57 protein-coding genes (1 of these 57 cut by a window edge) are annotated in these 55491 nt (G+C 71.4%); 24 read left to right on the top strand and 33 right to left on the bottom strand.

Annotation, left to right across the window (positions count from 1 at the left end; genetic code table 11):
* From OHS33_RS23140 to OHS33_RS23130, 3 genes are all read right to left on the bottom strand, one after another.
* Positions 1-1393, bottom strand: the 5' portion of a protein-coding gene (locus OHS33_RS23140; RefSeq protein WP_330332316.1) for a thioredoxin domain-containing protein. 656 nt of this gene lie to the left of the window's left edge; the window shows 1393 of its 2049 coding nt (coding positions 1-1393); the start codon lies at positions 1391-1393; the stop codon falls past the left edge of the window.
* A gap of 48 nt (positions 1394-1441) precedes the next feature.
* On the bottom strand, positions 1442-2215 hold the full coding sequence (locus OHS33_RS23135; protein WP_330332315.1) for a recombinase family protein: 774 nt from the start codon (positions 2213-2215) through the stop codon (positions 1442-1444).
* Between the two features lie 224 nt (positions 2216-2439).
* Positions 2440-2655, bottom strand: coding sequence for a recombinase family protein (locus OHS33_RS23130; protein WP_330332314.1), 216 nt, complete (start codon positions 2653-2655; stop codon positions 2440-2442).
* Positions 2656-2858: 203 nt separating this feature from the next.
* Between OHS33_RS23130 and OHS33_RS23125 the strand changes: the two genes are divergently transcribed.
* Complete coding sequence (locus OHS33_RS23125; protein ID WP_330332313.1) at positions 2859-6035, top strand: tetratricopeptide repeat protein; 3177 nt, start codon at positions 2859-2861, stop codon at positions 6033-6035.
* Between the two features lie 84 nt (positions 6036-6119).
* Here OHS33_RS23125 and OHS33_RS23120 read toward each other — a convergent pair whose 3' ends face one another.
* The 3 genes from OHS33_RS23120 to OHS33_RS23110 all read right to left on the bottom strand — a co-directional run bounded on the left by OHS33_RS23120 (position 6120) and on the right by OHS33_RS23110 (position 8181).
* The gene (locus OHS33_RS23120; protein ID WP_330332312.1) at positions 6120-6359 is read right to left on the bottom strand and encodes a hypothetical protein; all 240 of its coding nucleotides are present in this window, start codon (positions 6357-6359) and stop codon (positions 6120-6122) included.
* Positions 6360-6361: 2 nt separating this feature from the next.
* The gene (gene mca, locus OHS33_RS23115) at positions 6362-7243 is read right to left on the bottom strand and encodes a mycothiol conjugate amidase Mca (protein WP_330332311.1); all 882 of its coding nucleotides are present in this window, start codon (positions 7241-7243) and stop codon (positions 6362-6364) included.
* Between the two features lie 83 nt (positions 7244-7326).
* Complete coding sequence (locus OHS33_RS23110) at positions 7327-8181, bottom strand: RNA-guided endonuclease InsQ/TnpB family protein (protein WP_330332310.1); 855 nt, start codon at positions 8179-8181, stop codon at positions 7327-7329.
* Positions 8182-8303: 122 nt separating this feature from the next.
* On the opposite strand from OHS33_RS23110, the gene OHS33_RS23105 reads away from it, so the two are divergent.
* From OHS33_RS23105 to OHS33_RS23095, 3 genes are all read left to right on the top strand, one after another.
* The gene (locus tag OHS33_RS23105; protein ID WP_330332309.1) at positions 8304-8720 is read left to right on the top strand and encodes a DUF4307 domain-containing protein; all 417 of its coding nucleotides are present in this window, start codon (positions 8304-8306) and stop codon (positions 8718-8720) included.
* A gap of 209 nt (positions 8721-8929) precedes the next feature.
* Positions 8930-9427 carry a transcription elongation factor GreA gene (gene greA / locus OHS33_RS23100; RefSeq protein ID WP_330332308.1) on the top strand — a complete coding sequence of 166 codons (498 nt, stop codon included), beginning with the start codon at positions 8930-8932 and terminating at the stop codon, positions 9425-9427.
* A gap of 186 nt (positions 9428-9613) precedes the next feature.
* Complete coding sequence (locus OHS33_RS23095; protein ID WP_330332307.1) at positions 9614-10444, top strand: alpha/beta fold hydrolase; 831 nt, start codon at positions 9614-9616, stop codon at positions 10442-10444.
* Between the two features lie 158 nt (positions 10445-10602).
* Here OHS33_RS23095 and OHS33_RS23090 read toward each other — a convergent pair whose 3' ends face one another.
* The 4 genes from OHS33_RS23090 to OHS33_RS23075 all read right to left on the bottom strand — a co-directional run bounded on the left by OHS33_RS23090 (position 10603) and on the right by OHS33_RS23075 (position 14357).
* A complete protein-coding gene (locus OHS33_RS23090) occupies positions 10603-12906 on the bottom strand; it encodes a dynamin family protein (protein WP_330332306.1) in 2304 nt (767 codons plus the stop codon).
* A gap of 299 nt (positions 12907-13205) precedes the next feature.
* The gene (locus OHS33_RS23085; protein ID WP_330332305.1) at positions 13206-13658 is read right to left on the bottom strand and encodes an ATP-binding protein; all 453 of its coding nucleotides are present in this window, start codon (positions 13656-13658) and stop codon (positions 13206-13208) included.
* On the bottom strand, positions 13658-13972 hold the full coding sequence (locus tag OHS33_RS23080; protein ID WP_330332304.1) for a hypothetical protein: 315 nt from the start codon (positions 13970-13972) through the stop codon (positions 13658-13660). Before OHS33_RS23080 ends, OHS33_RS23085 begins: the two co-directional genes overlap by 1 nt.
* 202 nt (positions 13973-14174) lie before the next feature.
* On the bottom strand, positions 14175-14357 hold the full coding sequence (locus OHS33_RS23075) for a hypothetical protein (protein ID WP_330332303.1): 183 nt from the start codon (positions 14355-14357) through the stop codon (positions 14175-14177).
* Positions 14358-14547: 190 nt separating this feature from the next.
* Here OHS33_RS23075 and OHS33_RS23070 point away from each other — a divergent pair, with 190 nt between their 5' ends.
* Positions 14548-15381, top strand: coding sequence for a helix-turn-helix domain-containing protein (locus tag OHS33_RS23070; RefSeq protein ID WP_330332302.1), 834 nt, complete (start codon positions 14548-14550; stop codon positions 15379-15381).
* Positions 15378-15569, top strand: coding sequence for a DUF397 domain-containing protein (locus OHS33_RS23065; RefSeq protein ID WP_330332301.1), 192 nt, complete (start codon positions 15378-15380; stop codon positions 15567-15569). Before OHS33_RS23070 ends, OHS33_RS23065 begins: the two co-directional genes overlap by 4 nt.
* Before the next feature lie 199 nt (positions 15570-15768).
* On the opposite strand, the gene OHS33_RS23060 is transcribed toward OHS33_RS23065, so the two are convergent.
* The 4 genes from OHS33_RS23060 to ilvA all read right to left on the bottom strand — a co-directional run bounded on the left by OHS33_RS23060 (position 15769) and on the right by ilvA (position 19721).
* Positions 15769-16416: an SIMPL domain-containing protein gene (locus OHS33_RS23060; protein ID WP_330335159.1), complete on the bottom strand. Its 648-nt coding sequence runs from the start codon at positions 16414-16416 to the stop codon at positions 15769-15771.
* 88 nt (positions 16417-16504) lie between these two features.
* Positions 16505-17362: an ABC transporter permease gene (locus OHS33_RS23055; RefSeq protein ID WP_330332300.1), complete on the bottom strand. Its 858-nt coding sequence runs from the start codon at positions 17360-17362 to the stop codon at positions 16505-16507.
* A complete protein-coding gene (locus OHS33_RS23050; RefSeq protein ID WP_330332299.1) occupies positions 17359-18333 on the bottom strand; it encodes an ATP-binding cassette domain-containing protein in 975 nt (324 codons plus the stop codon). The genes OHS33_RS23055 and OHS33_RS23050 overlap by 4 nt, the downstream gene beginning before the upstream one ends.
* Before the next feature lie 155 nt (positions 18334-18488).
* Positions 18489-19721, bottom strand: a complete 1233-nt coding sequence (gene ilvA / locus OHS33_RS23045; RefSeq protein WP_330332298.1) for a threonine ammonia-lyase — start codon at positions 19719-19721, stop codon at positions 18489-18491.
* A gap of 260 nt (positions 19722-19981) precedes the next feature.
* On the opposite strand from ilvA, the gene OHS33_RS23040 reads away from it, so the two are divergent.
* From OHS33_RS23040 to OHS33_RS23030, 3 genes are read left to right on the top strand one after another with little or no spacing between them, the layout of a single operon-like run.
* Positions 19982-20503 (top strand): MarR family winged helix-turn-helix transcriptional regulator, encoded by a 522-nt coding sequence (locus OHS33_RS23040; protein WP_330332297.1) that lies wholly within the window; start codon positions 19982-19984, stop codon positions 20501-20503.
* A 34-nt stretch (positions 20504-20537) separates the two neighbouring features.
* Positions 20538-21062 (top strand): sigma factor-like helix-turn-helix DNA-binding protein, encoded by a 525-nt coding sequence (locus tag OHS33_RS23035; protein ID WP_443065339.1) that lies wholly within the window; start codon positions 20538-20540, stop codon positions 21060-21062.
* Positions 21062-21313 (top strand): hypothetical protein, encoded by a 252-nt coding sequence (locus OHS33_RS23030; RefSeq protein WP_330332296.1) that lies wholly within the window; start codon positions 21062-21064, stop codon positions 21311-21313. The genes OHS33_RS23035 and OHS33_RS23030 overlap by 1 nt, the downstream gene beginning before the upstream one ends.
* Positions 21314-21337: 24 nt before the next feature.
* Here OHS33_RS23030 and OHS33_RS23025 read toward each other — a convergent pair whose 3' ends face one another.
* On the bottom strand, positions 21338-22495 hold the full coding sequence (locus OHS33_RS23025; protein WP_330332295.1) for a cystathionine gamma-synthase: 1158 nt from the start codon (positions 22493-22495) through the stop codon (positions 21338-21340).
* 94 nt (positions 22496-22589) lie between these two features.
* Here OHS33_RS23025 and OHS33_RS23020 point away from each other — a divergent pair, with 94 nt between their 5' ends.
* From OHS33_RS23020 to OHS33_RS22995, 6 genes are all read left to right on the top strand, one after another.
* Positions 22590-23696 (top strand): hypothetical protein, encoded by a 1107-nt coding sequence (locus OHS33_RS23020; RefSeq protein ID WP_330332294.1) that lies wholly within the window; start codon positions 22590-22592, stop codon positions 23694-23696.
* A gap of 160 nt (positions 23697-23856) precedes the next feature.
* A complete protein-coding gene (locus tag OHS33_RS23015) occupies positions 23857-24972 on the top strand; it encodes a hypothetical protein (RefSeq protein ID WP_330332293.1) in 1116 nt (371 codons plus the stop codon).
* A 136-nt stretch (positions 24973-25108) separates the two neighbouring features.
* Positions 25109-26713 carry a M48 family metallopeptidase gene (locus OHS33_RS23010; protein WP_330332292.1) on the top strand — a complete coding sequence of 535 codons (1605 nt, stop codon included), beginning with the start codon at positions 25109-25111 and terminating at the stop codon, positions 26711-26713.
* On the top strand, positions 26710-27819 hold the full coding sequence (locus tag OHS33_RS23005; RefSeq protein ID WP_330332291.1) for a hypothetical protein: 1110 nt from the start codon (positions 26710-26712) through the stop codon (positions 27817-27819). The genes OHS33_RS23010 and OHS33_RS23005 overlap by 4 nt, the downstream gene beginning before the upstream one ends.
* Before the next feature lie 96 nt (positions 27820-27915).
* The gene (msrA, locus tag OHS33_RS23000) at positions 27916-28608 is read left to right on the top strand and encodes a peptide-methionine (S)-S-oxide reductase MsrA (protein ID WP_330332290.1); all 693 of its coding nucleotides are present in this window, start codon (positions 27916-27918) and stop codon (positions 28606-28608) included.
* A complete protein-coding gene (locus OHS33_RS22995; RefSeq protein ID WP_330332289.1) occupies positions 28601-29095 on the top strand; it encodes a hypothetical protein in 495 nt (164 codons plus the stop codon). Before msrA ends, OHS33_RS22995 begins: the two co-directional genes overlap by 8 nt.
* A gap of 16 nt (positions 29096-29111) precedes the next feature.
* On the opposite strand, the gene OHS33_RS22990 is transcribed toward OHS33_RS22995, so the two are convergent.
* Positions 29112-29432 carry a hypothetical protein gene (locus OHS33_RS22990; RefSeq protein ID WP_330332288.1) on the bottom strand — a complete coding sequence of 107 codons (321 nt, stop codon included), beginning with the start codon at positions 29430-29432 and terminating at the stop codon, positions 29112-29114.
* Between the two features lie 217 nt (positions 29433-29649).
* Here OHS33_RS22990 and OHS33_RS22985 point away from each other — a divergent pair, with 217 nt between their 5' ends.
* Positions 29650-30003 carry a DUF6247 family protein gene (locus OHS33_RS22985; RefSeq protein ID WP_330335157.1) on the top strand — a complete coding sequence of 118 codons (354 nt, stop codon included), beginning with the start codon at positions 29650-29652 and terminating at the stop codon, positions 30001-30003.
* Positions 30000-30272, top strand: a complete 273-nt coding sequence (locus OHS33_RS22980; protein ID WP_330332287.1) for a hypothetical protein — start codon at positions 30000-30002, stop codon at positions 30270-30272. Before OHS33_RS22985 ends, OHS33_RS22980 begins: the two co-directional genes overlap by 4 nt.
* Positions 30273-30283: 11 nt before the next feature.
* Here the strand turns inward: OHS33_RS22980 and OHS33_RS22975 are convergent, their stop codons facing one another.
* On the bottom strand, positions 30284-30637 hold the full coding sequence (locus tag OHS33_RS22975; protein ID WP_330332286.1) for an AQJ64_40280 family protein: 354 nt from the start codon (positions 30635-30637) through the stop codon (positions 30284-30286).
* 106 nt (positions 30638-30743) lie between these two features.
* Positions 30744-31814 carry an NAD(P)-dependent alcohol dehydrogenase gene (locus OHS33_RS22970; protein ID WP_330332285.1) on the bottom strand — a complete coding sequence of 357 codons (1071 nt, stop codon included), beginning with the start codon at positions 31812-31814 and terminating at the stop codon, positions 30744-30746.
* Positions 31815-31996: 182 nt separating this feature from the next.
* On the opposite strand from OHS33_RS22970, the gene OHS33_RS22965 reads away from it, so the two are divergent.
* The gene (locus tag OHS33_RS22965; protein ID WP_330332284.1) at positions 31997-32950 is read left to right on the top strand and encodes a helix-turn-helix domain-containing protein; all 954 of its coding nucleotides are present in this window, start codon (positions 31997-31999) and stop codon (positions 32948-32950) included.
* On the opposite strand, the gene OHS33_RS22960 is transcribed toward OHS33_RS22965, so the two are convergent.
* From OHS33_RS22960 to OHS33_RS22930, 7 genes are all read right to left on the bottom strand, one after another.
* Complete coding sequence (locus OHS33_RS22960; protein ID WP_330332283.1) at positions 32947-33987, bottom strand: GNAT family N-acetyltransferase; 1041 nt, start codon at positions 33985-33987, stop codon at positions 32947-32949. The genes OHS33_RS22965 and OHS33_RS22960 overlap by 4 nt on opposite strands.
* A 74-nt stretch (positions 33988-34061) precedes the next feature.
* Positions 34062-34739: an ABC transporter ATP-binding protein gene (locus tag OHS33_RS22955; RefSeq protein WP_330332282.1), complete on the bottom strand. Its 678-nt coding sequence runs from the start codon at positions 34737-34739 to the stop codon at positions 34062-34064.
* 124 nt (positions 34740-34863) lie between these two features.
* Complete coding sequence (locus OHS33_RS22950) at positions 34864-36375, bottom strand: ABC transporter permease (RefSeq protein WP_330332281.1); 1512 nt, start codon at positions 36373-36375, stop codon at positions 34864-34866.
* 161 nt (positions 36376-36536) lie between these two features.
* On the bottom strand, positions 36537-37805 hold the full coding sequence (locus OHS33_RS22945; RefSeq protein ID WP_330332280.1) for a L,D-transpeptidase: 1269 nt from the start codon (positions 37803-37805) through the stop codon (positions 36537-36539).
* A 131-nt stretch (positions 37806-37936) separates the two neighbouring features.
* Positions 37937-38278: a hypothetical protein gene (locus tag OHS33_RS22940; RefSeq protein ID WP_330332279.1), complete on the bottom strand. Its 342-nt coding sequence runs from the start codon at positions 38276-38278 to the stop codon at positions 37937-37939.
* A gap of 30 nt (positions 38279-38308) precedes the next feature.
* On the bottom strand, positions 38309-39958 hold the full coding sequence (locus tag OHS33_RS22935; protein ID WP_330332278.1) for a transposase: 1650 nt from the start codon (positions 39956-39958) through the stop codon (positions 38309-38311).
* On the bottom strand, positions 39951-40529 hold the full coding sequence (locus OHS33_RS22930) for an IS607 family transposase (RefSeq protein WP_330332277.1): 579 nt from the start codon (positions 40527-40529) through the stop codon (positions 39951-39953). The genes OHS33_RS22935 and OHS33_RS22930 overlap by 8 nt, the downstream gene beginning before the upstream one ends.
* 158 nt (positions 40530-40687) lie before the next feature.
* On the opposite strand from OHS33_RS22930, the gene OHS33_RS22925 reads away from it, so the two are divergent.
* The gene (locus OHS33_RS22925) at positions 40688-41020 is read left to right on the top strand and encodes an LPXTG cell wall anchor domain-containing protein (protein ID WP_330332276.1); all 333 of its coding nucleotides are present in this window, start codon (positions 40688-40690) and stop codon (positions 41018-41020) included.
* 71 nt (positions 41021-41091) lie between these two features.
* Here OHS33_RS22925 and hutH read toward each other — a convergent pair whose 3' ends face one another.
* The 5 genes from hutH to OHS33_RS22900 all read right to left on the bottom strand — a co-directional run bounded on the left by hutH (position 41092) and on the right by OHS33_RS22900 (position 47269).
* The gene (gene hutH, locus OHS33_RS22920) at positions 41092-42633 is read right to left on the bottom strand and encodes a histidine ammonia-lyase (protein ID WP_330335156.1); all 1542 of its coding nucleotides are present in this window, start codon (positions 42631-42633) and stop codon (positions 41092-41094) included.
* A 64-nt stretch (positions 42634-42697) separates the two neighbouring features.
* Positions 42698-43807 (bottom strand): GGDEF domain-containing protein, encoded by a 1110-nt coding sequence (locus tag OHS33_RS22915; RefSeq protein WP_330332275.1) that lies wholly within the window; start codon positions 43805-43807, stop codon positions 42698-42700.
* Between the two features lie 380 nt (positions 43808-44187).
* Positions 44188-45027 carry an enoyl-CoA hydratase-related protein gene (locus tag OHS33_RS22910; RefSeq protein WP_443065338.1) on the bottom strand — a complete coding sequence of 280 codons (840 nt, stop codon included), beginning with the start codon at positions 45025-45027 and terminating at the stop codon, positions 44188-44190.
* Between the two features lie 29 nt (positions 45028-45056).
* Positions 45057-46244, bottom strand: coding sequence for an adenylate/guanylate cyclase domain-containing protein (locus OHS33_RS22905; protein WP_330332274.1), 1188 nt, complete (start codon positions 46242-46244; stop codon positions 45057-45059).
* Positions 46245-46402: 158 nt separating this feature from the next.
* On the bottom strand, positions 46403-47269 hold the full coding sequence (locus OHS33_RS22900; protein WP_330332273.1) for a biotin--[acetyl-CoA-carboxylase] ligase: 867 nt from the start codon (positions 47267-47269) through the stop codon (positions 46403-46405).
* Between the two features lie 129 nt (positions 47270-47398).
* On the opposite strand from OHS33_RS22900, the gene OHS33_RS22895 reads away from it, so the two are divergent.
* The 4 genes from OHS33_RS22895 (at position 47399) to OHS33_RS22880 (ending at position 50153) form a co-directional block, all read left to right on the top strand.
* The gene (locus tag OHS33_RS22895; protein ID WP_330332272.1) at positions 47399-48985 is read left to right on the top strand and encodes an acyl-CoA carboxylase subunit beta; all 1587 of its coding nucleotides are present in this window, start codon (positions 47399-47401) and stop codon (positions 48983-48985) included.
* Between the two features lie 46 nt (positions 48986-49031).
* Positions 49032-49238: an acyl-CoA carboxylase epsilon subunit gene (locus OHS33_RS22890; protein ID WP_330335154.1), complete on the top strand. Its 207-nt coding sequence runs from the start codon at positions 49032-49034 to the stop codon at positions 49236-49238.
* A 117-nt stretch (positions 49239-49355) separates the two neighbouring features.
* Complete coding sequence (mmpB, locus tag OHS33_RS22885; RefSeq protein WP_330332271.1) at positions 49356-49493, top strand: morphogenic membrane protein MmpB; 138 nt, start codon at positions 49356-49358, stop codon at positions 49491-49493.
* A 33-nt stretch (positions 49494-49526) separates the two neighbouring features.
* Positions 49527-50153, top strand: a complete 627-nt coding sequence (locus OHS33_RS22880; protein ID WP_330332270.1) for a Maf family protein — start codon at positions 49527-49529, stop codon at positions 50151-50153.
* Here the strand turns inward: OHS33_RS22880 and OHS33_RS22875 are convergent.
* Positions 50134-50577, bottom strand: a complete 444-nt coding sequence (locus OHS33_RS22875) for a hypothetical protein (protein WP_330332269.1) — start codon at positions 50575-50577, stop codon at positions 50134-50136. The two genes, OHS33_RS22880 and OHS33_RS22875, sit on opposite strands and share 20 nt — an antisense overlap.
* A gap of 360 nt (positions 50578-50937) precedes the next feature.
* On the opposite strand from OHS33_RS22875, the gene OHS33_RS22870 reads away from it, so the two are divergent.
* Positions 50938-52701 carry an acetyl/propionyl/methylcrotonyl-CoA carboxylase subunit alpha gene (locus tag OHS33_RS22870; protein ID WP_330332268.1) on the top strand — a complete coding sequence of 588 codons (1764 nt, stop codon included), beginning with the start codon at positions 50938-50940 and terminating at the stop codon, positions 52699-52701.
* Between the two features lie 111 nt (positions 52702-52812).
* On the opposite strand, the gene OHS33_RS22865 is transcribed toward OHS33_RS22870, so the two are convergent.
* Positions 52813-53763 carry a DeoR/GlpR family DNA-binding transcription regulator gene (locus tag OHS33_RS22865; RefSeq protein WP_330332267.1) on the bottom strand — a complete coding sequence of 317 codons (951 nt, stop codon included), beginning with the start codon at positions 53761-53763 and terminating at the stop codon, positions 52813-52815.
* A gap of 168 nt (positions 53764-53931) precedes the next feature.
* Entirely contained in the window at positions 53932-55371 is a 1440-nt protein-coding gene (locus OHS33_RS22860) for an NAD(P)H-quinone dehydrogenase (RefSeq protein ID WP_330332266.1), read from the bottom strand.
* Positions 55372-55491: the final 120 nt, after the last annotated feature.

Raw genomic sequence — 55491 nt, 5'->3', positions numbered from 1 at the left:
TGACGCCGACCTGGCCGTCCTTGCTGGTCCGGGCGAGCCGGGCGCGGCCGTCCATGTGCACGCGCACCAGCAGGTCCGCCGCCTCGGTGGCGCGCTCGACCAGGTCGGGCCGCTCGAAGTACGCCCCGCACTCGGCGAGGGCGGCGATGGCCAGCCCGTTCCAGGCGGCCACGATCTTGTCGTCCCGCCCGGGCGCCGGCCGCTCCGCGCGCGCGGCGAGCAGCCGCGCCTTGATCCCGGCGACCCGCTCGGCATCGTCCGCGTCCGCCGCCAGCTGGAGGACGGACATCCCGTGCTCGAAAGTCCCCTCCTCGGTCACCCCGAACAGCGCCGCCGCGAACTCCCCGTCCGCCTGCCCCAGCACCGCGGTCAGCTGCGCCGGGGTCCACGCGTAGTACGCGCCCTCCACGTGCGCGCCGGTCGCCGGATCCTCGCTGTCGGCGTCCAGCGCGGAGGCGAAACCGCCCTCACGGGTGCGCAGCTCCCGGACCATGAAGTCGGCGGTCTCCAGCGCGACCCGCCGGGCCAGCGCGGAACCGGTGCTCCGCCACAGGTGCGCGTACGCCCGGCACAGCAGCGCGTTGTCGTAGAGCATCTTCTCGAAGTGCGGGACGACCCACTCCCGGTCCACGGAGTAGCGGGCGAAGCCGCCGCCGAGCTGGTCGTAGATCCCGCCGCGGGCCATCGCCTCACAGGTCTGCTCGGCCATCTGGAGCGCGCCCTCGGCCCCGGTGCGGGCGTGGTGGCGCAGCAGGAACTCGATGACCATGGACGGCGGGAACTTCGGCGCCCCGCCGAACCCGCCGCGCGTCTCGTCGAACTCCCGGACCAGCCCGAGCAGCGCCCGCGCGGGCACCTCCCCGCCGGGCAGTTCCGCCTTCCCGTAGTCCAGCTGACGCCCGGCCAGGTCCCGGGTCACCCGCTCCGCGACCTCGGCCACCTCCTCGGGCCGCCCGACCCAGGCGGTGCGCACCCCTTCGAGCACCTGCATGAAGGAGGGCATCCCGTGCCGCGGCTCGGGCGGGAAGTAGGTCCCGAAGTAGAAGGGCTGGGCATCGGCGTTGAGGAAAACGGTCATGGGCCACCCGCCCTGCCCCGTGGCGGCCTGGACGGCCTCCATGTAGACGGCGTCGATGTCCGGCCGCTCCTCGCGGTCGACCTTGATGTTGACGAAGTGCTCGTTCATGTAGGCGGCGGTTAGTTTATCCTCGAAGCTTTCGAAGCTAAAAACATGACACCAGTGACAAGAGCTGTAACCGACACTCAGCAGAACGGGTACGCCCCGCTCCCGCGCCTCCGCGAAGGCCTCCGGCGACCAGGGCCACCAGTCGACCGGATTGTCGGCGTGCTGGAGGAGGTAAGGGGAGGTCTCGTTCGCGAGGCGGTTCGACATGCCGCCCATCCTGCCGCACCTGCCTCCCGCCGCCACGTGACGGGGCCATCAGACCTGCGGTTCAGCACCCCGGATGCGATCAGCCCATTTCCAGACCGGAACGACGCGCGAGTGGTCCCAGGCCGGGGAGCCCTTCTTCCCCGGCCGGATCACCAGGCACGTGAGGACCGAGGCGATCACCTTGCGCTTCTCTTCGAACCCCATCTCGCCCGCATGCCAGCGCAATCGAATCGGCTCCGGGAGCCGGACCTTCCCCTGCCCGTCCGCGGGGAAGAGCGATCGGGCGATGGCATCCTCCACCAACGGGCCACTGATGGCACATTTCCCGCAACCGCGGCCGGCCGCCCCGTTGCAGATGTAGTTGTACGGGCTCTTACGGCTGCGCGTGCTCTTGCAGCCGCCCATGGGCTGATCACAGGTGCCGCCGCCCGCGACCTCGGCGCCACAGCGCAGGAACCCGCTGGCGAGGTACTTCGGCCCGGCTTTCCGGCCGGTCAGTCGCGGACTGAGCGAACCACGATGCATGTACAGGCTGCCCGCCGAGAACGTCGCGCAGACTGCCGTCCACTCCTCCGGAGTGACGATCGCCTGCCACGCCCCGGCCAACGGCGCACCCGTCTCCGGGTCCATCAGCAGTTCGCCCCGGTTGGCGCGGTAGCCGCACACCCGCGGAGCCGTGAGGATCTGGGTGATCGCCTGAGGGTTCGGCCGCCCCCCGCGCGTTCCGGTGACACCCAGCGCGCACCACTCGCGCGCCACCTCGCCGATGGGCTTTCCCCCGATGCGGTCCTCGATCGCCTTACGCACGAGCCCGGACTCCACCGGATGCAGGGTCTGCCGGTCCTCCTGCCAGCCGAAGGGTCTGGGGCCACTGTGCGGGAGCCCGTCCATGGCCCGCGACCAGTGCCAGTCCTGAACCCTCCGGCCATGCCTCCGCCGCTCCGCCATCGCCTCCTGGAGGGATTCCGCGCCCCGTAGGAGACCCGCCTTGCTGTACGGATCGCGCAGGCCGTCGCGGTCGACGTGCACGCGGCCCGGCGCGGACGTCAGCGCGGCCGGTCCCGGTCGTCCTTGGTGGCGCCGCACGCGTTGTCCGTGTACGTCGCCACGACGGCGCAGCCGTGCTCCCGGGCCGTGCGTTCGTTGATCCGGTGCTGGTGGCGCACGCCCCGCGCGTCGCGCTCGGGTGAGTCCTGGGACGTGCGGGCGTATGAGGCCACCGGCACGGGACCGCCTTCGGCGGTGTGAGGTATGGAGTCCACGTCGTTCTCCCGATCGAGCGTTCTTACGATGCCCGGCTCAACGCACGAGCAACCGGTCGGTTACATCTGCCACGCCAGACGCACGGTCAATTCGGCTGTGGCGCATGCCCGTTACCTCTGATCTCGCTCAGATTCCCTCGCGCTCCGGGGCGTCACGCCTCACACTTGGGCTTCGCGGGCGGGCTCTTCGGAGGAGGATGCGCATGCGGGTCAGTCATCGCGGTGAGGCCGAGCGTCTGCTGGTGCGGGCCGTCGACGAGGAGCTGTTGCGGTCCGGGGCGGCCGGGGACAAGGCGGCGTTGCTGGCGCGGGGGCGGGAGGCTCTCGATGCGCTGGCCGCCAGTGCCGCCGAGGAGTACGGGGCGTACGTGAGCGCCCTGGACGAGGCCGCGGCCGGGGAGTACTCGCTGCGCGAGGCGTTCCGGCGGCAGAGCGCCGGGGCGGCGATGCTGGCCTGTGCGGTGGCCGCGGCGGCCGCCTTCGGGATGGATCTGGCGCTCGACACGACTCCGGCGACGGCGGCGGCCGCGGGGGCCGTCGCGCTGGTCGCGGGCGGGCTCGCGACGGTCGCGAAGGTGACCGGCACCCATCTGCCGGCGGCGAGCCGCCGGGCCGGTGCGCTGGGGCAGCCGGGCGGTCCGGAGCAGCTCAGGCTGCAGTGGCTGTCGGCGCTGGAGGTGCGGGGCATCCGGCCGTTCCTGGAGCAGCAGCGGCAGGTGACGGCGGCGGCGCGGACGCAGCGGCCCACGCGGGCACCGCAGTTGCGCGGGGCGGACCGCAGTGCGGAGGCGCGCCGGCGCAGGATGCTGGAGCAGTCGTTCGGGCAGCTGCCGGAGCCCGACGGGCCGTTCGCGGGGCGGCGGGCGGAGCTGGGGCAGATCGCGCAGTGGGTGCAGGCGGCGCGGGCGAGTACGGAGACCCGCCCGGTGGTGGTCGTGCTGCACGGCGAGCCGGGTGTGGGGCGTACGGCGCTGGCGGTGCGGGCGGCGCACCAGCTGCGGGACCAGTTCCGGGGCGCGTGCGTGGTGGCGCTGAGCGGGAGCGGCGGGAGCGGTGAGGCGCCGCTGCCGACCCGGGAGGCGCTGCTGCACCTGCTGAACCGGCTGGGCGCGCCGCGCGAGCAGCTGCTGTTCCGGGAGCGGGCGTCGGCGGACCAACAGGTGCGCAGGCTGGCGGAGTTGTATCACCAGCATCTGCGGGGGATGCCGGTGACGGTGGTGCTGGACGACGCGGCGGACGCTGCGCAGGTGCGCACGCTGGTGCCGGAGCGTTCGGACAGTCTGGTGCTGGTGACGGCGCGGGAGGCGCTGGAGCTGCCGGCGGACACTCCGGCGTGGGTGCACCACCTGGCGGTGGAGCGGCTGGGGGCGGTGGAGTCCGCGGAGGTGGTGCGGGCGGGTGCGGCGGCGGCGGGCGTGGGCCCGTACGCGGAGGAGGTGACGGCGGGGCTGCTGGGGCTGGGGGCGGGGCTGCCGCTGGCGCTGCGGGTGCTGGCTCCGCTGGGCGGCGTACGGGCGGGTGAAGGGGGCCTGCTGGAGCGGGCGTTGGAGCTGGCGTACGTACGTCTGCCGGAGGACCGGCGGCGGCTGCTGCGGCGGCTCGCGCTGGCGGGGCGGGCCTCGCTGGGGGCGGCCGCGGCGGCGGCGCTGATCGGGGCGGACCAGGCGGAGGCGGTGCGGCTGCTGCGGGAGCTGGCGAAGGCGGGGCTGCTGGACCATGTGCGCGGGGAGCGGTTCCGGATGCACGACGCGGTGCGCGCGTTCGCGGCGGCGCGGCTGGCGGCGGACGAGGAGCGGGCTTCGGCGACGGCGGCGCACGAGCGGCTGATCCGGAACTACGCGCAGCTCGCGGACTCGGTGATCCGGATGGTCGACGGGAAGATGTCGACGCGGGCGAACCAGTTCGGCGGGCACGGTTTCGCCTCGCTGGACGCGGCGCTGAACTGGCTGGAGGAGGAGTCGAGCTTCATCACCTCGGCGCTGCGGCAGTCGGAGGGCGTGGACCAGCAGGCGGTGCTGGACCTGCTGGGGGCGTTGTGCGATTTCTGTCTGCTGCGCGGGGACCTGTACCGGCTCGGGGAGATCAACGAGCTGGCGCAGGCGGTGGACCAGGGTCTGCTGGTGCGTTCGGTGCAGTGGCGCACGGGGATCGCGGCGCGCCAGCTCGGTGAGCTGGACATGGCGCGTACGACGCTGACGTCGGTGGTGGACCAGTACATGGAGGCGCACCAGGAGGCGGGCGCGGCGATGGCGCTGGTCTCGCTGGGGATCACCCTGCACCACCAGGGGAACCTGCCGGAGGCGGCGGCGCGGATCCGGGAGGCGATCGCGTTGCAGGAGCCGCCGGAGCTGGCGGGTGACCGGGCGTGGGCGCTGCACGCGCTGGCGGCGGTGGAGCGGGACCTGGCGCACCTGGCGGAGGCGCTGGCGCTGCTGGAGCGCTCGCTGGTGCTGCACCGGGAGAACGAGAGCGTGCACGGCGAGGCGTGGGCGCACTTCCAGCTGGGGCAGGTGTGCCTGCGGATGGACGACGTGCCGCGCGCGGAGGCGGAGCTGCGGCTCGCGCTGGAGCTGTACGGGCGCACGCACGACGGCCGTGGCGAGGCGTGGGCGCTGACGCAGCTCGGGCGGGCCCGGGTGGTGGACGGTGATCCGGCGGTCGCGGTGGAGCAGCTGCGGGAGGCGCTGGCGCGGCACCGGGAGGCGGAGGACGCGCGGGGCGAGGCGTGGACGCTGTACTACCTGGGGCAGGCGCTGGAGGAGAGCGGGGAGCGGGATCCGGCGGTGCGGGAGCTGGAGCGGGCGCGGACGATGTTCTCGCGGATGCGGGACGTGTACGGGCTGGCGTGCGCGCGCCACCATTCGGGGCGGGTGACCCGGGACCAGCGGGCGGCCCAGACCGGGAACCTGCGCAATTCGGGGTTCGCCCGGCAGCTGCTGGTGGACGCGCGTGCCGATTTCCGGCGGATCGGGCTGGCCCACGGGGAGGGCTGGACCTGCCTGGAGCTGGCGGTGGTGGACGCGGGGAACGGGCGGCTGGCCCAGGCGGTGGGGCTGTGCGAGGAGGCGGGGCGGCTGTTCGCCTCGTACGGGGACCTGCGCGGCGAGGACTGGGCGCGCTTCCTGCGGTGCACGATGCTGCCGTACGCGACCCCGGGGCCGGAGGGTCTGGCGGCGGCCCGCGCGGAGCTGGCGGCGCTGCTGGCGGACCCGCATCCGGCGCGGGACGGGAAGCTGGAGGACTGCCTGGAGCCGTACGGGGTGATCCTGGCGCGCGGGGTGGACCCGGCGGAGGGCTGGCAGGCGTGGCGGCTGTCGATGGTCCCGGACCGGCACTCGCGGGAGATCATGGGGGTCCAGGTGGCGGCGCCGTCGGCTTAGGCGTGGGCGTGCGGCGGGCGCGCGGAAGCCGCCGCTCCGCACCCCCTGGCGGGGGCGGGGCGGCGGCTTCCGCGGCTACTCGTACTAGGAAGCCCGCGGGGCCTCGGCTGAGGCGGCCCCGGTCGTGGCCGCGGCCGGGTCGGGTGCCTCCTCGAAGGTGACCCGGCCCATGTGCCGGTTCATGGACTTCATCAGGAACCACACGCCGACGGCGAGGCCCGCGAAGACGATGAAGCCGAGGAGACCGGGGGTCACCTTGTTCTTGTCGAAGGTGTCACCCGCCAGCGGAAGGAGCTGGGTCAGTGCTGCCTGCGTAGCGCTCATAGCTACGCATTCTCCCGGATGCCCGCGAAGAGGTCGGACTCGGGGAGGGAAGTGTCGACGAGCGACTTCGCCAGCTCGTACTCCTCCGTGGGCCAGACCTCCTTCTGGACGTCCATGGGCACGCGGAACCAGCCGCCGTCCGGGTCGATCTGCGTGGCGTGCGCGATGAGGGCCTTGTCACGGATCTCGAAGAAGTCCGCGCACGGCACGTGCGTGGTCAGGGTCCGCTCCTTGCGCTCGAACTCCTTCCAGCGCTCCAGCCACTCCCCGTAGGGGGATTCCATGCCGCGCGCGAGGAGCGCCTCGTGCAGGGCGACGGTGCGCGGCTTGTTGAAGCCCTGGTTGTAGTAGAGCTTGAGCGGCTGGTACGCCGGGCCGAACTCGTCCTCGGGGAACTTCTCGGTGTCGGCCGCGCCCTCGAAGGCCACCATGGAGATCTGGTGGGTCATGATGTGGTCGGGGTGCGGGTAGCCGCCGTTCTCGTCGTAGGTGGTGATGACCTGCGGCCGGAAGCCGCGGATCTTCTTCACCAGCTCGCCGGCCGCCTCGTCGACGTCCGCGAGCGCGAAGCAGCCCTCGGGCAGCGGCGGCAGCGGGTCGCCCTCGGGCAGGCCGGAGTCCACGTAGCCGAGCCATTCCTGCTCGACGCCGAGGATCTCGCGGGCCTCGTCCATCTCCTTGGCGCGCACCTCGTGGATGTGCTCCTCGATGTACTTGTCGCCCTGGAGCTTGGGGTTCAGGACCGAGCCGCGCTCGCCGCCGGTGCAGGTGACGACCAGTACGGGCACCCCCTCGGACACGTACTTGGCCATGGTGGCCGCGCCCTTGCTCGACTCGTCGTCGGGGTGCGCGTGGACGGCCATCAGTCGAAGCTGCTCGGTCAAGACAGGATCCTCTTTGGGTCGGGCGTGGCTTTCCATATTGACTCCTCCCCCTCAGCAAGCGTCCTGCGAGGGGTATTCCTGGCTCACGCTGCCTGGCGGACCTGCGGCCCTTCGGGTCTTACGCGATCAGCGCCAGCCGGGTCGAGACCAGCCCGGACGAGCATCACGCGCGCGGAATTCCGGTCCCTCGGAGAGACCACTCCGCACGCGTCGCAGGTATACATGCGCTCCGACAACGGTAGTGCGCGCTTGGCTCTCGCTCCGCACTGCCCGCAGTCCATGGTGGTGTACGCGGGACGCACCAACCAAACCGTCCGCCCGTGCTTGCGCGCCATGTTGATCAGCTCGCGTTTGGCGGACGCGATCGCTGCGTCGGCCGCCTTGCGGGCCATGGTCGTCTTCGCAAGGAACTTCGGGCGGAAGTCCTCCACCGCGATCTGGTCGAAGTCGGCCGTTACCCGTTTGGCCCACTTGCGGGCCGTGTCCTGACGCTGCCGGGCGGCCTTCTTGTACACCTTCGCGGCTTGCCGGCGCGCTCTGCGGTAGCCCCTGGAGGCGGCCTGCCCACGCTTCGACTTCCGGCGGGCCATCATCCGCTGATAGCGGGCCAAGCGGCCAGATGTCCTCTTCCCGTGTTCGGGGTGGGACAGGTCGTGCGCTTCGCTGGTGGTGGTCGCGGTCTGCTTCACACCCCAGTCGATACCGATCGCCTGCCCGGCTTCGGGGAGTACCTGGGCCTCGGCGGGATCGACGAAGGAGGCGTACCAATGGCCAAGGCTGTCCCGGTAGACCCGGACACTGGACGGCGCGGCGGGCAGAGCGCGCGACCAGACAACGGTCAGGGCGAGGCCTCCGGCCAGGTGCAGACGGCCTCCCTTCAGACGAAAGCCGCGCCGGGTGCCCTCAGCGCTGGGGGCGCGGAGGCGGATCCGGGCCACCCCGCGAGGGCGTCGCGGGGGAACCCCGATTCCGCCCCCGCCTGAGGGGCGTGGGATCCTCCAGTGGTCAGGCGACCGAATCGCGGACCGGAAGGTTCCGGCCCCTCCGGAGAGGAACGATCATGAGCGCGGTGCGCGAGGGGCTTCCCGAGGGCCGTTACGGCCGGTCGGCGGACGAGCGCAGCGATCGCAAGCTCAAGATCGTGGGCGCCGTTCTCGGGGCGGTGCTGCTGGGCGTGGTCGGCTGGATCGGCTGGGACTACGTCGGCGGGCAGAGCGTCAGCGCGCAGATCATCACGTTCCAGGTGGTCTCGGACAACGAGGTGAAGGTGCACCTGGAGGTCCGCAAGGACGCTTCGGTCACCGGGGTGTGCACGCTCAGTTCGCAGGACAAGCAGCACGGCGAGGTCGGCCGGGCGGACTACACCTTCGCTCAGGCGTCGGGCCGGGTCGATGAGACGGTGTCGCTGAAGACCACCGGCCGCGCCACGATGATCGAGCTGATCGGCTGCCAGCCGGCCGGGGGCTCTGCCCGCTAGGGCGCCGTGGGCGAAGCCGTACGGGCCGTCGTACGGGCCGCCGTACGGGTGATCATGGGGCGGCCGCCGGTCAGTGCTGCCGGGCCCTGACGCACTTCACACGCCCGGTGTCCTCCCCCTTTTCCTGCCGAATTGTTAGGCTCGTGGTTTCGCCCGTTGCCGGCGACTTTGTTGTCCCCCTAGTCCCCCTGTACCGACGAGGAGCACCTGTGACCCAGACGAGCGAGAGCGTCACCTGGCTGACCCAGGCGGCGTACGACCAGCTGAAGGCCGAGCTGGACTACCTCTCTGGTCCCGCACGCACGGAGATCGCGGTCAAGATCGCAGCCGCCCGCGAAGAGGGCGATCTGCGCGAGAACGGCGGTTACCACGCGGCCAAGGAGGAGCAGGGCAAGATGGAGCTGCGCGTCCGCCAGCTGACGCAGCTCCTGGAGAAGGCCAAGGTCGGCACCGCGCCCGCGTCCGACGGTGTGGTCGCGCCCGGCACCCTCGTGACCATCGCCTTCGACGGAGACCCGGACGACACGCTGGAGTTCCTGCTGGCCTCCCGCGAGTACGCGTCCTCGGACTTCGAGACCTACTCGCCGCAGTCCCCGCTGGGCTCCGGCGTGATGGGCAAGGCGGTCGGCGAGGACGCCCAGTACGAACTCCCGAACGGCAAGAAGGCCAAGGTCAAGATCCTGGCCGTGACGCCCTTCAACGGCTGAGCAGCCTCATACGTACGTCAGAGCCCCCGCCGGACGCGTTCCGGCGGGGGCTCCGGCGTAAGGACGTACAGGCGTACGGGCGCACGGACCGGCCTCGGCCATGACCTCGGCGGTAATGGCCCCGGCGTGTGGCGCTGGGCGAGGATGGTGCCACGCCCCGCAGCCGCCTCAGGGAGGGACCCCGACATGCCGTACTTCGAGTCCACGACCGACCACACCCGCCTCCACTTCGTCGACTACGGTCCGGCGAACGGCCCCGTCATCGTCTTCGTCAACAGCTCCTACCTCAGCACCGAGATGTGGGAGTACCAGATGCTGCCGCTGGCGGCCGAGGGGTTCCGGTGCGTGGGGCTCGACCGCAGGGGACACGGCAGGTCCGAGGACGTCTGGGGCGGCTTCGACCTCGATACGCTGGCCGGGGATCTGGGCGACCTGCTCGACCACCTGGACCTGCGCGACATCACACTGGTCGGGCACTCTTTCGGCACCACCGAGGTCGTCCGCCACCTGACTCTCGGCGGCGGTGAGCGGGTGGCCCGGGTCGTTCTCGTCAGCGGAGTGGCGCCGGGACCGGCCCGGTCGGCGGATCACCCCGAGGGACTGGACCCGCAGCTGATCCGCGCGTTCAACGAGACCTTCCGGCAGGACCGGGCGAAGTTCTTCGCCGACGGTGCGGACGCCTTCTTCGCCCGCCACCTTCCGGGCTCCACGGTGTCGGACGCGTACGTGGCGCACATGGTGCGCCTCTGCCAGGGAGCAACGGCACGGGCCGGGACGGCCCTCAATGACCTGCTGCCCACGCTGAACCTCGTACCGGAGCTGGCGAAGATCGACTGCCCGGTCCTCGTCGTGCACGGGTCCGCCGACGCTTCCGCCCCGCTCCAGCTCACGGGCCGCCGCGCGGCCGCCCTGATCCCGGGCGCGACGCTCCACGTATACGAGAACGCGGGCCACGGGCTGTTCGCGACCCACGCGGACCGCCTCAACGAAGACCTGCGCGCCTTCGCCCGTAGCTGAGCGCTTCAGGGGGGCCGGAGGACTGTTCTACAGCCTCACCGGCACCAGCCGCTGTTGCAGCGTCGCGTTTTCGACAGGCACAAGATCCCCCGGCTCACCTCTTGGCGGACCCTTGGCAGATGAACTCGACGCCTCCAAGATCCCCGACAGCGTCAGGCTCAGATCGCCTTCAGTGCGCCGAGGGAGTCGAGGAGAGTTTGTGCTTCCGTGCAGAGCGGTTCGAGCTGATCGATGAGGCCTTGCCGTACCTGGTTTTCCGGGTTGGTGATGCGCTCACGGACGTGATCTCGGGACTGTTCGAGTTGTTCCCGGTACTGCGCCAGGTTATCCGCCAGGTGATCGATGACGTCTGTTCCCTGAATACTTGTCGCGAGTGTGAACTGTTCTTTGTGTGCTGTGACTTCGGAGTCCATCGCGCTGATCCACTCGTCCTGGAGGACTTGCAGGGAGCTGATTACGCCTTTGCGGTGCTGAACTCCGAGAAAGACCAGTGCAGCGACTCCGGCGACGAGACCGGCGGGCGGGAAGAGCGTGCCGGCCGCCGCGAGTCCGTACAGCCAACCTCCGCTTGCTGCGACGGGTGCAACGATGCCAACTAGTGCAGCCGCACGCTGAACCACGTCGTGGCGGGTGGTCGAGCGCCGGTTCTGATGGGGCACGGAGAGGTTGCTCACGTCGAGGGCGAAGTCCGGGAGCCGTCCTGCGAGATCCTTGTCGCCGAAGACCTGGTCGACCGTCTGGACGATGTCCTTCTTGAAGGCCTCGAATTGCTCCCTCCAGAGCGTTGCGGGGCCGACCGGGGCTTCGATCCAGGTACGGAGCGCCTGCGCCTTCAACACCTGAATCTGGTTCATTTTGGTGGGCCTGTTGAGGTCGGTGGCCCTGATGGTGTCGTCCAGCTCGGTGTGGAGATGCACCGCCAGACGTGTGAAGGGGCGAACGGTTCGTGCGATGCGGGTATGGAGCTTGCGTTCAAGGTCCTCGCGGATGCGCGGCAGGGCTGAGTCGAGGAGATCCAGCCGCCGTTCCTGGCTCTTCAGTAGTTCTTTGAGTTCGTCGATCTCAAGGCGTTCGTTGCGCAGTCGCTCGGCGAGTACGTGGTGCCGCGGAGCCATGAGGATCTGGGCCTCCGTCGCCACCGCTGCGATGTGCCTGGTGCCGGTTCCGGTACTGATCAGGTCCTCGATCGCCTGGCGCAGCGTGTCCATGCGGCTCTCCGCATGCTGCCGTCGCGCGGCGGCCTCCGCTCCCTCCGCGCCGAGTTTGTCGGCGCGCGCTTCCAGGGCGGGGGAGACCGGCAGGAAGCCTTCGCCGATGAAGCCCAGGTCCGGCTGGCCGTTCAGCGTGAAGTTCTCTCTCAGGTAGGTGTTGTTGCGGGCGATCGTCGCCTTCCACTCCGGGACGTCTCTGAGATCGAGATTTGCCGCTGCATCGATGGCGGTGACCACCCACACGACCCGTTTCCCCGACAGCAGATAGTGGTCGTACAGGAAGCGGATCAGATCAAGGTCGCGTTCGGAAAGGGTGCGGCTGGCGTGCGAGACGTACATGAAGCAGTCCGCGTCGGCCATCGCGGCTCGGACGATCATGTCGTGGATCGGGTTCGGCGAACCGTGGCCGGGCAGGTCGTAGAACTTCGCCGGGAGTTTCGCGCCGGCGAGCATGATTTCGAGTTCGGCGACCTCGCGGTCGCGGTGAGCTCGGAGCCGGTCGGTCACATCCATGTCCTGCATCGCGTAGGCCGCGACCACCGAGGGGGCGGGGGAGTTCCCGACGTCCTCCCACTCGTCCTCGCCGGAGTCGGTGAATCGCACTCGCAGATAGCCGGTGCCCGATGCGTCGACGGTCGCCTGGCCGTCGACCGGAACCACGCTGGCGGGACAAGCGGTCGTGGGAACCGGGGACGAAGGCAGCAGCCCGACGAACTTGTCCGCGGTCTGACCGTCGGCAGTTGGCACCTCGACCAGTTCGAGACCACTCTGCAGCCCACTGAGAAGGAAGCTCTTGCCGGACGAGAAAGCCCCCAGCAGCGCCACATTGATCAGGGTTGAGGCTGCCCGCGTCCTCAACCGTGTCATCGTGCCCGCATCCTCGCGCAGATCCTGCAGCCATTGCGCAGGGGGCTCGGGAGCGACTGATGCGGTACGCAGCCACACCTCGCACCGGTCGAGAACACTGCGCAGCTCGTTGCGTGCTTGGTCCACATCCCTTGGCACAGTCACGGAATAGGTATAGCCCAGGTTGGCGAGGTAGACAGCCGAATGTGGAACACTCGTCAGTTCGGTGGCTTGGGTGGGTTCATTGAGCGCAAGCTCGCCACTGAGCGGGACATACTTCGCCAGGTAGCGGATGGAATCGAGTATCGCCCGGTGACAGTACGCCTCCGGCTGGCCTCCCCGACCCCGCATCCAGCCCGGCACCGGCAGCAGCGGCCGGACCACAGCCCACTCCGCGCCCGTCATGTCCGTCGGGTAGCGCGCCTGCCGAAACCCGTTGTCCGCAGCGTCTCCGAACCGGTGAGCCAGGCAGTCACACTCCAGCGTGACTGAACTGGACTGCCCGCCCATCGACACGCAAGACTGCGGCACCGGGGCCTCCTGATGTTGCTTGGTGATTCGACACCAAGGAGCTGATCAGGAGGCCCTCCTCTTATGCGCCGAGCACCCCGCGACCACCCAATCGAGACTCCCGTTCGACGGACACCACTCAAGATCGGAACGGCAACAGCTCCTTACCCACGAGCCGGAGGGAACGGCGGACTTCACGCCCTGTCGGGAGCGTCCCAGCCCGAAAGGTCTCGTACGGCCCACACGGTCTTTCCGGAGCCTTGGGCCGTGACTCCCCAGGAGCTGGCGAGGGTTCGGACCAGTAGGAGCCCGCGCCCGCTCTCCCCCTGCGGGTCACTCTGAATTCGGGGAGTCCGGTCCCCTCTGGTGTCAGCTACCTCGATTCGGATGCCGGTCCCTTCGGGGATCCCTTCGAGGATCCCTTCGGGGATCAGCCGTAGCTCGAAGTCCCGTCCAGGGAGGCTGCCGTGCCGTACTGCGTTGGCGGTCAGCTCTCCCACGATCGAGGCCACCGCATCGGAGGTGCTCGTCCCGGGTGGCACACCCCAGTTCTCAAGCTGGAGCACCGCCAGGTGGCGGGCGAGGCGCGCGCCACGAGGAGTTGAGGTGAAGTGCTGGGCGAAGGCGGGTGCCAGAGGAGCCCTCATCACAGCCCGCCTACCGGGTTGGTCCCTGCCGTGCCTTCGACGGGTCGCTGTAGCGCCGCGCCCTTGGGCCAGTAGGCGTCCGGGGGGATCGTGGCGAGGTCTTCGGCCCGCTGAGCTGCGTCCTGGACCAGCTGTGCCAATCCGACGCGGATTTCGTCTGCCTGGCGCTCTTCCGCGGTGTCGTAGAGGTTCGCCGCAAGCCGTTCCTGTGCCTGTCGTGTTGCGAAGACGAGAGCCAAGAGGGCCTTGAATCGTTCCATTTCCGGGCCGTTGGGGTCCGCGTGCCAGAACTCGTTGCTGTTCATCATCACCATGCCCCCTTCGGTTCGCTGGCGCGGCGGACTTCGCCCAGGCTTGCCAGGCGGAGCTGCGCGGTCCCTGCGGGCCGGACGGATCCGTCTCCCGGGAGCTGTAGCCAGGTGGTGCCGTTCCTATCCACCAGGACCCGGTACTGCTCACCTGTGGCCACGCTCACCACCCAGTCGTCGGACATGGGTACATACCGCTTGGGGGTGCTCACAGCGCCCTCCGCAAGCCGTCCTCTACCCGGATCAGGAGATCCCGCGTGAGGGGCGGGTAGTCCTTGGAGATGTCCTCCGGCAAGAGCCGGTGGAAGGCCCGAAGATCTATGGCGTCCCGGAGATCCGCGAGGCGTGTGACGTGTGCGGTGGTCGTGGGGATAGCGCTGTCACCCGTCATGAGTCTGTCCGCCTCCTGGGCCGTGCGGGCTTCCGTTTCCGGTCTCCAGCCTGGCCCCCAACTCGCTACGCTGAAAAGGGATTCCGGGTCCAACCTGGGGTTTGGTCAGGGGGGCATATGCCAAGACTTCTGACCAGCGCAATCGTGTGGCGTGCCGTTGCGGACCAGACGGCCGGTCGGGAGGTGCGGCGTGTCATTGGAGACGGCGTCCGAGGAGTCGGTTGACCCTCGCGAGCGATTCAAAGAGGAGCTTCACAAGGCCCGCGAACTGTGGCCCGAGGGGCGGTTGACCCAGGAGCAGCTCGCGCGGAAGTTGCGGATCTCAAAGACGGCCGTCAGTCGGCTGGAGCGCGGAGAGGGGGCCATCCCGAGGGGTGTACCTGCGCGACTGGACGAGGTCTTTGGCACCGATGGGCTCTTTCAGCGGCTGCACGAGGCCATGCTCGCTCAGGACTTCCCTGCCAGGTTCCAGCAACGCATGGCGTTGGAGCGTACGGCCACGGAGGTGTGGGAGTGGGCGCCGAACGTCATCCCAGGGGCGTTTCAGGAGCGGGGCTACGCACACTCCTTGATCAGGGCGGGTATGCCCAGTGCGCCGGAGGTGAAGATCGAGCGGCTCACGAGTGCCCGGGTCGCGCGGCGCGAGGCCTTTGACCGACCGTCCCCGCCGGATGTGCGCCTACTCCTGGGCGAGTCAACGCTCCGCCTTCAGCCTGTCGCGCCGGATGCGATGCGGCGACAACTAGCGTTGCTGCTGCGGCATGTTGAGCGTGCGACCACCAGCATCCGCATCGTGCCGTGGTCGGCGAAACCCAATCTGCTGATGGACTACCCGATCAGTATCCTGCGGGGAGCCAAGGGTTCGCAGGTGGTATGCGTCGAGCAGTACCGGACCGCATCGCTTCTGACGGACCCTGACGATGTGCGCAACGCTGTACAGGCCTTCGTGGACCTGTCTGGGGAAGCCAGGTCAGCCGCCGAGTCCGCCGCCCTCATAAGAGACCAGATGGAGAGACTGAAGTGAGCGCTACCCAGTGGATCAAGTCGTCTTACAGCAGCCCCGAGGGCGGCAACTGCCTGGAGTGGTCGCCGCGCTCCGTCTCGGGTACGGGCATAGTGCCGGTCCGTGACAGCAAGCGTCCGGCTGGCCCGGTCCTGGAGATCACCGACATCGGCTGGGGGCTGTTCGTGGACCACATCAAGCAGGCCTGACCGCTTCCCGGCCCGTGACGCGGACGAGCCCCCGCCGGACGCGCGTTCCGGTGGGGGTGGATCTGTGCTGGCATCCAGACCCGTCGACACATCGATTGGCCGCTGGATCGCCAGGGGCAGCCCTCTTACTTCCATGCAGACAAGGAACGTCGTGCCCGGCTCGCGCTCGCGGCCGGGCACCACGTCTGTGCGCCTGGTGTCAGCCACCGATGATCGAGAAGCCGATCACGACACCTGCCGTCACAGTGACCTTGCCGGGGGCGAGGTCACCGTCTCCTGCGCCACCACCCGATCGACCGTGTCCACGGTAGGAGTTCTGCAGCTGGTCGGAGTCCACGTCCTTGATGTGGATGACGGGACCGAGTCGGACACCCCCGGCCTCCGCATACAGAGCAGCCTTCTCACGTGCGGCAGCGACGGCGGCCGTGCGCGCCTGGGCTCGCAGCTCCTTCTTCGTGCTCACATCGAACTCGACACCCGCAACCTGGTTCGCGCCGGCTTCGACAACATCGACAAGAACCTCCTCCAGGATGTCCAGCTCACGCAGCTCGATCACAAACGCGGCCGTGCACTCGTAACCGAGGAACTTGCGCTCATTGCCGAAGTTCCACGAGGACTCCAGGTTCAGACGTGACGCGGACACAGCCGTGTCCGGGACCGCGTGGCCGCGCAGCACCTCCCGGACCTGGTTGACGCTGCCCCGTGTGACCTCGAACGCCTCGCTCGCCTTCTGCCTCGTCTGCTTGACCGCCACGCGAAGTCGGGCCACATCAGGCGCGGCGTCCACGCTCGCCGCACCGAACACGGATATGCCCCAAGGGGCGTCTATGGACTGAGTACCGTTCATGCCGCCCATCCAAGCAGGTGCGATGTCGGCAAGGTGCGGCTTTCAGCTGCCTCTGTACCGGCGTACCGGATACGGGCGTACGTACGCGCTACGCGGTTGCCGAGCGGTATTTGCGGACCGCCAGGGTGCGGAAGACGACGATGATCACGATCGACCACAGCACCGAGGCCAGGACCGGGTGCTGCATCGGCCAGGCGCCCGGGGCCTCGTAGCCCGGTGGCAGGTTTCCGAAGAGTTGGCGGGAGGCCTGGACCGTGGCGCTGAAGGGGTTCCACTCGGCGATGTGCCGCAGGAAGGTCGGCATGTTGTCGGACGGGACGAACGCGTTGGAGATGAAGGTCAGCGGGAAGAGCCAGATCAGGCCGCCCGAGGTGGCCGCCTCCGGGGTCCGGACCGAGAGCCCGATGAGCGCCCCGATCCAGGAGAACGCGTAGCCGAGCAGGAGCAGCAGGGCGAAGCCCGCCAGTACCTTGCCCAGGTTCTCGTGGGTGCGCCAGCCGACGATCACCGCGACGATCGCCAGGACCACGATGGTGAGCGCCGTCTGGACCAGGTCGGCCAGGGTGCGCCCGGTCAGGACCGCGCCGCGTGCCATGGGCAGCGAGCGGAAGCGGTCGATCAGGCCCTTGTGCATGTCGTCCGCGATGCCCGCGCCCGCGCCGGCGGTGGCGAAGGTGACGGTCTGGGCGAAGATGCCCGCCATCAGGAACTCACGGTAGGCGGCGGGCGAGGTGCTGCCGCCGACGCTGATGGAGCCGCCGAAGACGTAGCTGAAGAGGACGACGAACATGACTGGCTGGATCACGCCGAAGATGATCATTTCGGGGATCCGGGACATCCGGATCAGGTTCCGCTTGGCGATCACCAGCGAGTCGTTGACCCCCTGGACGATGCCGCCGCGGGGGCGCGGGGCCGCCAGTTCCGGGGTGCGGGAGGCGATGCTCACTTGGCCACCTCCTGGTCCGTCTCGTCGGTCAGCTCGGCCGCGTGGCCGGTCAGGGAAATGAACACGTCGTCCAGGGTCGGGCGGCGCAGGCCGATGTCGTCGATCTCGATGCCCCGGCCGTCCAGTTCGCGGATGACCTCGGCGAGCAGCTTGGCGCCGCCCGTCACGGGCACGGTGAGCTTGCGGGTGTGTTCCTCGACGGTCGTCTCGCCCTTGCCGAAGGCGGCGAGGACCTCGCGGGCGGTGGTGATGTGGTCGCGTTCGTGCACGACCACCTCGACGCGCTCGCCGCCGGTGCGGGCCTTGAGCTGGTCGGAGGTGCCGCGGGCGATGACCTTGCCGTGGTCGACCACGCAGATGTCGTGGGCGAGGTGGTCGGCCTCTTCGAGGTACTGGGTGGTGAGCAGCAGGGTGGTGCCGCCCGCCACGAGTTCCTGGATGATCCCCCACAGCTGCTGCCGGTTGCGGGGGTCGAGGCCGGTGGTCGGCTCGTCCATGAACATCACGGGCGGGCTGACGACCAGGGCGGCCGCGAGGTCGAGGCGGCGGCGCATGCCGCCGGAGTAGGTCTTGGCGGTGCGGTCCGCGGCGTCGCCGAGGTTGAAGCGTTCGAGCAGTTCGGCCGCGCGGGCTTTGGCCGCCTTGGCCTTCATCTGGTAGAGCTGGCCGACCATTTGGAGGTTCTCGCGGCCGGTCAGGTATTCGTCGACGGCGGCGAACTGGCCGGAGAGGCCAATCGCGCGGCGCACTTCGTTGGGGTGCTTGAGGACGTCGATCCCGGCGACGACGGCCTTGCCGCTGTCGGGCTGGAGGAGGGTGGTCAGGACGCGCACGGTGGTGGTCTTGCCCGCCCCGTTGGGGCCGAGCAGACCCAGGACGGTGCCTTCGGGGACATCGAGGTCCACCCCGTCCAGAGCCCGTACGTCGCCGAAGGTCTTGACCAGACCTTCGGCGTAGATGGCGCCTGGCATATGGATTCTCCTAGCAAAAAGGATGTTTCCTACGCAAATCTTATGGTCGCCGGGCAGGCCTCGCCCGGCCGAACGGGTGACCCCTCGGGTGACCCCGCCAAGACCGGGCACACACTATCGCGTCATATCGCGAGGCGTGGTGGATATCGGGGTTGTCAGCTCATCACCTTGTACCCCGCACTGTGCAGCGACCGCGCGACCTCCGCGCAGTGCTCCGGCCCCTTGGTCTCCAGGTGCAGCTCCACCTCCACCTCGGTGAGCCCGAGCCTCGGGTCGGTCCGTACGTGACTCACGTCCAACACGTTCGCATCCACCACTGACAGCACCCCCAGCAGACCGGCCAGCGCGCCCGGCCGGTCCGACACGCGCAGCCGCAGCGACAGGTAGCGGCCCGCGGCGGCCATGCCGTGCCGCAGGATCCGCTGGAGCAGCAGCGGGTCCACGTTGCCGCCGGACAGGACGGCGACCACCGGGCCGTCGCCGTACCGCTCGGGCTCGCTCATCAGGGCCGCGACCGGACTGCAGCCCGCCGGTTCCACCACGAGCTTGGCCCGCTCCATGCAGAGCAGCAGGGCGCTGGAAAGCGCGTCCTCCGACACCGTACGCACGTCGTCGAGGAGTTCGCCGATGATTTTGAAGGGGATGTCACCGGGCCGCCCGACCTTGATGCCGTCCGCCATCGTGTTGGGGGCGTCGATGGACACCGGGTGGCCGACCTTCAGCGAGGGCGGATAGGCGGCCGCGCCCGCCGCCTGGACGCCGATGACCCGTACGTCCGGGCGCAGCGCCTTGACCGCGACCGCGATGCCCGCGGCCAGGCCGCCGCCGCCGATGCCGACCACGATCGTGCGGACCTCGGGGCACTGCTCCAGGATCTCCAGGCCCACCGTGCCCTGGCCCGCGATGATGTCGCGGTGGTCGAAGGGGTGGATGAACACCGCGCCGGTGCGGTCCGCGTAGTCCTGGGCGGCGGCGAGGGTCTCGTCGACGACCTGGCCGTGCATGCGGACCTCCGCGCCGTAGTCGCGGGTGGCGGCGACCTTGGGCAACGGGGCGCCGACCGGCATGAACACGGTGGAGCGGACCCCGAGCAGCGAGGAGGCGAGGGCGACGCCCTGCGCGTGGTTCCCGGCGCTGGCCGCGACGACTCCGGCGGCGCGCTGTTCGGGGCGCAGCCCGGAGATCCGTACGTAGGCGCCGCGCAGTTTGAAGGAGCCGGTGCGCTGGAGGTTCTCGCACTTGAAGTGGACGGGGGCGCCGACCAGCGAGGTGAGGTACCGGCTGCCCTCCATGGCGGTCACCCGCGAGACGCCGGACAGCATCTTCTGGGCCCCCCGGACGTCGTCGAGGATGACCTGGGGGACGGGCTCCGGCACGCGGTAGTTCATGGCGCCCAGTCTCGCAGTTGCGCGGGCACCCGGCGCGGGCCGTCCGCGAGCCGGGACGGGCGGAGCCGGGCGGATCCGGCGGCGGATGCGGGGTCCGGGCCGAGGGGCGAAATCTCGCCATCCGAGACCGGTACGGAAGACGGCGGATCCCTGCCCCGAGCCTGCCGTATCAGTTCTCGCACGAGGCGTACGAGCCGCAGCGCAGCCGCGTACTCTGTCCCCCATCCTTGTCGGCCCCCATGCGAAGAGAGCCCACGGCCATGCCTTCCACTCCGGCCAATTCCGACCTCCCGGCGGCGCCGGACGCGCCCGCCGAGGCGGGTCTCCTCGACGCGCTCCAGCACCAGGTGGCGGTCTTCGCCCGGCGGGCGGAGCAGACCCGCCTCGGCGGGGTCGGCCAGGCCCGCAACTCGATGGACCGCGCCGCGTACCTGCTGCTGAACCGCCTCGACCTGGAAGGGCCGATGGGCGTCAAGGCGCTCGCGGGCGGCATGGGCATCGACTCCTCCACCGTGACCCGTCAGGTCGCGCCGCTGGTGGACACGGGCCTGGTCAAGCGCACCTCGCACCCGGAGGACGGGCGGGCGGTGGTCCTCGCGCTGTCCCCGCGCGGGCTGGCGCGGCTGGAGGAGGTCCGCTCCTCGCGGCGCGAGCTGATGTCGCGGGTGACGGAGGGCTGGTCGCCCGAGGAGCGCGAGGCGTTCACCTCGCTGCTCACACGTTTCAACCTCTCGCTGTCGGAACTCATGGCGGCGGTCGCCGAGGGCGGTCCGACCTCTTGACCGGGGTGGTCCGGCTGCCCGCACTATGTGGGTTGTGGACCATCGATCGGCGTACGGGCGTGGGGAGTTCAGCGGGCTCCCCGGTTCCGGCACACGCCCCTATCCGGAGTTCAAGGACTATCCGGAGTTCGAAGCCTTCGTCGCGGGTGCGGCGGGGCGGCTGCTGCACGTCGCCGTCCTGCTGACGGCCGAGCCTGAGCGCGCGGCGCCGCTGGCGCGGCGGCTGCTGTCGGGTGCGCTGGCGCGTACGTTCGCGGACTGGCGGCGGCTGCGCGGCGATGATCCGTACGCCGCCACGCGCGCCGAACTGTGCGCCGCCTTCGCCCGCTCCGCCTGGCGCCATCACGCGCGGCCCCGGCCGGGCGCGGACGCGGGGGTGGACGTGGGGGTGCTCGTACGGCTGAGCCCGCAGGAACGTCTCGTCATCGTGCTGCGCGTGTACGAGGGCGTGGCCGAGGAGCAGACGGCCGCGCTGCTCGGGATCCCCGCGGACCGGGTCCGCGCCGTGTGCCACCGCGCGACGACGGCGCTGCGGGCAGCACCCGGACGGGCCGCGTGATGGGCGCCCCCGACCGCAAGGAGGCCGAGGTCAGGCGCCTGATGGAGGGCCCGCACCCGGTGGTGCCGGTGGACCTCGCGGCCGTCGCCGCCGCCCGGGGCGGGCGGCTGCTGCGGCGGCGCCGGGTGCTGCGCCGGCTGGGGTGGGCCGTGGTGTTCGCGGCGGCGGTCGCCTTCACGGTGTGGGCGGCGCGCACGCACCCGTGGGAGATCCCGCCGACGGACGTGGCCCCGCCCCTGCGGGGCTGGTAGGACCACGTCCGGCCGACAGAGTGACTAGCCCAGTGCCTGGACGAGGTCCGCGATGAGGTCGTCGGCGGCCTCGATGCCCACCGACAGGCGGACCAGGTCTCCGGGAACCTCCAGGGCCGAGCCCGCCACCGAGGCGTGGGTCATCCGGCCCGGGTGCTCGATCAGGGACTCGACGCCGCCGAGGGACTCGCCCAGCGTGAAGAGCTTGGCGCGGTTGCAGACCTCGACCGCCGCCTCCTCGCCGCCGACGACCTGGAAGGAGATCATGCCGCCGAAGGACTTCATCTGCTTCGCGGCGATCTCGTGGCCCGGGTGGTCCGGCAGGCCCGGGTAGAGGACCTTGGTGACCTTCGCGTGGCGGGTCAGCATGTCGGCGACGCGCGTGGCGTTCTCCGAGTGCCGGTCCATGCGGACGGCCAGCGTCTTGATGCCGCGCAGCACGATCCAGGAGTCGAAGGGGCCGGCCACGGCGCCCATCGCGTTCTGGTGGTAGGCCAGTTCCTCGCCGAGGGCCGCGTCGGCCGTGATCAGCGCGCCGCCGACGACGTCGGAGTGCCCGCCCATGTACTTGGTGAGGGAGTGCAGGACCACGTCCGCGCCGAGGGCGAGGGGCTGCTGGAGGTAGGGGGAGGCGAAGGTGTTGTCCACGACGAGCTTGGCGCCCGCCGTCCGCGCGATGTCGGCGATCACGGCGATGTCCGTGATGCCGAGGAGCGGGTTGGAGGGGGTCTCGACCCAGATGACCTTGGTCTTCGGGGTGATGGCCGCCTGGACCGCGGCCGCGTCGGAGGTGTCGGCCACCGACCAGTCCACGCCCCAGCGGGAGACGACCTTCGCGAAGAGGCGGAAGGTGCCGCCGTACGCGTCGTTCGGGATGACCACGTGGTCGCCCGGGGAGAGCAGCGTGCGCAGCAGGCAGTCCTCGGCCGCCAGCCCCGAGGCGAAGGCCAGCCCGCGGGTGCCGCCCTCCAGTGCCGCCAGGTTCTCCTCCAGGGCGGTACGGGTCGGGTTCGCGCTGCGGCTGTACTCGTAGCCGCCGCGCAGGCCGCCGACGCCGTCCTGCTTGTAGGTGGAGACCTGGTAGATCGGGGGCACGACCGCGCCGGTCAGGGGGTCGGCCTTGTTGCCCGCGTGGATGGCACGGGTCTCGAAGCTCTGGTGCTCGTGGCTGTCGTCGCTCATGAGCAGAGCCTAAGGGCTGTGTGAGGTGAACCGCCGAGCGGCCGGGGCACCCCGCATTCGCGTCCGGGGGCGTACGTCTGGTTCGCTGGGGAGCATGGAGATTTTGTGGTTCCTGATCGCGGTGGGCATGCTCTTCGCCGTCGTCGGGCCGTACATCCGGCGCAGGCGCGGCGGCGTCCGCCTCGTCGCACCCGGCAGCCCCGACGCCGCCGACCCCGAGGCCTACGGCTTCGCCCGGCAGGAACAGCTCGACATCCGGGTCCCCGGGCCCGACCGGGACCTGATGGACGCCCTCGGCAACGTCGAGCGCAGCGGCCAGTGGCAGGCGGCGTCCATGCTGCTCGCGGGCACCCCGCGGGAGGGCGAGGTGCGCTGGCAGCGCGTGCAGGCCTTCGCGGGAGCGGCGGCGCTGGACCTCGCGAAGCAGCCGGGGGTCGGCGCGCAGTGGCTGAAGGCGTGGCGGCTGGAGGCCCCGAAGGACGCGGGCGGCGCGCAGGTGCACGCCGAGCTGCTGGTCCAGCAGGCGTGGCGGCAGTCGGGCGGCGTGGGCTCCACGGACCACCGGATCATCCTGGAGGAGGCCCGTACGGCGTGCGGCAATGCCGCGCTGCTCGCCCCCGGCGACCCGGTCCCGTACATCACCGAGCTGGCCGTCGCCCGTGGACTGGGCTATTCCGAGGCCGAGTTCGACGCCCTGTGGGCGAAGGTCATCGACCGGGCGCCCGAGCACATGGGCGCGCACCTGGCGGCGCTGCACTACTGGTGCGAGAAGTGGCACGGCTCCCGCGAGAAGTCCGACGCCTTCACGCACCACGCGGCCGCGCGCGCCCCGCGGGGCTCGCTGCTCGCCGCGCTGCCGCTGTTCGCGGTGTACGAGCACCTGCCGGAGTTCACGACGGTGCAGAGCTTCTACCAGAGCGCGGTGGTCACCCGGGCCGTGGAGGGCGCGCTGTACGCCGTGCACTCGGCGCGCGCGGACGATCCGATGCTGGCGCACGTACGCCACCTGCTGATCCTGTTCCTGGTCAACGGCGAGCGGTGGGCCGAGGCGATGGAGCAGCTGCGGCACGTCGACGGGTACGTCGGCGCGCTGCCCTGGTCGCACAGCGCGGATCCGGCGGCGCACTACGCGGTGTACCGGGCGCTGGCCGTGGCGGGTTACGAGGCGAACGGCGGCTCGCCCGCGACGCTGCCGCGCTGAGCGACACGGCAGCGCGCGGGCAACGCGCCGGGGGCGGGCCGGGGTTGGGGCCGGAGGCCTCGTCCCCGGCCCTCACCGGCCCCGCCCCCGCCCCTCATCCCGCCCCTCACCTCGGCGAATAAGGTTGCCGTAAGGGGCCGGTGGACCGCATGATCCCGGGGTGATCGCCACCTATCTGCTCATCATCGCGCTCGTCGCCTTCCCCTGCCTGGTCATACTCAGGAGCCGCCGGCGGGCGAAGCAGGGCGGCAAGGCCGTCCGCGGCGGCCCGTTCGCCTCGCGCTGGATACGTACGCGCTTCGACCCCGCCGCCTTCGGCCTGGTCCCCACGGCCGCCCTGGACCCCCGCCGCGCGGGCCCGGAGCCGGATCCCGCGCACCGGGCGGAGGCCCAGAAGACGGCCGACGCCGCCTGGGAGGGCGACTGGCGGGTGGCCGCCGCGTACTGCGAGGCCGCCGGGAGCGACTGGGACGAGCGGTGGTCGCGGATCGAGCTGCTGATCCATGTCGCCGGGAGCGACGACCGCTGGCTGACCGACTGGCGCTCCGCCCAGCCCGAGAACGGCGACGCGGGCACCGTGTTCGCGATGCTGCTGGTGCGGCGCGCCTGGGAGATCCGCGGGGCGGAGTACGCACACAAGGTCCCCGACGCCAACATGCGCCAGTTCCGGTCCATGCTCCCCTCGGCGATGGCCGCGGCCCAGCAGGTGGCGGACCGCGCCCCGCACGACCCGGGCCCCTGGGTCGTGATGCTGACGGCGGCGCGCGCCATGGGGTACTCGCACAGCCAGTTCTCCGACCTGTGGCGCAACCTCCAGCTGCGCGCCCCGCACCACATGGCCGCCCACACCCAGGCCCTGCAGTACTGGTGCGCCAAGTGGAGCGGTTCCGACACGTCGATGTTCGACTTCGCGGTGCGCGCCGTCGCGGGCGCCCCGGCCGGCAGTCCGCTCCCCGGCCTCTACCTCCAGGCCCTCGACGAGGTCGCCCGGCGCGACGGTTTCCGCGGCAGCCGCGCCGACCTCTCCGTCAAGGCCCGGCTGCGGGACGTGGCCCAGCGCCTGGACACCCTCGCGCCGGACCACGACGACCTGCCGCGGCTGCGTCACCGCCTCGCCCACCACCTGCTGGTGGCGGGGATGTACCGGGAGGCGCTGGTGCAGTTCCAGCACATCGGCCCGTACTGCGGCGCGAGCCCCTGGAACCAGGACGCCGCGGGCGCCGTCGCCGCCTTCGACCACGCGCGCGGCCGTGCGGCGTACGGGTCGCGCCGCTGACGGAGGCCCTTGTTCCGCTTGTCCGGCGGCGGACCCGGCATACTCTTCGCACTGTTCGTACGCTTCGAGGCCGCACGCTGCGCTCCGCGCCGTGCGGCCTCGTCACACATCACATCCCGTGGGGGGATCCTTCCAAATGGGCGCTTCGCTGCGCGCATTGCGCGCGCTCGTACTCCTGTCCGGCTTCTATCTGCTCGGCTTCGTCCTGCTCGCCGTCCTCGCGGGCGTCGACTACGCCGCCATCGCCTCGGGCGGACACGGCCCGGGCGTCGTCAAGCTCGTCCTCGTCACCCTGGTCCTCGCCGTCCCGGTCGTGCGCGGCATGTTCATGCTCCGCACGCCCAAGGGCGAGCCGATGGCGGGTCTGCGCCCCACCGAGCAGCAGGAACCGCGGCTGTGGGCGACCGTCCGCGAGCTGGCGGCCGCCGTCGGCACCCGCGCGCCGGACGAGATCGTGCTGACCGACGAGGTCAACGCGGCGGTCAGCGAGGACTCCCGGCTGCTCGGCCTGCTGCCCGGCCCGCGCCGCATGTACATCGGCCTGCCGCTGATGACGGGGCTCGACGAGATGCAGCTGCGCGCGGTCCTGGCGCACGAGCTGGGCCACTACAGCAACGCCGACACCCGCTTCACCCCGCTGATCGTGCGCGGCAAGGCGCAGATCGGCCGGACCATCGCGCACTTCCACGAGCGGGCGGACAACACGGTCGCCAAGGAGCGCGCCAAGCAGGAGAAGCAGGCCGGCAAGCGGATCGCCAAGGGCAAGAAGGCGAAGGAGGTCAACACCACCGGTTCGGGCGTCCTGTACCGCTCGATGGCCAAGATCTACACCGCCTACGGGTCCTTCTTCATGCGGGCCACCCTCTCCGGCTTCCGCCGCCAGGAGTACGCCGCCGACCTGGCCGCCGCCCGCATCGCGGGCCGCGACGCCTACGCCTCCGCGCTGCGCGAGCTGCCCGCGCTGGTCTCCGCGCACGACTTCTACATGGGTTCGTACGCCACCCTCGGCGTCGGCGCGGGCCTGCTGCCCGCCCCGGGCCAGGTCTTCGGCGGTTTCGGCGAACTGTTGCGCGCCCGCGAGGAGGAGCTGGCGGGGCTGCGCGAGGAGCTGCCGGAGCGGCCCGCCTCCCCGTACGACTCGCACCCGCCCATCGCGGACCGGGTGGCCCGGATCGAGGCCCTGCCGGACGACGGCCGCGGCGCCGCCGCGACCCGTCCCGCGCTGGAGATGCTGGTCTCCGCGGGCGGCGCCCTCGCCGCGCTGGAGCACGAGGTGCTCACCCCCGAGGCGCTGGGGCTGCGCCGCGCCGACTGGCCGGAGCTGGTGCACGAGAGCATGAGCGTCTACGTCGCCCAGGGCGCCGAGGACATCCGCGCGGCCGTGGCCGCCGAGCGCCCGGGCACCGAGGGGAACCTCGGTGACTTCCTGGACCTGATCGACGCCGACCCGGCCGCCCTGTGGCGGCTCGCGGACCGGCTGCCCAAGTCCGAGGAGGCCGCGGCGGCCACCGGCCGCGCGGCCCGCGAGTTCGCCCGCCCGGGGCTGCGCCGCGCGCTGAACCAGCTGGTCACCGTGGAGCTGACGGCCCGCGGGGCGGCCCGCTGGCAGCTGTCGTGGTCGGACTCGGCGACCCTGGACTACCGCGCCGAGGGCTTCGAGGACGAGCTGACCGCGGCCCTGGACGCGGCCGTGGCCGACCAGGGCGACACCGCACCGCTGCGGAAGCTGGTGGCGGCGTGATGATCTTCCTGGGCGTGCTGGGACTCGCCCTGCTGGCCGTGGCCGCCTATGTGCTGCGCGGCGTGTACTACATCCGCAAGGCCAAGCGGCTGACCGCCGAGGTCGAGGCCATCGGCGCCCGGGTGGCGGGCCGGTCCGTCGCGCAGGGCTTCCTGCCGGGCGACCGGCTCGACACCGGGCGCTCGGGGCCCGTACCGGCCGAGCACGGCGTCGTACTGGCCGCCGTCCGCGCCGGTGACTGGCAGGCGGGCGCGGCCTGGATCGAGGCGGCGGGCACGGACTGGGAGGAGCGCTACGCGCGCGTCTACGTCCTCGGCGACGAGGCCGCGCAGGACGACGGCTGGCTGCGCGCCTGGCGCGCGGCCCGGCCCGCCGACCCGGCCGCCGCCGCGGTCGACGCGGACTCGGCGCTCACCGTCGCCTCGAACGTGCGGGGCGCGCTGCGGGCCAGCCAGACCTCGCGGGAGCAGTTCCGCGTCTTCCACGAGCTGCAGGCGAAGGCGCAGGGGCTGGTGGAGGAGGCGCAGGCGCTGGCCGACCCCGCGGACCCCACCCCGTACGTCCTGGAACAGCCCATCGCGCTCGGGCTGAACTACCCGCACGAGCGGTTCCGCGCGCTGACGGCGGAGATCGTCAAGCGGGACCCCAAGCACCTGTCGGCGCACGTGCGGGCGCTGCAGTACTGGTGCCACAAGTGGCACGGCTCGCACGCGGAGGCCGCGGCCTACGCGCGGGAGGCGGCGGCGCTGGGCGAGCCCGGTGACCTGCTGTCGCTGCTGCCGCTGTACGCGTACTTCGAGCAGGAGACGAACGAGGCCGACGTCGACCCGGACGTGTACTACAAGGAGCCGGAGATCGTCGCGGCCGCGACGGCGGCCCTGGCGGACGTCGCGGCCGCCGCGCCGGGCGACCGGCGGGTGCTGCGGGTGCGGCACATGCTGGCCTGGGTCCTGTACTGGCAGGACCGCTACCCGGAGGCGGTCGAGCAGTTCCGCCACATCGACGGGTACGTCGGCACCGCGCCGTGGACCTACGCGGGCGACCCCGTGGCCCGCTACCTGAAGCTGCGCGACTACAGCGTGGGCCAGGTGACACCGGACGCGTGAGGCGCCGGCGGGGCGGGTCGGATCTCTCCAGGTGGGGGGAATCCCGGCCCGCCCTTCCCCGTTGTCACCTGTGCGACCGCCGCCGAGGAGGCCCTTGTGTTCAGTTACCGCCGCACCCCCGAACTCCCCACCCCGGAGCAGGCCCTCAAGGGCCGCCCCACCCCGCAGTTCGACCTGCCGTCCCGCCACACGGTGCTCGGCAACCCGCTGGCCGGGCCCTACCCGGCCCATCTGGAGGTCGCGGACTTCGGGCTGGGCTGTTTCTGGGGCGCGGAGCGCATCTTCTGGCAGACTCCGGGCGTGTGGACCACGCTCGTCGGCTACCAGGGCGGTTCCACCGAGAACCCGTCGTACGAGGAGGTCTGCTCGGGCGGTACGGGCCACACCGAGGTGGTCCGCGTCGTCTTCGACCCGGCCGTCCTGCCGTACGAGAGCCTGCTGAAGGTGTTCTGGGAGAACCACGACCCCACCCAGGGCTTCCGCCAGGGCAACGACGTGGGCACCCAGTACCGCTCCGCGGCCTACACCCACTCCCCCGCCCACCAGGCCACCGCGGAAGCCTCCCGCGACGCCTACCAGCAGGTCCTGACCGCGTCCCGCTACGGCGCGATCACCACGGCCGTGCTCCCCGCCGCGGACCGCCCGTTCTGGCCCGCGGAGCCGTACCACCAGCAGTACCTGGACAAGAACCCCGCGGGCTACTGCGGCATCGGCGGTACGGGCGTCTCCTGCCCGATCGGCGTGGCCAGGCCGGGTGCGGCGCAGGCGCCGGACGCGGCGGGTGCCTGAGGCTCCGCTGCCCGAGGCGGTGCTGCCTGAGGCGCCGCTGCCCGAGGCGCCGCGCACCACCCGGTACCGGGTCCTGCGCGGCGCATGGGGCATGTGCATCGACCTGACGGCCTCGGGAACCACGTCCGCGGATCCCCCCGCCCGGGGCGAACGGATCGCGGACGGGGTGTGGCTCGACACCACCCCCGTCCGCACCCACCCGCCCACGGACCGCCGGGGCTGCCGGCTGCACGCCGAGGAAGCCGACTGGCTCCGCCACGGCCTGCGCCTGGCCGCCCCGGCCCTGGCCTCCCGCGCCCCGGCCGGCCACACCCTCGTCACGGTCCACCGCGTCCTGTTCCCGGAGGCGGACTTCCAGCCGGAAGCCCTGGCGGCCGCCGTGCTCCGCTGGACCGAGGAGGAGTACGCCCTCCCCCCGCACGCCACCACCGTGACCTTCGACCGCTCGGCGAACCGCTACACGTACGAGTGGCCCGCGGGGGCGTAGCGGAAGCACGGCCGGATCAGAACCGGCCGTCCACCCCGACGGCCGACTCGCACGCGTCGCAGAGGGTCAGCTCCACCGGACGCGATTCCCGGAGCCGGCCCACCGCACCACAGCGCTCACAAACGGTCTCGCTGCGCCCGCTAAACTCGCTCACCAGCTCCCCGAGCCGGGCGGCTTCGGCAAGCGTCCAGTCACCCCCGGGCCGCCAGGGGCGGGGGAAGGCCTGGAACGCCAGGACCGCCCACTTCTGCTTCACCGCCAGCAGCTCATACTCGGGGAACTCCGCCACGACCGCCGCGTGACAGGCCAGCACGAGCGACCGCCAGCCGGGCCCCACGTCAATCCGGCACCCCGGCCCACGGAAGTGCCGCCGAACCGGCTCCAGCCCGGCCTCCGTTCCATCGGAGAACCCCCGCTCAGGCCCCACGCCCACCCCTCCGCCTCGTCACCGCAGACTACTGGGATCATCCAGACTCACCCTTTCGAGGGGCGGGGCCGGCATCGCGCCGGTTAGTCTGGCCGCGGGGTACAGAATCTCGCCCATGGGAGCATCGATGACCACGCCCGCCGCCGACCAGCCGCTGATTCCACGGCCGCCGTCGACGGTGACGGCCCTGCGCCAGGCAGTGGCGCAGATTTCCCCCGCCGCCCTTCCCGTGTTCACGCGGGAGCTGGACCGGGCCGCCGACCAGGCCCGGCAGGGCTCGGACCTCGCCCCCTTGCGGCGGTTCATCGCCCAGTGGGCGATCCACGTGGAGATCCAGCGTCGGCCGCGGTGGGCCGCGGAACTCCGGCGCTGGGAGGACGTGGCGGCCACCGGCGACGTCGCACAGGTCCGCACAGCCGCATCGGAGATCGGCAAGATCCTCGACGCAGCCCACGCGGCCGTCGCGGCCACCCGGCCGTGACGGCCGGGTGGCGCTGGGAGTACGACCCCGATCGCGCGCACGTCACGGGTGGACTGCCAGCCCATGTCATCGCGGAGGTCGAGCGCCTCGTGGGGCAGCTCGTCGACCTGGCAGGTATGGGCATCGACGTGGGGGAGTTGGGCATCGGGCCCCATCCCGGCGGCCTGCGCCAGATGGACGCCGCTGACGGCTGGTTCTACTTCCTCGCCGCGCCGCGCAAAGAGCTGATCGTCGTCGTGCGGATCGTTCCACCGTTCGACGCCCTCTGAGAAACGGTCGGTCACAGGAGGCCGAAGGCCGCCTGGAGGGACGGGGCCACCGTGTGGCCGACGAGGTGGTTGAAGGCCGTGCCCGGGAGGGCGGGGAGGTAGGCCCAGTGGGTGACGCCCTCCGGGGACGCCGGGCCCGGGGCGTCGTACGGGAAGCGGATGACGCCCCCGCGGTCCAGGAAGCAGTCCTGGAACTCACGGCCGTTCGTTTCGCTCACGTGCCGCTCCAGGAACCGCATCGGCAGCACCACCCAGAAGTCCGATCCCGGACCCTTCGCGTAGCGGCCGGCGACCGCTCCCAGTACCCCCGAGCCGGTCTCCGGAAGTTCGTCCCCCGCGTCGATCCACTGCAATACCACTGTCACTCACATCCTCGACTGCCCCGACTGAATGGGGCATTGAGGACATCCTCCCCCAGCTTCGCGGAGGCCGCCCGTCGATCTACGACGCCGGATCGTCGTCGGACAGCGGTCAGATCGTCGACGCGTCGATGACGAAGCGGTAGCGGACGTCGCTCGCCTCTACCCGGCCGTAGGCCTCGTTGATCTGGTCGGCGCTGATCAGTTCGATCTCCGCGCCCAGGCCGTGCGCGGCGCAGAAGTCCAGCATTTCCTGGATCTGCGGGATCCCGCCGATCATCGAGCCGGCCAGCGTCTTGTTGCCGCCGATGACCGAGAACAGGTTGAGCGACACCGGCTCCTCGGGGGCGCCGACGTTCACCAGAGCGCCTTCCACCTTCAGCAGGCCGAGGTACGCGCCCAGGTCCAGCGGCGCCGAGACCGTCGAGACGATGAGGTCGAAGGTGCCGGCCAGCTCCGTGAAGGTCGCCGGGTCGTTCGTGGCGTGGAAGTGCGCGGCGCCCAGCTCCAGGCCGTCCGCCTGCTTCCGCAGCGTCTGCGACAGGACGGTCACCTCGGCACCGAGCGCCGCGGCGATCTTGACGCCCATGTGCCCGAGGCCGCCCAGGCCGACGATGGCGACCTTCTTGCCAGGGCCCGCGCCCCAGCGCTTGAGCGGCGAGTAGAGGGTGATGCCCGCGCACAGCAGCGGCGCGGCCACGTCGAGGGCTATGCCGTCCGGGATGCGCAGGGTGTGGCTCTCGGCGACCACGATGTGGGTGGAGTAACCGCCGTACGTCGGCTCGCCGTCGGTGCCGGTCGCGTTGTACGTGCCGGTCGCGCCGCGCTCGCAGAACTGGTCCTGGCCCTGTACGCAGTTGACGCACTCCCCGCAGGAATCGACGAAGCAGCCGACGCCCACCCGGTCGCCGACGGCGAACTTGGTCACACCGGGGCCGGTCGCGGTCACGATGCCCGCGATCTCGTGGCCCGGGACCATCGGGAAGATGCCCTCGCCCCAGCCGTCGCGGGCCTGGTGGATGTCCGAGTGGCAGATGCCGGAGTACTTGATCTCGATGAGGACGTCGTGTTCGCCGACCGGGCGGCGCGGCACGGTGGTGCGCTCCAGCGGGGCCTTGGGGGCGGGGGCCGCGTAGGCGGCGACCCGGGTGGGGACGGACACGGCAGCGGTGGGGTTCGGCACGGGAGGTGCTCCTTGAAGAGTGCGCGTGGGGTGTACGTGATGCGTGTGTGGTGCTGAGGAAACGATGCCTCGTGACCGGCCGCGCACCCAGACCCCTGTCGGGGCTAGGACTGGCGAACCTACCCCTGGCGGGGTCAGGCTCACGGCCGCCCCCGGCCCCCCGACCCGGGGATACTGGACGGATGGACCAGGCCGACGACCAGCGACCCGACGACCGGCGGGCCGACCAGCGCACCAGCCCGCGCAGCGAGCTCGGCGAGTTCCTGCGTTCCTGCCGGGCGCGGCTGCGCCCCGAGGACGTGGGCCTGCCCGATTACGGGCGCCACCGCCGGGTCCCGGGCCTGCGCCGCGAGGAACTGGCCCAGCTGGCCGGGGTCTCGGTCGCCTACTACACGCGCCTGGAGCAGGGGCAGGGCCAGAACGTGTCGGCGGAGGTCCTGGACGCCCTCGCCCGCGCCCTGCGCCTGGACGACACCCAGTACACGCACCTCACCCACCTCGCCCGGCCCAAGGCCCGCAAGCGCCGCCAGGGCCAGAGCCACCGCCCCGAGAAGGTCCGGCCGGAGCTGCTGCGGCTGCTGGACGCGCTGGACGGCGTACCGGCGTACATCGTCGGGCGGCGCCAGGACGTCGTCGGCTGGAACCGGATGGCGCGGGCCGTCTTCGGGGACTTCGGCGCGCTGCCCCCGCAGGAGCGCAATCTGGTGCGGATGGTGTTCCTCGACCCGGCGACCGCCGAGCTGTACGCCGACTGGGAGTGCCGGGCGTGCGAGGTGGTCAGCAACCTGCGGCTGTACGCGGGCCAGTACCCCGACGACCCCCAGCTGTCCGCGCTGGTCGGCGAACTCTCCGTGAAGAACGCGGAGTTCCGCCAGCTGTGGGCGGAGCACACCGTGCACAACAAGGCGCACGGCACGAAGCTGCTCAACCACCCGCTCGTGGGGTCGCTCATCCTGGGCTTCGAGACGCTGACCTTCCCGGACAATCCGGAGCAGTCCCTGGTCACCTATCACGCGGAGCCGGGATCGGCCTCGGCGGACGCGCTGCGCCTGCTCGGCTCCTGGGCCGCGCCGGACCCGTCGTCCACCGCCCCGTCGGCCCCGTCCGCCCCGTCCGCCCCTTCGTCGAAGGCCTAGAGCTTGAGCTGGAACAGGGCCACGTCGCGCTCGCGCCGGTAGCCCAGGGCCTCGTTCACGGCGATCATCGGCGCGTTCTCGTCCGCGACCGTCGTCGCGATCTCCCGCAGCTCCGGGTACGCCGCCACCGCGTCCGCCAGCATCCGCCGCTTGACCAGCCGCCCCAGGCCCCGGCCCCGGTGCGCGGGGACCACGACCGTGTCGTACTGCATCGCCCGGGTGTCCGCCGGATCGGCGAAGACCAGTTCGGTGTACGCCGCCATCTCGCCGGAGTCGGTCAGCGCGGCCACCGAGAGGATCACCCCGCCCCGGTCCACGACCAGCCGCTGCGCCGAGCGCACCCGCTCCCCGGTCCAGGTCGGGGCCCGCTCGTCCAGGTCACCCATCGGCGCGTCCTCCATCGCGCCGTGCGCGACGGCCGAGGCCTCGGCCCACGCGTCGGGGGTCTCGCCGCTCCAGCTCACGAGCCGGTAACCGGCGGGGACTTCGGGCTCCTCGACCGGACCGGCGGGGACCCGCTGCACGTGCCAGCCCATCGGCAGGACGTTCTCGAAGCCGAGCCCGGTCGCGAACTGCCCCGCAGGTGTGCCCGGTTCGACGCTGGAGGAGACCGACGTACGCCCCTGGGCGAGGAGTTCGGCCCGGACCGCTTCCCACAGGGCGCGGCCGAGACCGCGGCGGCGGGCGGAGGGGCGGACGGCGAGGACATCCAGGTAGGCGCCGTGCGTATTGCCCTCGTCGGTGAACAGCAACAGCGCGGCGGCGCCGTCGATTTCGCCGTCCGCGCCCGCGATCGCCCACTGTACGGAGCGCCCCCGGATCGAGGGGACGCCGAGCCGCCCGGTCACCTCGACCAGGCTCGGCGCGGGCACCGCGGGCAGGTCCGCCGCGTACACGGCACCCAACAGCCGCGTCCACGCGCCGAGTTCGGCGACGGTCGGCGGTACGGAGAGCAGCGGGACGACGGGGGCGGGAGCGGGTCCGGATCCGGCGGCGGGCCCGTAGGCCTCGGCGGATCCGTGCAGGGGTTCGGTCATCCGGCGACCGTAACTCCGCCCCGCCGCCCGCCGCCAAGCCTTTTCCACGGCTTTTCAGCGGCTTTCCGCCCGGTTCAGACGTTCTCGGTCACCGTGACCCGGCCCCGCCGGATCGTCGCCAGCCGGGGTGCCCGCTTCGCGAGCGCGCTGTCGTGGGTCACCATCACGAAGGTGAGGCCGTGTTCCTTCCACAGCCCTTCCAGCAGGTCCATCACCTCGTCCCGCATGGACTCGTCGAGGTTGCCGGTCGGCTCGTCGGCCAGCAGCACCTTCGGCTTCTTCACCAGCGCGCGGGCGATGGCGACGCGCTGCTGCTGGCCGCCGGACAGCTCGCCCGGCAGATGGCCCATCCGCTCGGCCAGACCGACCGAATCGAGTGCCTCGGCGGCCTGTTCGCGCCGCTGCTTCGCCTTGAGACCGAGCGGGACGAGCGCCGTCTCGACGTTCTCCTGCGCGGTGAGGGTGGGGATGAGGTTGAAGGACTGGAAGACGAAGCCGATGTTCTCCGCCCGGACCCGGGTCAGCCGGGCCTCCGAGACGGCTCCCAGGTCCACACCGTCCAGTACGACGGAACCGGAGGTGGGCCGGTCGAGTCCGCCGAGCATCTGCAGCAGGGTGGACTTGCCGCCGCCGGTGGGGCCCTGGATGACGAGCCGGCCGCCGTCCTCGATGGTCAGGTCCACCCCGTCGAGCGCGGCGACGGTGTCCTTGCCGCGCTTGTAGTTCTTGGTGACACCCGTGAGCTGGTACATCGTGCGTGGGTTCCTCTCGTACGTTCGCCAGTGCGCGCGCTCGGCGGCGCGGGGCCGGTCGGGGCGGACCGGTCGGGGCCGGGGACCGGGCGGGCCGTGCAGGGGCAGGGCCCGCCCGGCTGGCCTACTCGACGCGCCGCAGCGCGTCCGCCGGGCGCAGCCGGGAGGCGCGCCAGCCGCCGAAGCCGCCCGCGATCAGGCCGCCCGCCACCGCGAGGGCGACGGCGAGGCCGATGGTGGACAGGGAGACGGGCGCGGTGAGCGCGACGTCCAGGGCCTTGGCCGCGGTGTGGCGGGCGCCGCCGAAGCCACCGCCCCCGCCCCCGCCTCCGAAGCCGCCCGCCCGGCCGCCGCCGCCCGCGCCGCGCCCGCCGCCGCCCGGGAGCTGCGCGGTGAGGGTGGGGCTGATGGCGGTGATCAGGTAGGCGGCGCCGAGCCCGAGCCCGATGCCGAGCGCTCCCCCGATGAGGCCGTTGACCAGGGCTTCTCCGGCGACCTGGCCGGTGACCCGGCGGCTCTTCCAGCCGAGCGCCTTCAGGGTGCCGAATTCGCGCACCCGGCGGCTGACGGCCGAGGAGGTGAGCAGACCGGCGACGAGGAACGCGGCGGCGAGGACCGTGTACGAGAGCCAGGTGCCGACGGTGGAGGCGAGCGAGGAGGCCGTGGAGAGCGAGCCGGAGACGGTATCGGCGAGGTCCGCGGAGGTGGTGACGGTGGTGTCGGGGACGTTCGCCTGGATGGCCGTCTTGACGGAGCCGATCGCCTGCGAGTCCTTGGCCTGGACGTAGACCGTGGTGATCTTGTCCGGGGACTCGGCTAGGGTCTGCGCCTGCTTGAGCGGGACGTAGAGGTTGGCTGCCGCGTCGCCGCTGTCGGCGGTCGCGATGCCGATCACCTTGAACTTGGTGTCCTTGACGGCGACCTCGGACCCGACGGCCAGCTTGTTCTTCGTGGCGTAGGCACTGTCGACGACGGCCACGGCCGCGTCGGTCTCGGACGCCTGGAAGGTGCGCCCGGAGGTGAGCTTGGAGGTGGTCAGCGGGCCGAGTTCCGGCTTGACGACGTCGGTGCCGTAGACGGTGAAGGAGTTGACGTCGAAGTTGGCACCGCCGCCCTGCACCGAACCGCCCGCGCCGCCCGCGCCCTGGCCGCCGCTGCGGCCGCCCTGCGCGCCGCCCTGGCCGGAGCCCTCGGCGCGCTTGAACTGGCCACGGCTGAACTGCCCGTTGACCTTCATCACCTGGAGGCTGAGGCCGCCGACGGCGTCGGCGACCCCGTGCTGGCCCGACACCTTGGTGACGGTGGCCGCGTCCAGGGTCTGGAAGCCCTGCGGCATCACGATGTCGTGGCTCTGCTCGGTCCCCGTGGCGCCGTCGGCCCCGTCCTTGGCGTCGAACTTGAAGCGCGGGCGCTGCGCCGTGCCGCCCTCGCCCGGCGGGGTCTGGGCCTTGGTGACGGTCATGTCCGTGCCGAGACCGTAGAGGGACTGGAGGACCTTGGCCTGCGCCTGCCCCATGCCCGCGGACACGGAGGTCACGACGATGACGAGTGCGATGCCCAGCGCGAGCCCGGAGGCGACGACGAGCGCCGCCTTCCTGCGGCGGCGCAACTCGCGCCGGAGGTAGGTGAAGAACATGGGGCGAAGCTAGGCACGCGCCGTGATGACGGGGTAAGCGGCGCATAAGAGTCGGATGAGAACACGAACCGCGGCGCGAACCGGAACACGAACCGGAACGCGAACGGCGGGGAGGCCCCGAAGGGCTTCCCCGCCGTCGGCGGTGTGGAGAAAGGCGTCGGTCAGACGGCCGAGCCAGCCTTCCAGTCGGCCCAGCTGAGGTTCCAGCCGTTCAGGCCGTTGTCCGGCTTGATCGTCTTGTCCGGGGAGTTGACCACGGTGACGACGTCGCCGACGAGCGAGTTGTCGAAGAACCACGCGCCGGGCTGGTCCGGGTCGTTGGCACCCTTGGCGTCGTTCAGGCCGACACAGCCGTGGCTGGTGTTGGCACTGCCGAAGATGGAGTCGTCGCCCCAGTAGTTGCCGTGGATGAAGGTGCCCGAGTTGGACAGCCGCATCGCGTGCGGGACGTCCTTGATGTCGTACTCGCCCTTGCCGTCGCCGTCCTTGAAGCCGACGGTGGCGCCGTCCATCCGGGTCTCCTTGAACTTCTCGGAGATCACCATCTGGCCGTTGTAGGTCGGGTTCGCCGGGGAGCCCGCCGAGATCGGGATGGTCTTGATGACCTGGCCGTCGCGCTTGACGGTCATCTTCTTCGTCTTCGCGTCGACCTCCGAGACCTGGCTGCGGCCGATCTGGAAGGTCGCGGTGCGGTCCTGCACGCCGACGACGCCGGGGGAACCCTCGACCCCGTCGAGCTTCATCTTCATCGTGACCGTGGAGTTCGCGGCCCAGTACTGGTCCGGACGGAAGTCCAGGCGCTGGTCACCGAACCAGTGGCCGACGACTTCCTGGCCGCTGCTGGAGGAGACGTTGATGGCGGCCTGGACCGCCTTCTTGTCCTTGATCGGCTTGTTGAAGTCGATCGAGACCGGCATGCCCACGCCGACCTTCGAACCCTCGTCCGGCGTGAACGAGCCGATGAAGCTGTTCTCCGGCGAGACGGTGGTGAAGGAGGCGTTCTCATGCGCCTCCTTGCCGCCCGCGTCCTTGGCGGACGCCGACAGCGAGTACTTCTGGGAGCGCTTGAGCGCTGCCTCGGGCTTCCAGCTCTTGCCGTCGGCGGCTATCTTGCCCTCGACCGCGCCGCCCTCGGAGGTCTTCAGCTCCACCTTGGTGAGCGTGCCGTCGCTCACCGTCACGGCGGCGTTGTTCAGACCGACGTTGGTGGCGCCGTCCTTGGGTGCGATGACTATTCGGGCCTTGGACGTGTCCTTCGCGGCGGCCGCGTCCACGTCCGCCTGGGACTTGCTGGTCTTGTCACCGCTGCCCGCGGCCTTGCCGTCGCCGCCGTTGCACGCCGACAGCACCAGTACCCCACCGAGCACCGCCGCTGCGGCCACGAGGCCACGCCTGCGCCGCTTGCTGTCCGTCCTCACACGCCACTCCATCGTTGCCGGATCACCGAGCATCAGCAGGGCAGGGGAGCTGACTCCCCTGCCTCAATCCCTGCCTCATCCATACAACGCGTTAACGTGCCGGGTCGGTTCCACATCACGTTCGAATGTGGGACACCGCACGGTCAGGCGTTGTCGTCTTCTTCGTCGAATACCCCATCTTCCTCGTCGATGTCCCACTCCATCGACTCGGGGTCGTATTCGACCGGCTCGGTGCTCCAGGAGGCCTGCGCCAGCTCGACCCCGGGGATCTCGGCGACCAGGTCGGTGGGGTCGATGAGGTACGCCAGCGCCTCCGACGCGTCCTCGCGCACGGCCGATTCCGCGTGTCCGCGCTCCTCCTCGGGCATGAACTCGTCGGCCTTGATGTGGGCGAGGGCGGCTCCGGTGAGTGCGTCGGGTTCCGGAACCTCCAGCACCAAATCAACCCGAAGCCGTACGTAACGTGATTCTTCAGAAGCGTTCATACGACGGAGGGTAAGGCTCGCGAACCGTTCCTAATCAGTGATCAGGAGTGTGTCTTGGACCCGTGTCCTGGCACTGCGCGCATCCCGAACGGTTTTGGATGCACTGGTCCCCCGTGTTCGCTGTGTCCCTGTCCGGCTTCGTGCATCGTGTGCACGTTCCGTGACGGGTGGGCGGGTTCCCTCACGCTCGCGGGTGTCCGGTCCGGCCTGGACGGTCCGATGCCCGCGACGATCACTCCGGTCGTCGTGGGGCGGTGCCGTCCGTCGCCGGATCGGGTGCCCGAGGGCGCGCCTGCCGATGGCGACCGAGGCCGCGTCATGGCGAGTCATTTTGCGTCGTGGGGTGGCCAGCGGCTTACGCCAATGCTGGTCGCCCCACATCGACGTGTACGCCGGGTCCACGGCCACGATGGACAAGTCCATCTCGGCGGCCATCGACACCAGCCGGGCCTTGAGCTTGCCCGTGGGGATGCCGGAGATGAGCTGCCGGAACCGCTTTCTGCGGCCGTGCTTCTCGCGGGTCTTCTCGGCGGTGAAGTCGAGGTTCTCGATCGCGATGGCGGTCACGCCGCACCGCTTCGCCCAGTGCAGTACCTGGGCGATGGCGTGGCGGATCTGCGCGTCGCGGTGGTCGGCGGTGCCGGACAGGTCGTAGAAGAACCGACGCGGGTCGCCGACCGGGTTGCCGTGCGCGTCGAGCCGGTAGGCGGCGAAGTGATCGGCGTTCGTGTCCACGCCGACCATGCCCTGGGCACGGGCCGCCGCCAGCGGGACCGTCCGGACGACGGGGCGCTGCCACGAGGCGGTCAGGTACCACCGTCCGCGTTCCACGTCGAGGTGGACGCGGTAGGCGACAGCCCGGTTCGCCTCTATGCGGTCGCCCCACTCCTGGCCCCGGTGCGCGAATGCCACCTTGGAGGCGAGGACGTACCGGCCACGCGGCGCGTTGGCCAGGGCCGCGAGCGGGGTCGGCAGCTTGACGCTGATCTCGCCGTCGGGTGTGACACGGATCGTCTCGTTCCCGAACCGCTTACCCGACTCGCCGTCCGCCTGGAGGAACCAGCGGTCGGCTTCCCACCGTCGGCGCCACTCGGACTCATCGATCTGAGCGGCTTCGAGGTTGTGGCGGGTATTCAGGAGCTTCCGGCCGCCGCGCACCACGTGCACCACACCCGCTTCCCGCTCAGCACGCGCGATGTCGAGACGATGCTCCAGTACGTGCAGGCGGCGGGACTTGTGGAACCATTCGCCCTTGGAGCGGTAGCCGCCCGCTGCCCGCTTCGTGCCCTTCTCCCCGATCGGCTGGGACAGGCGGTGCATCAGCGTGCGGACGCCGGCCTCAAGGCTCTGCATGTGCGCGAGCTGGCAACGGCGGGAGAGCGCCCACTGATCGTGTGTGGCCTTCGTGATCGACCCGGCCCAGCGGGACGACGAGGCGGCGGTCAGGCCCTGCTTGCGGGCCGCCCACCTCTGCGCGTCATGGCCGTTGCCGTCCGCGCAGCGGGCCGCAAGGTCGAGGGACGCCAGGTGCCCAAGGTGCTCACCCACCAGCCGCAACACCTTCTCGTCCTCGGGCGTGAGGTTCTTGAGACGGTCGCGTATCGCCACACCGGACGGGCCCAGAACCACAAACGGCGCGTCGATGGTACGAAGCTTCTCCTTCTTCGGCCGCTCAGTCATCGGCAGCCGCCGCCTCCAGAGCCTTCCTCGCCCGGTTCTCCGCAGAGCGGCGGCCGTACAGGCGGGCACAGAAGGAGGTCAGGACCTCAGCCATGTCCCGTACCAGGTCGTCTTCGACTTCGCCCTCGTTCAGGACCACCAGGCGGCGGCCGGTCGCAGACAGGGCGGCTTCGACGAGTTCGATGTTCATCCGGCCGAGGCGGTCATTGTGCTCGACCACCACAGTGGTCACCGCAGGGTCGGCCAGCAGGCGACGCGCCTTTGCCTGGCTGCCGTGCATGCCCGAGGCTATCTCGGATTCGACCCGCACCACTCGGTGCCCGGCCTTCGCCGCCCACTCGGTCAGCCCGGCGACCTGACGTTCCAGATCCTGCCTCTGATCGTGAGAGGAAACGCGGGCATACAGGCCCACACCACCCGTCACGGACGGCGACGAGTTCGCCTCGACGTTGACCAGGATCGTGCGCGGCCCCACCCGCTCAGCAGGAACCGGCAACACGCCCTCACGGAACCAGCGATACGCGGTCTGCGGATGCACACCCTGCGCCTTCGCCCACTCCTTGAGGTTCACACTGCCGACCGTAACGACACTCACCCAAATGCACTATCACTCACAAGAGCGAACCAAAGGACCAACAGTTCCCCACCCCCGGGTTTCCCACGACCCGCCCCTTTAACTAGCATCTGCCCACACGGCCAATTCGCTGCTGCCACAAGGGGGATCGAACTGTGTCCGCACGTCGACCGCTGCTCACCGCTCTCGGGGCGACCACTCTGCTCGGTGCCCTCTGGTTCGTCCCCTCCGCGGGCGCCACCTCCGTCTCCCCCGCGGACGCCACCCCCGGCGCGCCCGCGAACGCGAACACCCAGGTCACCGGGGTGCGCGGCGATCAGGTCCAGGACCAAACCCAGGACCAGGATCAGGCCCAGGAGCAGGACCCCGGGCTGCTCCTCGCCGACACCGGCAGCACGGACACGAGTCCGTACCTGCTGGGCGGCACGCTCTGCCTCGGGGTCGGGGCCGGGTTCGTCGCCTTCTCGGCCCGCCGGGCCCGCGCCTGACGCAGGCCCCGATCCCCTGAGACGCGTCAAGGGCCGCCCCGAAGGGCGGCCCTTGACATGGAACGCTCAGGTCAGGCGAGCTTGCCGGTGACCGGCTCCACGGCCTCCAGCAGGGCGCCCGAGCGGACGAACGCGTCCGCGGCGGCCAGGTCGGGCGCGAGGAAACGATCCGGCCCGGGACCCTCGACCCCCGCCGCCCGAGCGGCGGCGATCGCGGCCTGGCTGGCCGGGGCCGGGGTCAGCCCGTGGCGCAGCTCGATGGCGCGGGTGGCGGCGTACAGCTCGATGGCGACGATCCGGGTCAGGTTGTCGATCGAGGTGCGCAGCTTGCGGGCGGCGGACCAGCCCATGGAGACGTGGTCCTCCTGCATCGCGGAGGACGGGATCGAGTCGGCGGAGGCCGGTACGGCGAGCCGCTTCATCTCGCTGACCAGGGCGGCCTGCGTGTACTGGGCGATCATCAGACCGGAGTCGACGCCGGCGTCGTCCGCGAGGAAGGGCGGCAGGCCGTGCGAGCGGTTCTTGTCGAGCAGCCGGTCGGTGCGGCGCTCGGCGATCGAGCCGAGGTCGGCGGCGACGATGGCGAGGAAGTCCAGGACGTAGGCGACGGGCGCCCCGTGGAAGTTGCCGTTGGACTCGACGCGCCCGTCCGGCAGGACGACCGGGTTGTCGACGGCGGCGGCCAGCTCGCGCGAGGCGACCAGGCTGGCGTGCGCGATGGTGTCCCGGCCCGCGCCCGCGACCTGCGGGGCGCAGCGCACGGAGTACGCGTCCTGCACGCGCGGAGCCGACTCCTCCTGGAAGTGCCCGGTGAGCCCGGAGCCCTTCAGCACGGCGGCCATGTTCGCGGCGGAGGCGCCCTGCCCGGGGTGCGGGCGGATGGCGTGCAGCTCGGGCGCGAGGACCTTCTCGGTGCCGAGCAGCGCCTCCAGGGTGAGGGCGGCGGTGATGTCGGCCGAGGTGTAGAGCTTGTTCAGGTCGGCGATGGCCATGACGAGCATGCCGAGCATGCCGTCGGTGCCGTTGAGGAGGGCCAGGCCCTCCTTCTCGCGCAGCTCGACGGGGGTGATCCCGGCCTCGGCGAGCAGCTCGCCGGCGGGGCGGACGACCCCGTCGGGACCTTCCGCGTCGCCTTCGCCCATCAGGGTGAGCGCGCAGTGCGAGAGGGGGGCGAGGTCGCCGGAGCAGCCGAGCGAGCCGTACTCGTGGACGACCGGGGTGATCCCGGCGTTCAGCACGTCGGCCATGGTCTGGGCGACCTCGGGGCGGACCCCGGTGTGCCCGGAGGCGACGGTCTTCAGGCGCAGGAACATCAGGGCGCGGACCACCTCGCGCTCGACGCGCGGGCCCATGCCCGCGGCGTGCGAGCGGACGATGTTGCGCTGGAGCTGGGCGCGCAGCTCGGGGCTGATGTGCCGGGAGGCGAGCGCGCCGAAGCCCGTGGACACCCCGTAGACGGGCTCGGGCTTGGCGGCCAGGGCGTCCACGATGGCGCGGGCACGCGCCAGGGCTTCGACCGCCTCGGCGGACAGCTCGACGCGAGCGCCCTGGCGGGCGACGGCGATGACGTCCTCGGCGGTGGTCCCGGACGTCCCCATCACGACAGTGTGCATATCCATATTCAGCACCCTACGGACTGAATCCCAACCTGTCACTAGGTCGGTTTCCGAGCCGGTGTCACCTGCCCCGGAACCGGCGGCGTTCGCCGGACCCCGCGGGCGGCGCGTCGGCCAGGCGCATCACGGCCGTGTCCCGCCCGGCCACCACCGGCTTGGGCAGCCGGGCCGCCTTCGCCTTGTACTGGGCCGCGTCGGCCAGCCGGAAGAGCCGCCGCGAGGACTTCACCAGCCCGATGTCATCGCCGGTCGAGGCGACCCCGCAGGCCACCCCCTCGCCCAGCTCCAGCTCGGCGGCCCGCAGGCACAGCTCCTCGGTGACGCGGACCACCTCGTCGGCGGTCGGGCCCACGCTCACCAGACAGAACTCGTCCCCGCCCAGGCGCGCCACCAGCGCCCCCGGCAGCATGGCCCCGCACAGGCTCAGCACCGAGCCGAACCGCTCCAGCAGCCGGTCGCCCATGGCATGTCCGAGGGTGTCGTTGACCCGCTTGAGGCCGTTGAGGTCGCAGACCACCAGGCTGACCACCGCGCCCTTGCTGCGGTGCTCCTCCAGCGCCTCGTCGAGCCGCATGTCGACGGCCCGGCGGTTGGCGAGGCCGGTCAGCGGGTCCGTGAAGGCGAGCGCGCGGGCCTCTTCGAGGCGTTCGTTCTGGGCGAGACCGGCGGCGACCACGGCGGCCAGTACGGTCGCGAACTCGGCGTCGTCCTCGTCGAAGTCCGGGAGCCCCTCGTCGCGGGCGACGTACAGCTCGCCCCAGGCGCGGCCGCTGAGCACGATGGGCGCCACCACGCAGGTGCCGCGGCCGCGGCGGCGCAGCACCTCGCCCCGGCGGCCGGGGCGGTCGCCGACGGCGTTCTCGACCCAGGCGTGCGGGCCGCCGCCGCCGGCCCAGCGCTCGTGCAGGAACTCGGTGATCTCGGGAAAGTCGTGCACGGGGTAGGACTCGTCGACGGGGAACTCCTCCTCGCCGTCGCGGCGCTCCCCCTCGTTCACGAGGACGCGCAGGCGGCCGCGCTCGCGCTCCCACGCGGAGATGGCGGCGAAGGAGCCGTCCATCGCCAGCCGTGCCCCTCGGGCGGCCGCGCGCACGCTGTCGCGCGGCATGTGCGCAGCCGCCATGGCCTGCGCGAGTCCCACCACGGCCCGCAGCCGCCCGTCAACTCCCATCCCCCCAGATTAGGGAGCTTTGCCCGTTTTGGCCGCACTGCGCACGTTTTCAGCCTCGCCGGCGTTTGAGGCGCGGGGTTCGGGGCGGAGCCCTGAGAAGCGGCGCCGCCACCCTCAGCCCCGCCGGCGTTTGAGGCGCGGGGTTCGGGGCGGAGCCCTGAGAAGCGGCGCCGCCACCCTCAGCCCCGCCGGCGTTTGCGGCGCGGGGTTCGGGGCGGAGCCCTGAGAAGCGGCGCCGCAGGTCGCCCACTGGGGCTCCGCCCCAGACCCCGCGCCTCAAACGCCGGCGAGGCTGGTTTTGCCCAGCCTGGCTGGTTCGCCGGGCGCAGCCCGGACCAAGGGGCGGGCCGGGGACGGGCCGAGAGGGCGCCGGCCGGCAGTCAGCCCGCGGCCCCCGGCCAGTTCGGCTTGCGCTTTTCGTTGAAGGCGGCCACACCCTCGGCACGGTCGGCCGAGAAGGCCACGCCCCACCAGGCCGCGTCCTCGACGTCCAGCCCGGCCGCGAGGTCGAGCCCGTGCCCGAGCCGGAGCGCCCGCTTGGCGGCCCGCAGGCCCACCGGGGAGTTCGCCGCCATGCGTCCGGCCAGTTCCAGGGCCGCCGCGCGGTCCGTGCCCGCCGGGACCACGGATTCGACCAGGCCGAGCGACAGGGCCTCCGCCGCCTCCACCCGCCGCGCGGTGAAGATCAGTTCCGAGGCCCGGGCGGCGCCCACCCGCCGAGGGAGCAGCTGCGTACCGCCGCCGCCCGGGATGACGCCGACCGAGACCTCCGGCAGGCCCACCACCGCGGTGGTGTCGGCCACGATCACGTCGCAGGCCAGGGCCAGCTCGAAGCCGCCGCCGAGGGCGAAGCCGTGCACCGCGGCGATGGTCGGCATCGGAAGGGCGAGCACGCCCCCGTACGCGCCGCGCGAGGCGGGCCGCCGGGCGGCCAGTTCCGCGTCGGTGAGGGAGTTGCGTTCCTTGAGGTCCGCGCCCACGCAGAAGGCCCGCTCGTGCGTGGAGGTCAGGACGGTCACCCGGACCGCGGGATCCGCGGCCAGCGCCGCGCACGCGGCCGCCAGCGAGCGCGCCAGCGCGTCGGAGACGGCGTTCATGGCCTTGGGGCGGTCGAGGACCAGCTCCGCCACCACGCCGCCGTCGCCGTGGCGCCGTACCGCGACGAACTCCCCGAACCGGACCTCAGACCCAGCCCCGATGTCCCCAGTGCCAGTCCCCACAGCGCCCACACCCTCCTGGTTAACGAACGTTACCCAGGGATCTTAGGTGTCCGCCGCGTCAGCAACCAGGGCTCCACGACCCCCAGTCCGCGCACCGGCCGCTGCCACATCGGCTGGAGCGCGAACCGGTACGTCACGCCCTCCGCGTCGGGTCCCGCCTCGGCCTCCGCCTCGGCGGCCTTCTTCTCCGAGACCGGCGCGGCCCCGGTGCGGCCCAGCTCCTGGGCCATCGCCCCGTCCACGAGCACCGCGTCCTTCGGCGCTATGGACGTGAGCCGCGAGGCCAGGTTCACGGTGGTCCCGAAGACGTCGCCCATCCGGGTCGTCACCGTGCCGAAGGCGATGCCCACCCGCAGCTCGGGCATCTGCGGGTCCTCCTCCATCGTCTCGATCAGCCGCAGCGCGATCTCCGCCGCCGTCGCCGCGTCGTCGGCGCAGTACAGCACCTCGTCGCCGAGCGTCTTGATCAGCCGGCCGCCGTGCGCGGCCACCAGGTCGGCCGAGGTGGTCTCGAAGGACTCGACCAGCTCGCCCAGCTCCTCCTCCTCCAGCCGCCGGGTCAGCCGGGTGAAACCCACCAGGTCCGCGAAGCCGACCGCGAGCCGCCGGTCGACCATCTCCTCGTCGTCGGCGACCTGCACCACCCGCCCGGTGGCCGCCGCCAGCTGGCGGCGCCACACGTAGACGAGGAATTCCTCCAGCTCCGGCAGGAGCAGCTCCACCAGCGGGTAGGTGACCTCGGTGCGGGTCATCCCCGGCTCCGGCGGCTCCGTCAGCCCCTCCAGGAACGAGTCGATCTGCCATTCCGCCAGCCGGGCGGTGGTCTGCCCGGTGGAGCGCGCCACCTGGACCGCCATCGGCTCGCTGAGCAGCCCGGCCTCCACCAGACCGGCGAGCCGACGCAGGGCCAGCACGTCGGCCTCGGTGAGCGCCTTGGCCTGCCCGATGTCCGCGAAGCCCATGGCCCGCCAGAACCGGGACGCCAGCTCCATCGAGACTCCGGCGCTGCGGGCCGCCTGGAAGGGCGTGTACCGGCGCTCGGCGCCCAGGATGAGCTGCTCCAGCCGGATGGCGAGCGGATCCGCCGTGGGCTGGGCCGTGTGGTCGACCTCGTGGTGGGGAGTGTGCTGGTCACGGCCGATGGGCGTGCCCGGACCGCTCACCGGCCCGGCGCCCTGGGAGCCGGACGCGCTGGACGTAGGGTCGTCGACGGTCAAGGGCCGCCTCCTGTCCATTCCGTGCGCACTGCCCTGCCGAACCGGTTGATCACCGGGAGCACCGGGATCGCCTAAACCATACGGCAGGTGTGCCGTAGCTCACTCCCCACTCCACCAGCTGTTCACCGTCGGGCGGTGAGAGACGCCCCAGTCGTGACCTAGTGGACCGACCGCAGGTGGACGACGTCCCCCGCGCCGACCGCTTCGTGGGCGTCGTCCGCCGTGCGGATCACCAGCCGTCCGTCCGCGTCGACCGCTTCGGCCGTTCCGGTCAGTGTCCGGCCGCCGGGCAGCTCCGCCCGTACGTGCCTGCCCAGCGTCGCGCAGCCCGCCGCGTACGTCTCCTGCAGGCCGCTGGCCGCCGGATCGCCGCCGGCCGCCCGCCAGCGTTCGTACCACTGCTCCAGGGAGCGCAGTACGGACTTCAGCAGCGGGTCCCGGTCGGTCACGGTGGCCTTGGCGAGCAGCAGCGAGCCCGCCGTGGGCACGGGCAGCTCGTCCTCGGTGAGCGAGACGTTCAGCCCGATCCCGACGACCACCCCGTCCCCGGTGCGCTCGGCGAGGATGCCGCCGGTCTTGCGCTCGTCGCCGTCCACGCTGACCAGCAGGTCGTTGGGCCACTTGAGGGCGGTGTCCACCCCGGCCGCCCGGGACAGCCCGGTCGCGGTGGCCACCCCGGCGAGCAGGGTCAGCCACCCCCACCGCTCCACCGGTACGTCCGGCCCGGGCTTGAGCAGGACCGAAAAGAAGAGCCCGGAGCGGGCGGGCGCCGTCCAGGTCCGGTCCAGGCGCCCGCGCCCGGCGGTCTGCTCCTCGGCGACCAGTACGGCACCCTCGGGCAGCCGGGCGGCCCGCGCCGCGAGGTCGGTATTGGTGGAACCGGTGGATCCGGTCACCTCGACCGAGGTCCACAGTCCGCCGGGAACCACGAGGGCCCGCTGCAGCGCGACGGCGGACAGGGGCGGCCGGTCCAGGCTGGACCAGCGGCCGGCGGAGGCTCCGGATGAGGCATCTGATGGCGTCATGCAACCCACAGTAGGTGTGGCAAACGCCGCACTGCCGAGCGCCATGCCCGCCGATACGCTACGCACCAGTAGCCAGAGCAGTCACCGCATTGACCATGGCAGTTGACCACCCAGGGAGCCGCGACCCCGATGTCTCAACCCTCAGAGCCCATCGACATCCACACCACCGCGGGCAAGCTCGCGGATCTGCAGCGCCGGATCGACGAAGCCACCCATGCCGGTTCCGCGCTCGCCGTGGAGAAGCAGCACGCCAAGGGCAAGCTGACGGCTCGTGAGCGCGTGGCGCTGCTGCTGGACGAGGGCTCGTTCGTCGAGCTGGACGGCTTCGCCCGGCACCGGTCGACCAACTTCGGGCTGGAGAAGACCAAGCCGTACGGCGACGGCGTGGTGACCGGCTACGGCACGGTCGACGGACGCCCGGTCGCCGTGTTCTCGCAGGACTTCACCGTCTTCGGCGGGGCCCTCGGCGAGGTCTACGGACAGAAGATCATGAAGGTCATGGACTTCGCCCTGAAGACCGGCTGCCCGCTGGTCGGCATCAACGACTCGGGCGGCGCCCGGATCCAGGAGGGCGTCAGCGCGCTCGGCATGTACGGCGAGATCTTCCGCCGCAACGTGCACGCCTCCGGGGTGATCCCGCAGATCAGCCTGGTCGTCGGGCCCTGCGCGGGCGGCGCCGTGTACTCCCCCGCGATCACCGACTTCACGGTGATGGTGGACCAGACCTCGCACATGTTCATCACCGGCCCGGACGTCATCAAGACGGTCACCGGCGAGGACGTCGGCTTCGAGGAGCTGGGCGGCGCGCGCACGCACAACAGCGTCTCGGGCGTGGCCCACCACATGGCGGGGGACGAGAAGGACGCGATCGAGTACGTGAAGTCGCTCCTCGCCTTCCTGCCGTCGAACAACCTCTCCGAGCCGCCCGCCTTCCCCGAGGAGGCGGACACCGAGGTCTCGGCCGAGGACCGCGAGCTGGACACGCTGATCCCGGACAGCGCCAACCAGCCGTACGACATGCACACCGTGATCGAGCACATCCTGGACGAGGGCGAGTTCCTGGAGACCCAGGCGCTGTTCGCACCGAACATCCTCACCGGCTTCGGCCGGGTCGAGGGCCACCCGGTGGGCATCGTGGCGAACCAGCCGATGCAGTTCGCGGGCTGCCTCGACATCGACGCGAGCGAGAAGGCGGCCCGGTTCGTGCGGACCTGCGACGCCTTCAACGTGCCGGTGCTGACCTTCGTCGACGTACCGGGCTTCCTGCCGGGCACGGACCAGGAGTACAACGGAATCATCCGGCGCGGCGCGAAGCTGATCTACGCGTACGCCGAGGCCACCGTCCCCCTCATCACCGTGATCACCCGCAAGGCCTTCGGCGGCGCCTACGACGTCATGGGCTCCAAGCACCTCGGCGCGGACCTGAACCTGGCCTGGCCGACCGCGCAGATCGCCGTCATGGGCGCGCAGGGCGCGGTGAACATCCTGCACCGGCGCACCATCGCGGCCGCCGACGATCCGGAGGCCACCCGGGCCGAGCTGATCGCCGACTACGAGGACACGCTGCTCAACCCGTACACGGCCGCCGAGCGCGGGTACATCGACGCGGTGACCATGCCCTCGGAGACCCGCGCGCACATCGTGAAGGGGCTGCGGCAGCTGCGCACCAAGCGCGAGTCGCTGCCGCCGAAGAAGCACGGCAACATTCCTTTGTAGGACTTCCATACTCCTGACAGGACTCCTGACCCTGGAGGTCTCCGTGATGATCAAGGTGGTCAAGGGCAACCCGACCCCCGAGGAGCTGGCCGCCGCACTGGCGGTGGTCCAAGCGCGCGCGGCGGCGCTGGCGGCTGCCACGCCGGGCGCGCCCCTCGTCGAGGCCGCGTGGTCGGCCCCGTCGCGGGTGGCCCGGCGGCGGCTGCCGCAGCCCGGCCCGCGCGCCTGGGGGCGTACGTACTGGCCCTCCTGAAGCGGCACCCGGGCGGGCCGGCGGGCCTGCGCCCGGGCCGAAGATGACGTGAACGGACGGTGGCGCCTGAGTACCCGTACTCAGGCGCCACCGGCGTCCCCGGAGCACGATCGTGGAATGCTCTGGTCCGATCCGAAGAACGAGCCGCCGAAGGACATGCGCGAGGCGCAGTCGATGATCCGCCGGATGGGCGTGATCCTGGCGCTGGCGATGCTGGTGGTCGTCTACGTCCTCGGGGTGCACGGTCTGCGCTAGGGGGTGTCTGGTGGGGCTGCCACGGCTCCTACGATGGCCCCCATGACCGCCACCACGCCCGCGCAGCCGCGCGCCCTCGTCCTCGCCTCCGCCTCGCCCGCCCGGCTGAACCTGCTGCGCCAGGCCGGCCTCGCCCCGCACGTGATCGTCAGCGGGGTGGACGAGGACGCCCTGGAGGCCGACTCGCCCGCCGAGCTGGCGCTCGTCCTGGCCGAGGCGAAGGCCGCCGTCGTGGCGGCCCTGCCCGAGGCCGCGGGGGCGCTGGTGATCGGCTGTGACTCCGTGCTGGAGCTGGACGGGGAGGCGCTGGGCAAGCCCGCCGACGCCGAGGAGGCCACGGCCCGCTGGAAGTCGATGCGCGGCCGCTCGGGCGTGCTGCGCACCGGGCACTGCGTGATCGACACCGCGAACGGCGCTCAGGTCTCGGCCACGGCGTCCACGACGGTCCGGTTCGGCGAGCCGAGCGACGCGGAGGTCGCGGCGTACGTGGCGAGCGGCGAGCCGCTGCACGTGGCCGGGGCGTTCACCCTGGACGGCCTCTCGGCGCCGTTCATCGACGGGATCGACGGCGACCCGGGCAATGTGATCGGACTGTCGCTGCCGCTGCTGCGCTCACTGCTGGGCGAACTGAACGTGTCCATCACGGACTTGTGGACGTGACACTTTCGGACGTGACCTTCATCTCGCCGGCGGCCTTGGCGGCGTAGAGCGTCAGGGTCAGCACGAGCAGACAGAAGATCAGCATCGTGGCGGCGAAGGCGCCCCAGCCGACGAGCGCGGCGGCGAGGACGCCGAGCACGATGTGGGTGACGGCCGTGACGACCACCAGCACCCGCGCGAAGCGGCCCGGCGGGCGGTCACGGACCGCGGTGACGGCCAGGAACACGGCCCCGGCCAGCAGGAACGCCCCGATGCCCGCGCCCATGGCGTAGGTGGCCGTGGACATGACGTCCGGGTCCATCCCCGCTATCGACATGGCCTGGTTGTGCGTGGTCGCGCCCAGCACGATGTGCACGAGCACCAGTACCGCCGCTTCGACCACCAGCACGATCGCGGCCACCGAGGCCACGAGTCTGCGCAGCACGGCGCCCCCACCCGATCCGCATGCGTCCACAAAAGCGTTCGACTCGGTGAGGCTACTAACGGGTAAACGTCCGGACAAGGGGTCGGGGCGGCTTCGTTACGGGCAAAGAAAGCCGGGCCCGTTGGTAGGGAGTCCACAAAGAAACCGGTGGACCCGCTGACCCCAAACGCAGAGACCTTGGACACACGGCCCGGCTAGTGTGCAGTCGGGGATCCCGCTGACCTGGGGCGCCACAAGGGGTGTCGACACTCGAGGGAGCCTCGAATAACGCTCCGTGTGGGCAAGCTCACCTCTGGGGACGGGTCGAAAGGCCGTGTCGGCTGTCCCTAAACTCAGCTTGTTTTCAAGGAGGGAGTCATCGTGCGCAAGGTGCTCATCGCCAACCGTGGCGAAATCGCTGTCCGCGTTGCTCGGGCTTGCCGGGACGCCGGGATCGCCAGCGTATCCGTGTACGCCGATCCGGACCGGGACGCTCTGCATGTCCGCGCGGCCGACGAGGCTTTCGCGCTGGGCGGTGACACCCCGGCCGCCAGCTACCTGGACATCGCGAAGGTCCTCCAGGCGGCAGCCGATTCCGGAGCGGACGCCATCCACCCCGGATACGGCTTCCTGTCGGAGAACGCCGACTTCGCGCAGGCCGTCATCGACGCGGGCCTGATCTGGATCGGCCCGCCCCCGCAGGCCATCCGCGACCTGGGTGACAAGGTCGCCGCCCGGCACATCGCGCTGCGCGCCGGGGCCCCGCTCGTCGCGGGCACCCCCGACCCGGTCTCCGGCAGCGACGAGGTCGTCGCCTTCGCCGCCGAGCACGGGCTGCCGGTCGCGATCAAGGCCGCCTTCGGCGGCGGCGGCCGCGGCCTGAAGGTCGCCCGTACCCTCGAAGAGATCCCCGAGCTGTACGACTCGGCGGTCCGCGAGGCCGTCGCCGCCTTCGGGCGCGGCGAGTGCTTCGTCGAGCAGTACCTCGACAAGCCGCGCCACGTGGAGACCCAGTGCCTGGCCGACTCCCACGGCAACGTGGTCGTCGTCTCCACCCGTGACTGCTCGCTGCAGCGCCGCCACCAGAAGCTGGTCGAGGAAGCCCCCGCCCCGTTCCTGAGCGAGGCCCAGAACGCGGAGCTGTACGCCGCTTCGAAGGCGATCCTGAAGGAAGCCGGCTACGTCGGCGCCGGCACGGTCGAGTTCCTCGTCTCCGCCGACGGCCTGATCTCCTTCCTGGAGGTCAACACCCGCCTCCAGGTCGAGCACCCGGTCACCGAAGAGGTCGCCGGCATCGACCTGGTCCGCGAGATGTTCCGGATCGCCGACGGCGAGGAACTCGGTTACGGCGACCCGGTCCTGCGCGGGCACTCCTTCGAGTTCCGCATCAACGGCGAGGACCCGGGCCGCGGCTTCCTGCCCGCCCCCGGCACCGTCACCAAGTTCGCCGCGCCCTCGGGCCCGGGCGTCCGCCTCGACGCGGGCGTCGAGTCCGGCAGCGTCATCGGCCCGGCCTGGGACTCGCTCCTGGCCAAGCTGATCGTCACCGGCGCCACCCGCGAGCAGGCCCTGCAGCGCGCGGCCCGCGCGCTCGCCGAGTTCGAGATCGAGGGCATGGCCACAGCCATCCCGTTCCACCGCGCGGTCGTCGCCGACCCCGCGTTCGCGCCCGCCGACGGCACCCCGTTCACGGTCCACACCCGGTGGATCGAGACCGAGTTCGTCAACGAGATCCCCGCGTTCGTGGTCCCCGCGACCGACGACGAGCCGGACGAGCCGGGCCGCGAGACCGTCGTGGTCGAGGTCGGCGGCAAGCGCCTGGAGGTCTCGCTGCCCTCCAGCCTGGGCATGACCCTGGCCCGTACCGCGGCCGCCGGGGGCGCCAAGCCCAAGCGGCGCGCGGCGAAGAAGTCCGGTCCGGCCGCGTCCGGCGACACCCTCGCGTCCCCGATGCAGGGCACCATCGTCAAGGTCGCCGTCGAAGAGGGCCAGCAGGTCAACGAGGGCGACCTGATCGTCGTACTCGAAGCCATGAAGATGGAGCAGCCGCTCAACGCGCACCGCTCCGGCACCATCGTCGGCCTGGCCGCCGAGGTCGGCGGCTCGGTCACCTCGGGCGCGACCATCTGCGAGATCAAGGACTGACGTCAGTCAAGGACCGACATCGGTCAAGGGCGCCCGCCAAGGGCGTTCGTACACGCCGACGGGGCTGGACATCCCTCCAGCCCCGTCGGCGTTTCCACGCGTTCACGCGCCCTAGCGGCGGCGCATGTCCGCGACCCTGGCGCGCTCCCCCGCCTGCTGCTCCAGCATCCCCGAAGGGGCGCTGCGCAGTTGGGCGGTGGGGCCGCCACGGCGCTGTACGGGCAGCGGGGAGTCCCGGCGCGGACGCCGCCCCTGCATGCCGTCGGCGGCGGGGGCGGCGGTGCCCCCGGCGACCGTGATCTGAACGCCCTGGTCGGCCAGCGCCTGGAGCTCGGTGGCGGCCCGGTCGTCGTGCGGCTGCGGTTCGTCCGTCACCAGCCGGGTGATGACGTCCGTGGGCACCGTCTGGAACATGGTGTCCGTACCGAGCTTGGTGTGGTCGGCCAGGACCACGACCTCGGCGGCCGCCGCGACGAGTGCCCGGTCCACGCTCGCGGAGAGCATGTTGGACGTGGACAGCCCGCGTTCGGCGGTCAGGCCGCTGCCGGACAGGAACGCCCGGGAGACGCGCAGCCCTTGGAGGGACTGCTCGGCCCCGCTGCCGACCAGCGCGTAGTTGGACCCGCGCAGGGTGCCGCCGGTCATCACGACCTCGACCCGGTTGGCGTGCGCCAGTGCCTGGGCGACGAGCAGCGAATTGGTGACGACGGTCAGACCGGGCACCCGGGCGAGCCGGCGGGCCAGCTCCTGGGTCGTGGTGCCCGCGCCGACGACGATGGCCTCGCCTTCTTCGACGAGACTCGCCGCGACATCGGCAATGGCGGTTTTCTCCGCCGTCGCGAGATGGGACTTTTGCGGAAAGCCGGACTCCCGCGTGAAACCGCCCGGCAAGACCGCACCGCCGTGCCGGCGGTCGAGGAGTCCTTCTGCCTCCAGTGCCCGCACGTCCCGCCGTACGGTCACTTCGGAGGTCTGGACGACGCGGGCGAGCTCACGGAGCGATACCGCTCCGTTGGCGCGCACCATTTCGAGGATCAATTGACGACGTTCTGCAGCGAACACGAAACTGACAGTAACGCAACCAGTCCGTTCCTTTCAGTGCCCGGCACCGAAATGCAGAAGATGAGAACAGATCGGGCACTGGTGTGATATGCGCGCTTCCGGCGCAACCGGCCGGAACCGGAAGCGCCGGAAGCTCCGGAAGGAGAAGCTCCGGAAGGGGAACGGCAATTACGCTTCCCCGGCCGCCTTGCGGGTGTGCAGCTGGCGGGCCACCTCGGCGATCGACCCCGACAGCGAGGGGTACACGGTGAACGCGTTTGCGATCTGCTCGACCGTCAGATTGTTGTCGACGGCGATCGAGATGGGATGGATCAGCTCGCTCGCGCGCGGGGCCACGACCACGCCGCCGACGACGATCCCGGTGCCGGGACGGCAGAAGAGCTTCACGAATCCGTCGCGGATGCCCTGCATCTTGGCGCGCGGGTTGCGCAGCAGCGGCAGCTTCACGCAGCGGGCGTCGATCTTGCCGGAGTCCACGTCGGCCTGGGTGTAGCCGACGGTGGCGATCTCGGGGTCGGTGAAGACGTTCGAGGACACCGTCTTGAGGTTCAGCGGGGTCACCGCGTCGCCCAGGAAGTGGTACATCGCGATCCGGCCCTGCATGGCCGCGACGGACGCCAGCGCGAAGATCCCGGTGACGTCACCGGCGGCGTACACGCCCGGCGAGGAGGTCCGCGAGACCTTGTCGGTCCAGATGTGCCCGGACTCGGTGAGCTTGACCCCGGACTCCTCCAGGTTCATGTTCCGGGTGTTGGGGATCGCGCCGACCGCCATCAGGCAGTGCGTGCCCGTGATGACGCGGCCGTCGGAGAGGGTGACCTCGACCCGGTCGCCGACCCGCTTGGCGGACTCGGCGCGGGAGCGGCCGACGACGTTCATGCCGCGGCGGCGGAAGACGTCCTCCAGGACGGCCGCGGCGTCCGGGTCCTCGCCCGGCAGCACGCGGTCGCGGGAGGAGACCAGGGTGACCCGGGAGCCGAGGGCCTGGTAGGCGCCGGCGAACTCGGCGCCGGTGACGCCGGAGCCGACCACGATCAGTTCCTCGGGCAGCTCCTCCAGGTCGTAGACCTGGGTCCAGTTCAGGATCCGCTCGCCGTCGGGCATCGCGTCCGGGATCTCGCGCGGGTGCCCGCCCGTGGCGATCAGGACGGCGTCGGCGGTCAGGATCGTCTCCGTACCGTCCGCGGCCGTCACGATGACGTCACGGGTGCCGTCGATGCCCTGCGGGCCGCCGAGCTTGCCGCGGCCGCGCAGCACGCGGGCGCCCGCCCGGGTGACGGAGGCGGTGATGTCGTGGGACTGGGCCAGCGCGAGGCGCTTGACCCGTCGGTTGACCTTGCCGAGGTCCACGCCGACCACCCGGGCCGCCTGCTCCAGCGGCGGGGTGTCGTCGGCGACGACGATGCCCAGCTCCTCGTACGACGAGTCGAAGGTCGTCATCACCTCGGCGGTGGCGATCAGGGTCTTGGAGGGCACGCAGTCGGTGAGGACCGACGCCCCGCCCAGACCGTCGCAGTCCACGACGGTCACCTCCGCGCCGAGCTGGGCCCCCACCAGGGCCGCCTCGTAGCCGCCTGGGCCGCCGCCGATGATCACGATCCGGGTCACGAAAAGTCCGCCTCACGTCTACCCGGCCGGCTGCCCCCCGGCCGGGGGTTCCGGGGGTCTCCCCGGGGGATGCATTCCGTCCCCCATTGTCCCGCACGCATCAAGGTGCTTCGCGCCCGG

It is taken from the genome of Streptomyces sp. NBC_00536, assembly GCF_036346295.1.
Taxonomy (GTDB): domain Bacteria; phylum Actinomycetota; class Actinomycetes; order Streptomycetales; family Streptomycetaceae; genus Streptomyces.
This window is presented reverse-complemented; position numbering and strand designations above follow the sequence as displayed.

What these genes read in the sequence shown, in the direction of transcription:
- OHS33_RS23125 (WP_330332313.1), top strand. Translation starts at nt 2,859, where the DNA reads ATGCGGGTCAGTCATCGCGGTGAGGCCGAGCGTCTGCTGGTGCGGGCC.
- OHS33_RS23120 (WP_330332312.1), bottom strand. Translation starts at nt 6,359, where the DNA reads ATGAGCGCTACGCAGGCAGCACTGACCCAGCTCCTTCCGCTGGCGGGT.
- OHS33_RS23105 (WP_330332309.1), top strand. Translation starts at nt 8,304, where the DNA reads ATGAGCGCGGTGCGCGAGGGGCTTCCCGAGGGCCGTTACGGCCGGTCG.
- OHS33_RS23095 (WP_330332307.1), top strand. Translation starts at nt 9,614, where the DNA reads ATGCCGTACTTCGAGTCCACGACCGACCACACCCGCCTCCACTTCGTC.
- OHS33_RS23090 (WP_330332306.1), bottom strand. Translation starts at nt 12,906, where the DNA reads ATGACGGGCGCGGAGTGGGCTGTGGTCCGGCCGCTGCTGCCGGTGCCG.
- OHS33_RS23085 (WP_330332305.1), bottom strand. Translation starts at nt 13,658, where the DNA reads ATGAGGGCTCCTCTGGCACCCGCCTTCGCCCAGCACTTCACCTCAACT.
- OHS33_RS23080 (WP_330332304.1), bottom strand. Translation starts at nt 13,972, where the DNA reads ATGGTGATGATGAACAGCAACGAGTTCTGGCACGCGGACCCCAACGGC.
- OHS33_RS23075 (WP_330332303.1), bottom strand. Translation starts at nt 14,357, where the DNA reads ATGACGGGTGACAGCGCTATCCCCACGACCACCGCACACGTCACACGC.
- OHS33_RS23060 (WP_330335159.1), bottom strand. Translation starts at nt 16,416, where the DNA reads ATGAACGGTACTCAGTCCATAGACGCCCCTTGGGGCATATCCGTGTTC.
- OHS33_RS23050 (WP_330332299.1), bottom strand. Translation starts at nt 18,333, where the DNA reads ATGCCAGGCGCCATCTACGCCGAAGGTCTGGTCAAGACCTTCGGCGAC.
- ilvA (WP_330332298.1), bottom strand. Translation starts at nt 19,721, where the DNA reads ATGAACTACCGCGTGCCGGAGCCCGTCCCCCAGGTCATCCTCGACGAC.
- OHS33_RS23040 (WP_330332297.1), top strand. Translation starts at nt 19,982, where the DNA reads ATGCCTTCCACTCCGGCCAATTCCGACCTCCCGGCGGCGCCGGACGCG.
- OHS33_RS23030 (WP_330332296.1), top strand. Translation starts at nt 21,062, where the DNA reads ATGGGCGCCCCCGACCGCAAGGAGGCCGAGGTCAGGCGCCTGATGGAG.
- OHS33_RS23025 (WP_330332295.1), bottom strand. Translation starts at nt 22,495, where the DNA reads ATGAGCGACGACAGCCACGAGCACCAGAGCTTCGAGACCCGTGCCATC.
- OHS33_RS23020 (WP_330332294.1), top strand. Translation starts at nt 22,590, where the DNA reads ATGGAGATTTTGTGGTTCCTGATCGCGGTGGGCATGCTCTTCGCCGTC.
- OHS33_RS23010 (WP_330332292.1), top strand. Translation starts at nt 25,109, where the DNA reads ATGGGCGCTTCGCTGCGCGCATTGCGCGCGCTCGTACTCCTGTCCGGC.
- OHS33_RS22985 (WP_330335157.1), top strand. Translation starts at nt 29,650, where the DNA reads ATGACCACGCCCGCCGCCGACCAGCCGCTGATTCCACGGCCGCCGTCG.
- OHS33_RS22965 (WP_330332284.1), top strand. Translation starts at nt 31,997, where the DNA reads ATGGACCAGGCCGACGACCAGCGACCCGACGACCGGCGGGCCGACCAG.
- OHS33_RS22960 (WP_330332283.1), bottom strand. Translation starts at nt 33,987, where the DNA reads ATGACCGAACCCCTGCACGGATCCGCCGAGGCCTACGGGCCCGCCGCC.
- OHS33_RS22955 (WP_330332282.1), bottom strand. Translation starts at nt 34,739, where the DNA reads ATGTACCAGCTCACGGGTGTCACCAAGAACTACAAGCGCGGCAAGGAC.
- OHS33_RS22950 (WP_330332281.1), bottom strand. Translation starts at nt 36,375, where the DNA reads ATGTTCTTCACCTACCTCCGGCGCGAGTTGCGCCGCCGCAGGAAGGCG.
- OHS33_RS22945 (WP_330332280.1), bottom strand. Translation starts at nt 37,805, where the DNA reads ATGGAGTGGCGTGTGAGGACGGACAGCAAGCGGCGCAGGCGTGGCCTC.
- OHS33_RS22940 (WP_330332279.1), bottom strand. Translation starts at nt 38,278, where the DNA reads ATGAACGCTTCTGAAGAATCACGTTACGTACGGCTTCGGGTTGATTTG.
- OHS33_RS22935 (WP_330332278.1), bottom strand. Translation starts at nt 39,958, where the DNA reads ATGACTGAGCGGCCGAAGAAGGAGAAGCTTCGTACCATCGACGCGCCG.
- hutH (WP_330335156.1), bottom strand. Translation starts at nt 42,633, where the DNA reads ATGCACACTGTCGTGATGGGGACGTCCGGGACCACCGCCGAGGACGTC.
- OHS33_RS22915 (WP_330332275.1), bottom strand. Translation starts at nt 43,807, where the DNA reads ATGGGAGTTGACGGGCGGCTGCGGGCCGTGGTGGGACTCGCGCAGGCC.
- OHS33_RS22900 (WP_330332273.1), bottom strand. Translation starts at nt 47,269, where the DNA reads ATGACGCCATCAGATGCCTCATCCGGAGCCTCCGCCGGCCGCTGGTCC.
- OHS33_RS22895 (WP_330332272.1), top strand. Translation starts at nt 47,399, where the DNA reads ATGTCTCAACCCTCAGAGCCCATCGACATCCACACCACCGCGGGCAAG.
- OHS33_RS22890 (WP_330335154.1), top strand. Translation starts at nt 49,032, where the DNA reads ATGATCAAGGTGGTCAAGGGCAACCCGACCCCCGAGGAGCTGGCCGCC.
- mmpB (WP_330332271.1), top strand. Translation starts at nt 49,356, where the DNA reads ATGCTCTGGTCCGATCCGAAGAACGAGCCGCCGAAGGACATGCGCGAG.
- OHS33_RS22880 (WP_330332270.1), top strand. Translation starts at nt 49,527, where the DNA reads ATGGCCCCCATGACCGCCACCACGCCCGCGCAGCCGCGCGCCCTCGTC.